45 protein-coding genes, 1 other RNA gene and 2 riboswitches (1 of these 48 cut by a window edge) are annotated in these 57,671 nt (G+C 71.2%); of the genes, 27 read left to right on the top strand and 19 right to left on the bottom strand.

What is annotated here, in order from left to right:
- The 3 genes from gcvP to gcvT form a co-directional block, all read right to left on the bottom strand.
- Positions 1-1,208: the 5' end (the start) of an aminomethyl-transferring glycine dehydrogenase gene (gene gcvP / locus HQN59_RS18525; protein WP_176070611.1), read on the bottom strand. The gene continues 1,729 nt to the left of window position 1, outside the view; the window shows 1,208 of its 2,937 coding nt (coding positions 1-1,208); its start codon is at positions 1,206-1,208; the stop codon falls past the left edge of the window.
- Positions 1,209-1,291: 83 nt separating this feature from the next.
- Positions 1,292-1,666 carry a glycine cleavage system protein GcvH gene (gene gcvH / locus HQN59_RS18520; RefSeq protein WP_176070610.1) on the bottom strand — a complete coding sequence of 125 codons (375 nt, stop codon included), beginning with the start codon at positions 1,664-1,666 and terminating at the stop codon, positions 1,292-1,294.
- Between the two features lie 49 nt (positions 1,667-1,715).
- On the bottom strand, positions 1,716-2,846 hold the full coding sequence (gene gcvT, locus HQN59_RS18515) for a glycine cleavage system aminomethyltransferase GcvT (protein ID WP_176070609.1): 1,131 nt from the start codon (positions 2,844-2,846) through the stop codon (positions 1,716-1,718).
- A gap of 52 nt (positions 2,847-2,898) precedes the next feature.
- Positions 2,899-3,004: riboswitch (glycine riboswitch) on the bottom strand.
- A gap of 8 nt (positions 3,005-3,012) precedes the next feature.
- A riboswitch (glycine riboswitch) is annotated at positions 3,013-3,113 on the bottom strand.
- 93 nt (positions 3,114-3,206) lie between these two features.
- On the opposite strand from gcvT, the gene rlmD reads away from it, so the two are divergent.
- Together rlmD and HQN59_RS18505 are read left to right on the top strand one after the other, a co-directional pair.
- The gene (gene rlmD, locus HQN59_RS18510) at positions 3,207-4,595 is read left to right on the top strand and encodes a 23S rRNA (uracil(1939)-C(5))-methyltransferase RlmD (RefSeq protein WP_176070608.1); all 1,389 of its coding nucleotides are present in this window, start codon (positions 3,207-3,209) and stop codon (positions 4,593-4,595) included.
- A 106-nt stretch (positions 4,596-4,701) separates the two neighbouring features.
- Positions 4,702-6,162, top strand: coding sequence for a 1-acyl-sn-glycerol-3-phosphate acyltransferase (locus HQN59_RS18505; protein WP_176070607.1), 1,461 nt, complete (start codon positions 4,702-4,704; stop codon positions 6,160-6,162).
- Between the two features lie 117 nt (positions 6,163-6,279).
- Here the strand turns inward: HQN59_RS18505 and HQN59_RS18500 are convergent, their stop codons facing one another.
- From HQN59_RS18500 to HQN59_RS18490, 3 genes are all read right to left on the bottom strand, one after another.
- Complete coding sequence (locus tag HQN59_RS18500) at positions 6,280-6,894, bottom strand: PEP-CTERM sorting domain-containing protein (RefSeq protein ID WP_176070606.1); 615 nt, start codon at positions 6,892-6,894, stop codon at positions 6,280-6,282.
- A 218-nt stretch (positions 6,895-7,112) separates the two neighbouring features.
- Positions 7,113-8,522 (bottom strand): MBL fold metallo-hydrolase, encoded by a 1,410-nt coding sequence (locus tag HQN59_RS18495; RefSeq protein ID WP_176070605.1) that lies wholly within the window; start codon positions 8,520-8,522, stop codon positions 7,113-7,115.
- 287 nt (positions 8,523-8,809) lie between these two features.
- On the bottom strand, positions 8,810-9,508 hold the full coding sequence (locus tag HQN59_RS18490) for a Bax inhibitor-1/YccA family protein (protein ID WP_176070604.1): 699 nt from the start codon (positions 9,506-9,508) through the stop codon (positions 8,810-8,812).
- 242 nt (positions 9,509-9,750) lie between these two features.
- Here HQN59_RS18490 and carA point away from each other — a divergent pair, with 242 nt between their 5' ends.
- The 4 genes from carA to greA all read left to right on the top strand — a co-directional run bounded on the left by carA (position 9,751) and on the right by greA (position 15,850).
- Positions 9,751-10,899 carry a glutamine-hydrolyzing carbamoyl-phosphate synthase small subunit gene (gene carA / locus HQN59_RS18485; RefSeq protein ID WP_176070725.1) on the top strand — a complete coding sequence of 383 codons (1,149 nt, stop codon included), beginning with the start codon at positions 9,751-9,753 and terminating at the stop codon, positions 10,897-10,899.
- A 6-nt stretch (positions 10,900-10,905) separates the two neighbouring features.
- Entirely contained in the window at positions 10,906-12,024 is a 1,119-nt protein-coding gene (locus HQN59_RS18480) for a hypothetical protein (RefSeq protein WP_176070603.1), read from the top strand.
- 5 nt (positions 12,025-12,029) lie between these two features.
- Positions 12,030-15,296 (top strand): carbamoyl-phosphate synthase large subunit, encoded by a 3,267-nt coding sequence (carB, locus tag HQN59_RS18475; RefSeq protein ID WP_176070602.1) that lies wholly within the window; start codon positions 12,030-12,032, stop codon positions 15,294-15,296.
- Between the two features lie 77 nt (positions 15,297-15,373).
- The gene (gene greA / locus HQN59_RS18470) at positions 15,374-15,850 is read left to right on the top strand and encodes a transcription elongation factor GreA (protein WP_176070601.1); all 477 of its coding nucleotides are present in this window, start codon (positions 15,374-15,376) and stop codon (positions 15,848-15,850) included.
- Positions 15,851-15,904: 54 nt separating this feature from the next.
- Here greA and HQN59_RS18465 read toward each other — a convergent pair whose 3' ends face one another.
- Entirely contained in the window at positions 15,905-16,381 is a 477-nt protein-coding gene (locus tag HQN59_RS18465; protein WP_176070600.1) for a YhbY family RNA-binding protein, read from the bottom strand.
- A 20-nt stretch (positions 16,382-16,401) separates the two neighbouring features.
- On the opposite strand from HQN59_RS18465, the gene HQN59_RS18460 reads away from it, so the two are divergent.
- From HQN59_RS18460 to phoR, 12 genes are all read left to right on the top strand, one after another.
- The gene (locus HQN59_RS18460; protein WP_176070599.1) at positions 16,402-17,112 is read left to right on the top strand and encodes an RlmE family RNA methyltransferase; all 711 of its coding nucleotides are present in this window, start codon (positions 16,402-16,404) and stop codon (positions 17,110-17,112) included.
- A gap of 145 nt (positions 17,113-17,257) precedes the next feature.
- Positions 17,258-19,162 (top strand): ATP-dependent zinc metalloprotease FtsH, encoded by a 1,905-nt coding sequence (gene ftsH / locus HQN59_RS18455; RefSeq protein ID WP_176070598.1) that lies wholly within the window; start codon positions 17,258-17,260, stop codon positions 19,160-19,162.
- A 93-nt stretch (positions 19,163-19,255) separates the two neighbouring features.
- Positions 19,256-20,098, top strand: a complete 843-nt coding sequence (gene folP / locus HQN59_RS18450) for a dihydropteroate synthase (RefSeq protein WP_176070597.1) — start codon at positions 19,256-19,258, stop codon at positions 20,096-20,098.
- A gap of 67 nt (positions 20,099-20,165) precedes the next feature.
- Positions 20,166-21,497 carry a phosphoglucosamine mutase gene (gene glmM, locus HQN59_RS18445; protein ID WP_176070596.1) on the top strand — a complete coding sequence of 444 codons (1,332 nt, stop codon included), beginning with the start codon at positions 20,166-20,168 and terminating at the stop codon, positions 21,495-21,497.
- A 211-nt stretch (positions 21,498-21,708) separates the two neighbouring features.
- A complete protein-coding gene (locus HQN59_RS18440; protein ID WP_176070595.1) occupies positions 21,709-23,928 on the top strand; it encodes an alkaline phosphatase PhoX in 2,220 nt (739 codons plus the stop codon).
- Positions 23,929-24,052: 124 nt separating this feature from the next.
- The gene (gene pstS / locus HQN59_RS18435; protein ID WP_176070594.1) at positions 24,053-25,093 is read left to right on the top strand and encodes a phosphate ABC transporter substrate-binding protein PstS; all 1,041 of its coding nucleotides are present in this window, start codon (positions 24,053-24,055) and stop codon (positions 25,091-25,093) included.
- Between the two features lie 141 nt (positions 25,094-25,234).
- Positions 25,235-26,215, top strand: a complete 981-nt coding sequence (gene pstC / locus HQN59_RS18430; RefSeq protein ID WP_176070593.1) for a phosphate ABC transporter permease PstC — start codon at positions 25,235-25,237, stop codon at positions 26,213-26,215.
- The gene (gene pstA / locus HQN59_RS18425) at positions 26,212-27,117 is read left to right on the top strand and encodes a phosphate ABC transporter permease PstA (RefSeq protein WP_176070592.1); all 906 of its coding nucleotides are present in this window, start codon (positions 26,212-26,214) and stop codon (positions 27,115-27,117) included. The genes pstC and pstA overlap by 4 nt, the downstream gene beginning before the upstream one ends.
- A 3-nt stretch (positions 27,118-27,120) precedes the next feature.
- Positions 27,121-27,960, top strand: coding sequence for a phosphate ABC transporter ATP-binding protein PstB (gene pstB / locus HQN59_RS18420; protein WP_176070591.1), 840 nt, complete (start codon positions 27,121-27,123; stop codon positions 27,958-27,960).
- Positions 27,961-27,990: 30 nt separating this feature from the next.
- The gene (gene phoU, locus HQN59_RS18415; RefSeq protein ID WP_176070590.1) at positions 27,991-28,698 is read left to right on the top strand and encodes a phosphate signaling complex protein PhoU; all 708 of its coding nucleotides are present in this window, start codon (positions 27,991-27,993) and stop codon (positions 28,696-28,698) included.
- Between the two features lie 19 nt (positions 28,699-28,717).
- On the top strand, positions 28,718-29,434 hold the full coding sequence (phoB, locus tag HQN59_RS18410; RefSeq protein WP_176070589.1) for a phosphate regulon transcriptional regulator PhoB: 717 nt from the start codon (positions 28,718-28,720) through the stop codon (positions 29,432-29,434).
- Between the two features lie 17 nt (positions 29,435-29,451).
- A complete protein-coding gene (gene phoR / locus HQN59_RS18405) occupies positions 29,452-30,795 on the top strand; it encodes a phosphate regulon sensor histidine kinase PhoR (protein ID WP_176070588.1) in 1,344 nt (447 codons plus the stop codon).
- Positions 30,796-30,833: 38 nt separating this feature from the next.
- On the opposite strand, the gene HQN59_RS18400 is transcribed toward phoR, so the two are convergent.
- The 4 genes from HQN59_RS18400 to trxA all read right to left on the bottom strand — a co-directional run bounded on the left by HQN59_RS18400 (position 30,834) and on the right by trxA (position 35,133).
- Positions 30,834-32,522, bottom strand: coding sequence for a hypothetical protein (locus tag HQN59_RS18400; RefSeq protein WP_176070587.1), 1,689 nt, complete (start codon positions 32,520-32,522; stop codon positions 30,834-30,836).
- 279 nt (positions 32,523-32,801) lie between these two features.
- Positions 32,802-33,062 (bottom strand): type B 50S ribosomal protein L31, encoded by a 261-nt coding sequence (locus tag HQN59_RS18395; protein WP_176070586.1) that lies wholly within the window; start codon positions 33,060-33,062, stop codon positions 32,802-32,804.
- A gap of 226 nt (positions 33,063-33,288) precedes the next feature.
- Positions 33,289-34,551 (bottom strand): transcription termination factor Rho, encoded by a 1,263-nt coding sequence (gene rho, locus HQN59_RS18390; protein ID WP_176070585.1) that lies wholly within the window; start codon positions 34,549-34,551, stop codon positions 33,289-33,291.
- 252 nt (positions 34,552-34,803) lie between these two features.
- Complete coding sequence (trxA, locus tag HQN59_RS18385; protein WP_176070584.1) at positions 34,804-35,133, bottom strand: thioredoxin TrxA; 330 nt, start codon at positions 35,131-35,133, stop codon at positions 34,804-34,806.
- A 105-nt stretch (positions 35,134-35,238) separates the two neighbouring features.
- On the opposite strand from trxA, the gene HQN59_RS18380 reads away from it, so the two are divergent.
- The 3 genes from HQN59_RS18380 (at position 35,239) to HQN59_RS18370 (ending at position 43,775) form a co-directional block, all read left to right on the top strand.
- Positions 35,239-37,869 carry a PD-(D/E)XK nuclease family protein gene (locus HQN59_RS18380; protein ID WP_176070583.1) on the top strand — a complete coding sequence of 877 codons (2,631 nt, stop codon included), beginning with the start codon at positions 35,239-35,241 and terminating at the stop codon, positions 37,867-37,869.
- Complete coding sequence (locus HQN59_RS18375; RefSeq protein ID WP_176070582.1) at positions 37,866-41,693, top strand: UvrD-helicase domain-containing protein; 3,828 nt, start codon at positions 37,866-37,868, stop codon at positions 41,691-41,693. The genes HQN59_RS18380 and HQN59_RS18375 overlap by 4 nt, the downstream gene beginning before the upstream one ends.
- A gap of 351 nt (positions 41,694-42,044) precedes the next feature.
- Complete coding sequence (locus HQN59_RS18370) at positions 42,045-43,775, top strand: HDOD domain-containing protein (protein ID WP_176070581.1); 1,731 nt, start codon at positions 42,045-42,047, stop codon at positions 43,773-43,775.
- Between the two features lie 279 nt (positions 43,776-44,054).
- Here HQN59_RS18370 and HQN59_RS18365 read toward each other — a convergent pair whose 3' ends face one another.
- The 3 genes from HQN59_RS18365 to HQN59_RS18355 all read right to left on the bottom strand — a co-directional run bounded on the left by HQN59_RS18365 (position 44,055) and on the right by HQN59_RS18355 (position 45,761).
- The gene (locus HQN59_RS18365; protein WP_176070580.1) at positions 44,055-44,324 is read right to left on the bottom strand and encodes a hypothetical protein; all 270 of its coding nucleotides are present in this window, start codon (positions 44,322-44,324) and stop codon (positions 44,055-44,057) included.
- 164 nt (positions 44,325-44,488) lie between these two features.
- Positions 44,489-44,586, bottom strand: an RNA gene (gene ffs, locus HQN59_RS18360) — signal recognition particle sRNA small type.
- Positions 44,587-44,627: 41 nt separating this feature from the next.
- The gene (locus HQN59_RS18355; RefSeq protein WP_176070579.1) at positions 44,628-45,761 is read right to left on the bottom strand and encodes an AIR synthase-related protein; all 1,134 of its coding nucleotides are present in this window, start codon (positions 45,759-45,761) and stop codon (positions 44,628-44,630) included.
- Between the two features lie 146 nt (positions 45,762-45,907).
- On the opposite strand from HQN59_RS18355, the gene dnaX reads away from it, so the two are divergent.
- Genes dnaX through recR form a run of 3 tightly spaced genes read left to right on the top strand, consistent with a single transcriptional unit; the run spans position 45,908 to position 49,006 of the window.
- Positions 45,908-48,091: a DNA polymerase III subunit gamma/tau gene (gene dnaX / locus HQN59_RS18350; protein WP_176070578.1), complete on the top strand. Its 2,184-nt coding sequence runs from the start codon at positions 45,908-45,910 to the stop codon at positions 48,089-48,091.
- 4 nt (positions 48,092-48,095) lie between these two features.
- A complete protein-coding gene (locus HQN59_RS18345; RefSeq protein ID WP_176070577.1) occupies positions 48,096-48,422 on the top strand; it encodes a YbaB/EbfC family nucleoid-associated protein in 327 nt (108 codons plus the stop codon).
- On the top strand, positions 48,419-49,006 hold the full coding sequence (gene recR, locus HQN59_RS18340) for a recombination mediator RecR (protein ID WP_176070576.1): 588 nt from the start codon (positions 48,419-48,421) through the stop codon (positions 49,004-49,006). Before HQN59_RS18345 ends, recR begins: the two co-directional genes overlap by 4 nt.
- A gap of 166 nt (positions 49,007-49,172) precedes the next feature.
- Here recR and HQN59_RS18335 read toward each other — a convergent pair whose 3' ends face one another.
- Both HQN59_RS18335 and gloB read right to left on the bottom strand, forming a co-directional pair.
- Complete coding sequence (locus HQN59_RS18335) at positions 49,173-51,023, bottom strand: transglycosylase SLT domain-containing protein (RefSeq protein ID WP_246295013.1); 1,851 nt, start codon at positions 51,021-51,023, stop codon at positions 49,173-49,175.
- Positions 51,020-51,793, bottom strand: a complete 774-nt coding sequence (gene gloB, locus HQN59_RS18330) for a hydroxyacylglutathione hydrolase (protein WP_176070575.1) — start codon at positions 51,791-51,793, stop codon at positions 51,020-51,022. Before gloB ends, HQN59_RS18335 begins: the two co-directional genes overlap by 4 nt.
- Here gloB and HQN59_RS18325 point away from each other — a divergent pair.
- Positions 51,792-52,607, top strand: a complete 816-nt coding sequence (locus HQN59_RS18325) for a class I SAM-dependent methyltransferase (protein ID WP_176070723.1) — start codon at positions 51,792-51,794, stop codon at positions 52,605-52,607. The two genes, gloB and HQN59_RS18325, sit on opposite strands and share 2 nt — an antisense overlap.
- Positions 52,597-53,076, top strand: coding sequence for a ribonuclease H family protein (locus HQN59_RS18320; protein ID WP_176070574.1), 480 nt, complete (start codon positions 52,597-52,599; stop codon positions 53,074-53,076). The genes HQN59_RS18325 and HQN59_RS18320 overlap by 11 nt, the downstream gene beginning before the upstream one ends.
- A 42-nt stretch (positions 53,077-53,118) precedes the next feature.
- Here the strand turns inward: HQN59_RS18320 and HQN59_RS18315 are convergent, their stop codons facing one another.
- Positions 53,119-54,438, bottom strand: a complete 1,320-nt coding sequence (locus HQN59_RS18315) for a hypothetical protein (RefSeq protein WP_176070573.1) — start codon at positions 54,436-54,438, stop codon at positions 53,119-53,121.
- Between the two features lie 289 nt (positions 54,439-54,727).
- Here HQN59_RS18315 and HQN59_RS18310 point away from each other — a divergent pair, with 289 nt between their 5' ends.
- Complete coding sequence (locus HQN59_RS18310) at positions 54,728-55,966, top strand: MFS transporter (RefSeq protein ID WP_176070572.1); 1,239 nt, start codon at positions 54,728-54,730, stop codon at positions 55,964-55,966.
- Positions 55,967-55,993: 27 nt separating this feature from the next.
- On the opposite strand, the gene serB is transcribed toward HQN59_RS18310, so the two are convergent.
- Together serB and HQN59_RS18300 are read right to left on the bottom strand one after the other, a co-directional pair.
- Positions 55,994-56,731, bottom strand: a complete 738-nt coding sequence (gene serB, locus HQN59_RS18305) for a phosphoserine phosphatase SerB (protein WP_176070571.1) — start codon at positions 56,729-56,731, stop codon at positions 55,994-55,996.
- Between the two features lie 48 nt (positions 56,732-56,779).
- Positions 56,780-57,661, bottom strand: a complete 882-nt coding sequence (locus tag HQN59_RS18300) for an SMP-30/gluconolactonase/LRE family protein (protein ID WP_176070570.1) — start codon at positions 57,659-57,661, stop codon at positions 56,780-56,782.
- Positions 57,662-57,671: the final 10 nt, after the last annotated feature.

Genomic DNA, 57,671 nt, shown 5'->3' with positions numbered 1-57,671 from the left:
CCGCTGTCGACCGTGAGCGTGTCGAATGCGGCGGGGTTGCGCGCGCGCCAGCCGAGCCGGCCGAGCCCTTCGGCCAGGATCGCGGTGTACGCGGCCACGCGCCGCGCGATCCGCGTCAGCCCTGCAGGCCCGTGGTAGACCGCGTACATGCTGGCGACCACCGCCGGCAGCACCTGCGCGGTGCAGATGTTCGAGGTCGCCTTTTCGCGCCGGATGTGCTGCTCGCGTGTTTGCAGGGCAAGCCGATACGCAATCTTGCCGGCGTTGTCGATGCTCACGCCCACCAGGCGCCCCGGCAGCGAGCGCTTGAAGGCGTCGCGCACCGCCAGGTAACCCGCGTGCGGGCCGCCGTTGCACATCGGCATGCCGAAGCGCTGGGTGGTGCCGCAGGCGATGTCGGCGCCGAACTCGCCGGGCGGCGTGATCAGCGTCAGCGCGAGCAGGTCGGCGGCGACGATCAGCGCCGCGCCGTGCGAGTGGATGGTCGGCGCGTCGGCGCGCAGGTCGTGCAGTGCGCCGTTGGTCGCCGGGTATTGCGCGAGCGCCGCAAAGTAGTCGCCGCCGGCGATGAGGCTCGCCCATGACTCGGCCGAGTCGGCGATCGCGACCGTCAGGCCGAGCGGCGCGGCGCGCGTGCGCAGCACCTCGAGGGTCTGCGGGTGGCAGTCGCCGGCGACCACGATGGTCTGGCTCGCGCTCTTGACGCTGCGCCGCGCGAGCGTCATCGCCTCCGCAGCCGCGGTCGCCTCGTCGAGCATCGACGCGCCGGCGACGTCGAGCCCGGTGAGGTCGCAGATCATGGTCTGAAAGTTGAGCAGCGCTTCCAGCCGACCCTGCGAGATCTCGGCCTGGTACGGCGTGTACGCCGTGTACCAGGCGGGGTTCTCGAGCACGTTGCGCAGGATCACCGGCGGCGTGATGGTGCCGTGATAGCCCTGGCCGATGTGGCTGCGCACGACCCGGTTCTGCGCCGCGATCGTGCGCAGCTCGGCGAGGGCCGCCGCTTCGCCGACGGCAGGCGCCAGCCGCATCGGCGCCGCGCGCGCGATGCTCGACGGCACCACCGCATCGATCAGCGCGCGACGCGACGTCGCGCCGATGACCGACAGCATGTGGCGCTCGGCGGCTTCGTCGATGCCAATGTGGCGGGCGACGAACTCGGACGGGTTCTCGAGTTCGGCGAGCGGCTGGAGGGCTGACATCAGCATGCGAGGGACCGGTTGAAGCGGGCGGGAACGCGGCCGCGGCCGCGAACGAGCGGCCGGGCGCACGGGGCGAAAACGCGAACGCGTCAGGCGCTCTTCACGAGCTCGTCGTAGGCCCCCTGATCGAGCAGGTCGGCGACCTCGGCGTCGTTGCTCGCGCGCACGCGGAAGAACCAGCCTTCGCCCTGCGGGTCGCTGTTGGCGAGCGACGGGTCGCCCTGCAGCTTGGCGTTGACGGCGACGACCTCGCCGCTCACCGGCATGTAGAGGTCGGCGGCGGCCTTGACCGACTCGACGACGCCGGCGACGTCGCCGCGCTTGAACGTCGTGCCGACGCTCGGCAGGTCGACGAACACGACGTCGCCGAGCGCGTCCTGCGCGTGGTTGGTGATGCCGACCGTGGCCTGGGCCGGGTCGGTCATGTCGATCCATTCGTGTTCGGGGGTGTAGAGGACAGTCATGGAGGCTCCTGGGTTGAGCGGTTCGGCCGCCGGAAATGCGGCAGCGGGATCAGTTGCGCACGTAGCGGTGCGGTGCAAAGGGCATGGCAGTCACCTGCATCGGCAGGCGCTTGCCGCGCACGTCGGCGTAGAGGAGGGTGCCGAGGCTCGCGTGCGCGGGGTCGACGTAGGCCATCGCAATCACGCGATCGACGGTCGGCGCAAGGGTGCCGCTGGTGACGCGGCCGGCCGGCGCGCCATCGGCGTCGACCAGGGCTGCGCCTTCGCGCACCGGCACGCGTTCGCTGCCGACGAGGCCGACGCGCTGGCGCGGCGCGCCGTTCGCGAGCTGTGCGTCGATGGTCGCGGCGCCCGGGTAGCCGCCGGCGCGCGTGCCGCCGGCGCGGCGCACCTTCTGGATCGCCCAGGTGAGGCCCGCCTCCACCGGCGTGGTCGACTCGTCGATGTCGTGGCCATGAAGGCAAAGGCCCGCCTCGAGGCGCAGCGTGTCGCGTGCACCGAGGCCGGCGGGCTGGACCTCCGGCTGGGCGAGCAGGGCGCGGGCGAGTGCCTCGGCATGTTCGGCTCGAATCGAGATCTCGAAGCCGTCCTCGCCGGTGTAGCCGGAGCGCGTGACGTAGCCCTCGGCGCTGCCGAGCGTGAGCGGCATGCCGGTCATGAACGTGAGGTCGGCGACGGCGGGCGCCAGGCGTGCGAGCGCATTCACCGCGAGCGGCCCCTGCAGCGCGAGCAGCGCGCGGTCGAACTGCGGCTCGATGGTGCAGCGGTTGCCGATGCGCGCCTCGAGGTGCGCGAGGTCGGCTTCCTTGCGCGACGCGTTGACGACGAGCAGCAGGTCGCCCTCGCGCCGCGTCACCATCAGGTCGTCGAGGATGCCGCCGGCGTCGCTCGTGAAGAATGCATAGCGTTGGCGGCCGACGGCGAGCCCGCACACGTCCATCGGCACCAGCGTCTCGAGCGCCGCGTCGGCGGTCTTGCCGACCAGCCGTATCTGGCCCATGTGCGACACGTCGAACAGCACCGCCGCGGCGCGGCCCTGCCGGTGCTCGGCGAGGATGCCGCGCGGGTACGACACCGGCATCTCGTAGCCGGCGAACGGGACCATGCGGGCGCCGAGCGCGAGGTGCAGCGCGTGCAGCGGCGTCTTGGCAAGCGCGGAATCAGGGGCAGATGCGGTCATCGCAGCTCCGGGGCAACGTGGACGTGCCGGCCGGCTGGAAGCCGATCGACGGTTTGCCCCTGCTGTCCGCTCTACCTGAGAGATTGGCGAGCCGAGAACGGCCCGCTTGCCCCTTCGGTGGACCCGCTCGGGGCGGGTCTCTCTCCAGCGAGGAACGCTTCTCGTGAAGCGCTTGCCAGTCCTTTTGCCTGAGCGTTCGACCGGCGGCGACCCGCCCGATCTGCGCCTTCGGCGGCCCCTGACGAGGCTCTCTCCTGGCGCGCGCAGTGTAGCAGCGCGGCCCGCTCGGGCACCGCCCGAGCGGCTTGCGGCAAGCCCGCTCGGGAGCGACCCGCGAGGGTGGCCGGGATAATCCCGCCGATGATCGACAACAGTGAATGGTTGCACGTCGAGTCGCTCGACCTCGACGCGCAGGGCGTCGCGCACAACGCCGCCGGCAAGGTGGTCTTCATCGACGACGCGCTGCCCGGCGAGGACGTCCAGGTGCGCGTGCACCGGCGCAAGAACAACTGGGAGCAGGGCAGCGCCGTCGAGCGCCGGCGCGACAGCGTGCAGCGCGTGGTGCCACGTTGCCCGCATTTCGGCGTGTGCGGCGGCTGCAAGATGCAGCACCTGCACGTGAACGCGCAGGTCGCGACCAAGCAGCGTGCGCTCGAGGACGCGCTCTGGCACCTGGGCAAGGTGCGCCCCGAGCGCGTGCTCCGCCCCATCGAGGGGCCGGCCTGGCGCTACCGCTATCGCGCCCGCCTCTCGGTGCGTCACGTCGCCAAGAAGGGCACGGTGCTGGTCGGCTTTCACGAGCGCAAGTCGAGCTTCGTCGCCGACATGGACAGCTGCGAGGTCGTGCCGCTCGAGCTGAGCCTGATGCTCGTGCCGCTGCGCGAGCTGATCATGTCGATGGACCAGCGCGACCGCCTGCCGCAGATCGAGGTGGCGGTCGGCGACGCCGTGATCGCGCTCGTGCTGCGCCACCTCGAGCCGCTCGGCGCCGCGGACCGCGAGCGATTGCGGGCGTTCGGCGTGCAGCACGGCGTGCAGTGGTGGCTGCAGCCGAAGGGCCCCGATACCGTGCACCGACTCGACGACGGCGGCCCCGAGCTCGCCTATTCGCTGCCGGAATTCGGCATCACGATGCCGTTCCGGCCCACCGACTTCACGCAGGTCAACCACGCGGTCAACGAGGTGCTGGTCGGGCGCGCGCTGCGCTGGCTCGACGCCCGGCGCGACGAGCGCGTGATCGACTGGTTCTGCGGCCTCGGCAACTTCACGCTGCCGATCGCGACGCAGGCGCGTGAGGTGCTCGGCATCGAGGGCAGCCCGGCGCTCGTCGAGCGCGCGCGCGCCAACGCCGCGCGCAACGGCCTGGCGGCGCGCACGCGCTTCGAGGCGTGCAACCTGTTCGAGGTCGACGCTGCCGCGCTCGCCGCCTGGGGCAGCGCCGACAAGTGGCTGATCGACCCGCCGCGCGAAGGCGCGTTCGCGATCGCCAAGGCGCTCGCCGATCTGCACGCCGCGCCCCAGCCCGGCTTCACGCCACCGCGGCGCATCGTCTACGTGAGCTGCAATCCGGCGACCCTGGCGCGCGACGCGGGCCTGCTGGTGCACCAGGCCGGCTACCGCTGCAGCGCCGCCGGCGCGGTGAACATGTTTCCGCAGACGGCGCACGTCGAGAGTCTGGCGGTGTTCGACCGGGTCGACGTGCCTGCCGGCACTGCTCCGGCGGTGGACGCGGAGGTCGGCACGACCTGACGACACGACGGCGGGCCGCGCGCCTTCAGCGCAGGTTTGTCCGGATCGATGCCTGCGCCGCGCGTCGGGATACTCGACCGCCGGCCGCCGCCGGCAGGAGACCGCTGTGACGCAACTCGTCGCGCTGCCGCTCTGGCTGGTCGCGCTGCTCTCGACGCTCGCGCTCGTCGCCGTGCTCGAGTGGGTGCTGCTGCCGAGCGTGCGCTGGTACTTCCGGCGCAAGGTGCGCGGCGTGCTCGACGAGATCAGCGTGCGACTGCGCATCGAGGTGCCCCCGTTCAAGCTGACGCGCCGCCAGGCGCTGATCGACCGCCTCGTCAGCGACCCGCGCGTGCTCGCCGCGGCCGACGCGGTCGCGCGCGGCGAGGGAGCGCCGCGCGACGTGGTGCTGCAGCGGGTCGACCGCTACGCCCGCGAGATCGTGCCGGCGTTCAACGCCTACGTGTACTTCCGCTTCGGCTACTGGGTCGCGAAGACGATCGCCAAGGCGATCTACCGCGTCCGCCTGGGCTACACCGACGCCGCGGCGCTGGCGGCGATCCATCCGCGCTCGACGGTGGTGTTCGTGATGAACCACCGCAGCAACATGGACTACGTGCTGGTGTCGTTCCTCGCGGCCGAGCGCGTCGCGCTCAGCTACGCGGTCGGCGAGTGGGCGCGCATCTGGCCGCTGCAGGGGCTGATCCGCGCGATGGGCGCCTACTTCGTGCGGCGCAACTCGGGCGATCCGCTCTACCGCATGGTGCTGCAGCGCTACGTGCAGATGGCCACCGAGGGCGGCGTTCCGCAGGCGATGTACCCCGAAGGCGGTCTGACCCATGACGGGCGCTTGCGCGAGCCCAAGCTGGGCCTCTTGGACTACATGCTCAAGGGCTTCGACCCGCGCGGCGAGCGCGACGTCGTGTTCGTTCCGGTCGGCATCAACTACGACCGCGTGATCGAGGACCGCACGCTGCTGCGCAAGCTCGACCCGCACGCCGCGCCGCGCTCGCTCGCGGCGAGCACCGGCATCGCCGTGCGGCACCTCGGGCACGTGCTGCTGCAGGGCGCGCTCGGCCGGCGCTTCCGGCACGGCTACGCGTGCGTCAACTTCGGCGCGCCGCTCTCGATGCGAGCCTGGGTCGCACGTCAGCGCGTCGACTTCCGCGCGCTCGACGACGCCGCGCGGCGGCCCGCGGTCGCGGCGGTCGGACGCGCGCTGATGGACCGCATTGGCGAGGTCGTGCCGGTGCTGCCGGTTCCGCTGGTCGCGAGCGTGCTGCTGCGCGACCCGTCAGGTGGGCTCTCGGAGCTCGAGCTGAAGGCGGCCGTGAACGCGCTGATCGAGGACATCGAAGCGGCTGGAGGCCACGTCTACGTGCCGCGCCAGGATCGCGACTACGCCATCACGGTCGGCATCCGCATGCTCACGCTGCGGCATCTGGTGAGCGAGTCGGAGGGCCTGTTCCGCGCCGTGCCCGGCGAGCTCGCGACGCTCGCGTACTACGCCAACTCGATCGCGCAGTTCACCGGCGCTGCGCGCGCGGAGGCGCTGCCGACGACGCTCGCGGCGGAACTCGCAGCCTGAGCGGTGCGCAGGCGACGACGACCGCGCGGGGCGGTCTTCGGTGGCGAGCCCGAGGTCCTGATCGGCGGCCGCTTCTTCACGCGGCGCGCAGCGCCGCGCGACCCGGCGTCGCGTTTCTCAGCCCGCCTTGCGGCGCACGAGCAGGAGGCCAGCGAGCGCCATTCCCGCGAGCGCAAGGCCAGCAGGTTCCGGCACGAGGCGCACCGAGATGTCGTCGACGTTCAGGAAGAAGCTGTCGTCCTGCAGCGCGATCGAGAGGATCGTGGAGGTCGAGGTGGCGAGCGGGTCGACCACGATCTCGCGATAGCCGAAGCCGAGGATGTCGGTCGCGGAGTAGACGACGTTGCCGTTCCAGCGCACCTCGATCCCGGTGCCGTCGGCGAAGCCCGAGATGTTCGCGAGCCAGAGATGGATGTTGTAGTTCATCCCCGGCGTGGTCGCGAGCGTCTGCGAGATCGAGCCGAACGTGCCGACCGCGCCGCCTGCGAACGAGCGGGTGCCGTTGTGCGCGTGGGCCGAATCGCCGTCGATGAAGTGATCGATGCCTTCGCCGAGAAAGCCGCTCACCGTCCAGCCGGAGCTGGCGATGCCGGGTGTCGCTTCGAAACCGCCGTTGACGACGAGGTTCGGCCCGAACTCGTTCGCCACCGGGCCGGCGTGTGCCGACGCGACGGCGGTCGCGGCTGTGATGGCGACCACGATCGCCGGAGCCATGAAGGTCTTGCGTTGCATGCTGGTTCTCCCTCTGTTGTTCGCGTGGTTCAGAGCGATGCCGCGGCGGGCCGACGGCATGCGAGGGCTCGGGCGCTCACTGCATCCGAGCGCTCGCGGCGCGTTCCCGCGTCAGGTACGGCGCGGCGACGTCGCGGCGGCCGGCCCGGCGCAGCGGACCGACCCTTCGCGGCCGCCCTGCGCCCGCACGGCACACCGCCGCACGGGCCGCCGGCTGCTCAGCCGCACAGCTGCGCGACGCGTCCTGCCTTGGTGGCGTCGAACCAGCGCGCATCGCCCGGCGACCAGACCTGCGGAACCAGGAAGTCGTTCGGGTCCATCAGCAGACGGAACTCGGGCCACTCGCTCTGCGGCCAGCCCATGTTCACCGCCGTCTCCTTCCAGCTGATCATGTGGTAGATGCCGGAGCCCTTCTGCGCCACGTCGGTGTGGTGGCCGGGGATGTACACCTTGGGGCGCAGGCGCTGGGTTGCCAGGATGATGTCGCGCTGCTGGTTGGCGGCGGCGCCGAGGCTCACGATCGAGCCGAGCAGCACGTCGGTGCGCGGCAGGGTGTCCATGAGGTCGTAGAGGCTGTTGCCGATCGCGCGCGCCAGGTCCTTGCGCTCCTGCGGGAAGGTCGGGTCGTTGTACTGCGCGAGGGTGACGAGGTCGATGTCGCTGCCGATGCCTTCCTTGGCCGGCCCGGCCGAGTTCAGATAGAAGAAGTTGAAGTTGTAGCCGTTGCGCAGGATGAACTGGTAGACGACTTCATAGGCGCCGGCCGGCCCGCCGAAGCCGGTGGTGCGGGTGTCGAGCTGCCCCGCCACCGCGCCGGTCGCCGGCGGTGTGTACGGCGTCAGGTTGGGGAACATCGCCGGATACGTGACCGGCGGCGGCGGCGTCGTGATCGTGCGCCCGGGGTAGCGCGGGTCCCCGAGGTCGTTCAGCGTCGTGTGCGGGAACGACGGGTCGACCGGCGATCCGCCGGAGTGGATGAACTTGAACGCGAGCACGCAGACCTGCGCATCGAGCGGAGTCGACAGCTTGCTGACGCTGCTCTTGGAAAGGCCCGCGTTCGGACCCTGGTTGTACTGGCCCGGGCGCGAGCCGCGCGGCACCGCGCCGACGCAGTTCACCGGATTCGGGTTCGGGACCACCTTGGCGCCGCCATTCTGCGGGTTCGGGTCCGCCCACATGCGCGCGACGTCCTGCTGCATCACGTCACAGGTTTCGGGCGTGGCGTAGATCGTGGCGTTGGTCCACTTGGCGATGTACGCGGCGTTGTCGGCGTGGTCGCCGTGGCCGTGGCCGAGGAAGATCGCCTCGGGACGCACGTCGATCAGGTCCTGCGGCAGCAGCGGCGAGTAGCGCCGGTCGATCGGCGTCGTCGGCAGCTCGGGCTTGGTGATGTAGCTGTCGAGCAGGATCACGCGGCCCATCACCGACACCACGTAGGTGGTGTTGGTGGCCCAGGAGGCGATCACCTTGTCCTTCTTGACCGCGCCGGTATTGACGTCGACGTTGTCGATGCCGAAGAACTTCTGGCGTGCCTTGAGCAGCGTCGGGTCGGCGGCGCTCCATGCCGACGTCGCGCCGGCAAGCAGTGCGAAAGGCACGAGTGCCTGAATGACTTCCTTCAACCTCATGTGTCTCCTCCGGTGGGTTGTATTAGGAATGTTGCCGGAGCATCGTAAGCACGCGTTCACGTGCATGCAACTGCGTTCGCTAGTGCATTACCCGCAGGGCATTTGCTGCGCTGCGACAGCCGCATGAGCGTTCGGATCCCTGCGAGAGGCGGCGCTGTCGGGCAGCGATCGGGGCGATGACGCCCGAGCCGAGGTTCACGCTGGCTCCTGGCGTCCGCTCGAGCGGCCGAGCGGGAGAGAAAAAAAAACGGGGCCCGAAGGCCCCGTTCTGCAAGCGCGGATCCGCGTCAGTCGCGACTGCCGCCGGCGATGCCGAGCAGCGACAGCAGCGACGTGAACACGTTGTAGAGGCTCACGTAGACGCCGAGCGTCGCGGTGATGTAGTTCGTCTCCTCGCCGTCCTGCACGCGCTTGAGGTCGTACAGGATGAACGCCGAGAAGATGCCGACCGCGAGCACCGAGATCGTGATCATCAGCGCGCCGGACTGGATGAACAGGTTCGCGAGCGCCGCGACGATGACCATGATCATCCCGATGAACAGGAACTTGCCCATGGTCGAGAGGTCGCGCTTGATGATCGACGAGAGCGTCGCCATGCCGAGGAAGATCGCGCCGGTGCCGCCGAAGGCCAGCATGATCAGCGAGGCGCCGTTGCTGAAGCCGAGCACCACGCCGAGCAGCCGCGAGAGCATGAGGCCCATGAAGAACGTGAAGCCGAGCAGGAGGCCGACGCCGGCGGCCGACTCCTTGTACTTCTCGATGGCCAGCATCAGCGCGAACGCGCCGCCCAGGAAGACGATGGCGCTCAGGCCGGCACCCCAGTTGCGCATGAAGCCGGTGCTCACGCCGATCCAGGCGCCGATCACGGTCGGCACCATCGACAGCGCGAGCAGCCAGTAGGTGTTGCGCAGCACACGGTTGCGCTGCTCGGCCGACGCAACCGGCGTGGCGTAACCCCGGGTGACCGCTTGCAGGTCTTGACTCATGACACCTCCGAGTTGAAGAACGCCTTGCCTGAGATCGGGCCCGGGCATTCTAGTTCCGCACCCTGGCCGATCGACTCGGCACGCCGGACGGCGCTGCCCTTGCGGGTACAATTCAAGGGTTTGCCCGCAACCATCGACGCCTGCTTCGCGGGCGTTCTGCACGGTTCGCCGCGGGCCCATCCGGTTCCTCATTCGCCGCCTCGGGATTGCGGACCGCCACGCATTCGGAGAAGACGGTGTCGCTGCTGCCCCAAGAAGCTCAGGCCATCCTGGCACTCGCCGACGGGTCGATCTTCAGCGGAACGTCCGCGGGAGCGGCCGGCCGCACGGTCGGAGAGGTGGTGTTCAACACCGCGCTCACCGGCTATCAGGAAATCCTCACCGACCCCAGCTACGCGGGTCAGATCGTCACCCTGACGTACCCGCACATCGGCAACTACGGTGTCAACGCCGAAGACGTCGATGCGGCCAAGGTCTACGCCGCCGGCCTGATCATCCGCGACCTGCCGCTGCGCGCGTCGAACTTCCGTCAGTCGATGGAGCTCGACGAGTACCTGCGCCGCGAAGGCACGGTCGCGATCGCCGGCGTCGATACCCGGCGCCTGACCCGTCTGCTGCGAGAAAAGGGCGCCCAGAACGGCTGCATCGTCGCGTTCGAAGCCGGCTATCAGGTCACCGACGCGGACCGTGCCGCGGCCGTCGACGCCGCGCGCAGCGCGCCCAGCATGGCCGGGCTCGACCTCGTGCAGCGCGTCAGCGTGAAAGAGCCGTACGACTGGACCGAAACCGAGTGGGTGCTCGGCAGCGGCTACGGCAAGGCCGGGCGCGACGGCCCTCACGTCGTCGCGTACGACTTCGGCGTCAAGTTCAACATCCTGCGCATGCTGGCGAGCCGCGGCTGCCGCATCAGCGTGGTGCCGGCACAGACCTCGGCGGCCGATGCGCTCGCACTCAAGCCGGACGGCATCTTCCTGAGCAACGGCCCGGGCGACCCCGAGCCGTGCGACTACGCCATCGAGGCGACGCGCGAGTTCATCGACCGGGGCGTCCCGACTTTCGGCATCTGCCTGGGTCACCAGATCATGGCGCTCGCCGCCGGCGCGCAGACCTACAAGATGAAGTTCGGCCACCACGGCGCCAACCACCCGGTGAAGGATCTCGACACCGGGCGCGTCAGCATCACGAGCCAGAACCACGGCTTCGCGGTCGATCCGGCGACGCTGCCGCCGACCTTCCGCACCACCCACGTCTCGCTGTTCGACGGCACGCTGCAGGGCATCGCGCACGTCGACAAGCCGGCGTTCTGCTTCCAGGGCCACCCGGAAGCGTCGCCGGGCCCCCACGACATCGGCTACCTGTTCGACCGCTTCGTCGGCCTGATGGCGCGCTGACGCGCGATGGGCAAGCTGCTCTACAGGGCCAGCGCCGCGGACGGGAGCGAGCGCAGCGGCATCGTCCGTGCACGCTCGAGCGCCGAGGCACGCAGCGAGCTTCAAGGCAAGGGCCTCGGCAACGTCGTCTTCCATAACGAGCTGTTGGCCGACATCGAGGAGGCGCCCGCCAGCGCCAGCGCACGCGAAGCGGAAGCGCTCGCGCGCTTCAAGATCAGGCTGATGGAAAAGCCCGGAACGGCCACGGTGCTGGGCGAGGTCGCGCGCCGGCTCCGCTGGCTGATCGCTGCCTGCATTGCGACGGCGCTGGCCGCGTGGTGGCTGGGCAGCTGGACGCTGCTCGCGCTCAGCATCGGCGCGCTGGTGCTGCCGTTCGCCGCGGTTCACGTCGGCGCGGCGCGGGCGCGGCGCTATCAGGCGATGCTGCGGGCGTTCGCGCTCGGGGACGCCGAAACGGTGCGCCGCCAGGCGGCGCGGATCCGCCGCGGCGCCGACGACAACCTGCAGCTGCAGTTCGAGCTCGACGTCCGCCTCGCCCGTCTCGATGCTCCGGACGGCAAGCTGCAGGAGGCGCTCGCCGCCCTGGAGCCCTGGCGTGATCGGCTCGCCGACTCGCCGGGCCTCTTCGATGCGCTCGTCGGGACCGTTCACCTGGCAGGCGGAGACCGTGCCGGCTTCGTCGACGCAACCTCCCGCGCCAGCGCCGCATCCGGCGCGGAGCCCGGCCGCGTCGTTGACCACGCGCTCGCCAACGCCCGCTTCGGCGACGTCGACGAGGCCGCGCGACTGGCGGCAAGCGTCGACGCCTCGCTGCTGCCGCCGTATGCGCGGGGGTTCGTGGCGTGGACGGACGGGCTGATCAGGGCGCGGCGCGGCGCACCCGGCGCGGTCGACGTGCTCGCGCAGGCGACGAACGCCTTCGCCGTCCTCAGCACGCATCCTGCCGCCTGGACCTCCCTTGCATTCTGCGCATGCGACCATGCGCTCGCGCTGAATCGCGCCGGCCGGCTCGGCGAGGCACGCGGCGTCGTCGCCGGCGTCTGGCCGGTGCTGAGTGCCCACGCCGACGCGCCTCTGCTGCGCGAGCTCGCCCGACAGAACCTCGTCCCGACTCCCGTTCCCTGATCGCCATGCCGAAACGAACCGACCTCGAAGCCATCCTCATCATCGGCGCCGGCCCGATCGTCATCGGTCAGGCGAGCGAGTTCGACTACTCCGGTGCGCAGGCCTGCAAGGCGCTGCGCGAGGAGGGCTACCGCGTGGTGCTCGTCAACAGCAACCCGGCGACGATCATGACCGACCCGGAGATGGCCGACGCGACCTACGTCGAGCCGATCACCTGGCAAGTCGTCGAGAAGATCATCGCCAAGGAACGCCCGCTCGTCCGCGGCGGCTTCGCGGTGCTGCCGACCATGGGCGGCCAGACCGCGCTCAACTGCGCGCTCGACCTGCACCGCAACGGCGTGCTCGAGAAGTACGGCGTCGAGATGATCGGCGCCAACGAACACGCGATCGAGAAGGCCGAGGATCGCCTCAAGTTCAAGGACGCGATGACCGGCATCGGCCTCGGTTCGGCGCGCTCGGGCATCGCCCATTCGATGGAAGACGCGCTCGCGGTGCAGCGTCGCATTTGCGAGGAAACCGGCGGCACCGGTTTTCCGATGGTGATCCGGCCCAGCTTCACGCTCGGCGGCACCGGCGGCGGGATCGCCTACAACCCGGACGAGTTCGAGGAGATCTGCAAGCGCGGCCTCGATCTCTCGCCGACCAACGAGCTCCTGATCGAGGAGAGCCTGATCGGCTGGAAGGAGTTCGAGATGGAGGTGGTCCGCGACCGCGCGGACAACTGCATCATCATCTGCTCGATCGAGAACCTCGATCCGATGGGCATCCACACCGGTGACTCGATCACGGTGGCGCCGGCGCAGACGCTCTCGGACAAGGAATACCAGCTGATGCGCAACGCGTCGATCGCGATCCTGCGCGAGATCGGCGTCGAGACCGGCGGCTCGAACGTGCAGTTCGCGATCAACCCGAAGGACGGCCGCATGGTCGTCATCGAGATGAACCCGCGCGTCTCGCGTTCGTCGGCGCTGGCGTCGAAGGCGACCGGCTTCCCGATCGCCAAGATCGCCGCCAAGCTTGCGGTCGGCTTCACGCTCGACGAGCTGAAGAACGACATCACCGGCGGCGCGACGCCGGCGAGCTTCGAGCCGTCGATCGATTACGTCGTCACCAAGATCCCGCGCTTCGCGTTCGAGAAGTTCCCGGCCGCCGACTCGCGCCTGACCACGCAGATGAAGTCGGTCGGCGAGGTGATGGCGATCGGCCGCACCTTCCAGGAGAGCTTCCAGAAGGCGCTGCGCGGCCTCGAAACCGGCATCGACGGCCTCACCGAGCGCAGCAGCGATCGCGAGGAGATCATCCAGGAGGTCGGCGAGCCCGGCCCCGAGCGCATCCTCTTCGTCGGCGACGCGTTCCGCGTCGGCATGAGCCTGGACGAGGTGTTCGACGAGACCGCGATCGACCCGTGGTTCCTCGCGCAGATCGAGGACATCGTGCGCCTCGAGCGCGAGCTCGGCGGGCGCAGCCTCGAGTCGCTGCAACCGGCCGAGCTGCGCTTCCTCAAGCAGCGCGGCTTTTCGGACAGGCGCCTCGCGACGCTGCTGAAGACGAACCAGCACGCGGTGCGCGCGCGCCGGCACGAGCTCGGCATCCGCCCGGTCTACAAGCGCGTCGACACCTGCGCGGCCGAGTTCTCGACGCCGACCGCCTACATGTACTCGTCCTACGACGACGAGACCGAGGCTGCGCCGACCGACCGCAGGAAGATCATGGTGCTCGGCGGCGGCCCGAACCGCATCGGCCAGGGCATCGAGTTCGACTACTGCTGCGTGCATGCCGCCCTCGCGATGCGCGAGGACGGCTACGAGACCATCATGGTCAACTGCAACCCCGAGACGGTGTCGACCGACTACGACACCTCGGACCGCCTCTACTTCGAGCCGGTGACGCTCGAGGACGTGCTCGAGATCGTCGCGGTCGAGAAGCCCGAGGGCGTGATCGTGCAGTACGGCGGCCAGACGCCGCTCAAGCTCGCGCTCGACCTCGAGCGGGCGGGCGTGCCGATCATCGGCACCACGCCCGATTCGATCGACATCGCCGAGGACCGCGAGCGCTTCCAGAAGCTGCTCAACGAGCTCGGCCTCAGGCAGCCGCCGAACCGCACCGCGCGCACCGAGGACCAGGCGCTCGAGCTCGCCCACGAGATCGGCTACCCGCTGGTGGTGCGACCCAGCTACGTGCTCGGCGGCCGCGCGATGGAGATCGTGCACGGCGACAAGGACCTCGAGCGCTACATGCGCGACGCCGTCCGCGTCAGCGAGAAGTCGCCGGTGCTGCTCGACCGCTTCCTTGACGATGCGATCGAGGTCGACGTCGACTGCGTGAGCGACGGCAGCGAGGTGATGATCGGCGGGATCATGGAGCACGTCGAGCAGGCGGGCATCCACTCGGGCGACTCGGCGTGTTCGCTGCCGCCCTATTCGCTGGGTGCCAAGCTGCAGGACGAACTGCGTCGCCAGACCGTGCTGATGGCCAAGGCGCTCAAGGTCGTGGGCCTCATGAACGTGCAGTTCGCGATCCAGGGCGAAGGCGAGGGCGCCGTGGTCTACGTGCTCGAGGTCAACCCGCGCGCATCGCGCACGGTGCCGTTCGTCTCGAAGGCGACGGCGCAGCCGCTGGCGAAGATCGCGGCGCGCTGCATGGTCGGCCAGAAGCTCGCACAGCAGAGCGTCGGCGGCGAGAAGCCGCGCGAGGTGGTGCCGCCGTACTTCTCGGTCAAGGAAGCGGTGTTCCCGTTCAACAAGTTCCCGGGCGTCGACCCCATCCTCGGCCCCGAGATGCGCTCGACCGGCGAGGTCATGGGCAGTGGCCGCAGCTTCGGCGAGGCGATGCTCAAGAGCCAGCTCGGCGCCGGCTCACGTCTGCCGAGCAAGGGCACGGTCTGCATCACGGTCAAGAACGCCGACAAGCCGCGCGCCGTCGAGGTCGCGCGCGACCTGCACGCGCTCGGCTTCCAGCTCGTCGCGACGCGCGGCACCGCCGCGGCGATCGCCGACGCCGGCATTCCGGTCAAGCCCGTGAACAAGGTCAAGGACGGCCGGCCGCACATCGTCGACATGCTGAAGGCGGGCGAGATCCAGCTCGTCTTCACCACCGTCGACGAGACGCGCACCGCGATTGCCGATTCCCGCCACATCCGGCAGGCTGCGCTCGCCAACCGGATCACGTACTACACGAGCATGGCCGGCTGCGAGGCGGCGGTCGAAGGCATGAAGCACCAGGACGACCTCACGGTCATGTCTTTGCAGGATCTGCACGCCGAGTTGCACTAAACTGCCCGCCTGACAGCCGAGTCGCCGCCGCCGGTTCATCCGCCGGCGGCTTCATTTTTTCTGCAAGGTCCCTTTTCATGGCCACGATTCCCCTCACCGTGCGCGGTGCCGAGAAGCTCAAGGAAGAGCTCGCCCGCCTCAAGAACGTCGAGCGCCATGCCGTAATCCAGGCGATCGCGGAAGCGCGCGCGCAGGGCGATCTGTCCGAGAACGCCGAGTACGAGGCAGCCAAGGACAAGCAGGGGTTCGTCGAGGGCCGCATCCTCGAGATCGAAAGCAAGCTCGCGGCCGCGCAGATCATCGACCCGTCGACCATCGACGCCGAAGGGCGCGTGGTGTTCGGCTCGACCGTCGACCTCGAGGACGAGGACAGCGGCGCCAAGGTCACGTACCAAATCGTCGGTGACGACGAGGCCGACCTCAAGCAGGGCCTCATCTCGATCAGCTCGCCGATCGCGCGCGCGCTGATCGGCAAGGCGGCGGGCGATATCGCCGAGGTGCAGGCACCCGGCGGCATCAAGAGCTACGAGGTGATCGCGGTTCGCTACACCTGAAGCGAGGGCCGGCGAGAGGCTTTCGCGGGCTGCCGGGCCGGCGATCCGAACGCCCTAGGAGTTCTGCGCCGGCTTTTTCGTGCTGCGCAGACGCTTGGAGGCGCGCTTGAGCTCGCCGCCGGCGGCGATCCGCATGTTGCCGAGCACGGTCACCTTCTTGACCTGTGCGCGATGGTTGCCGCTCTTGGAGAACTTGAGGATCTTGACCGTGCGCGGCCCGGGCATGCGGTCCTGGCGCTCGATCTTCTCCTTGGGCGCAATCGGCCGCCACAGCACCAGGAGCTTGCCGATGTGCTGGATCGGCGCGGCGCCGAGGCGATCGGCAAGCGTCGCGAGGATCTCGTCGCGCTCGGCGCGGTCGTCGGACATCACGCGCACCTTGATGAGGCCATGCGCCTTGAGCGCGGCGTCGACCTCGCGCTCGACACCTTCGGAGAGCCCGTCGTTGCCGATGGCGACTACCGGCGAAAGGTGATGCGCTTCGGCGCGCTTGTCCTTGCGCTGGGCAGGAGTCAGGTTGATGGCGGGCATCGGCCTATTATCCGCCCCCGATGAAGACCCGCACCAAGAGCAAGAAGGTCAACAAGGCGTGGTTGCACGACCACATGAACGACCCGTACGTGAAGCTGGCGCAGCGCGAAGGCTACCGGGCGCGCGCTGCCTACAAGCTGAAGGAGATCGACGAGGAACTGCACCTGCTGCGGCCGGGGCAGACCGTGGTCGACCTGGGGGCGACGCCCGGAGCGTGGAGCCAGTACGTGCGGCGCCGCTTCGCGCCGAAGGAAGCGGGGGTCGGCGGGGCGGCGACCGGCGCGCTCGACGGCACCATCGTCGCGCTCGACATCCTCGACTTCGAGCCGGTCGACGGCGTGACCTTCATCCAGGGCGATTTCCGCGAGGACGAGACGCTGGCGCGCCTCGAGGCGGTGCTCGGCGGGCGGCCGGTCGACGTCGTGGTGTCGGACATGGCGCCCAACCTGTCCGGCATCGAGAGCTCGGATGCGGCGCGGATCGCGCATCTCGTGGAGCTCGCGGTCGAGTTCGCGCGCCGCCACCTCATCGCCGATGGCGCGCTGGTCTGCAAGGTGTTCCACGGCAGCGGCTACAGCCAGCTCGTGAAGCTGTTCAAGGACACCTTCCGGGTCGTCAAGCCGATCAAGCCGAAGGCTTCGCGCGACCGCTCGGCCGAGACCTTCCTGGTCGGCATCGGCCTCAAGGGTCCGCCGTCGGGCGCGACACTTGCTGCAGCAGCGGCCGTCTGAAGGTGCGATATACGGTCGGTCGGAGGGGTAATTCGAGCGAAGGCGGTGGGTTGCCTCACCTAAAATCGCCCTTACATGCCGGGAGTGGCGAGTGGGCTCGTCATTTCGGCGAATGCTGCGCGCTCCGTGCGGCGATGGAGACGCTTTGAACAATCAGTGGTTTTCGAAGGTGGCAGTCTGGCTCGTGATCGCGCTGGTGCTGTTCACCGTGTTCAAGCAGTTCGAGCGCACCGGGGCGCAGAGCGGCATGCTGGGCTACTCGGACTTCCTCGAGGAGGTGCGCAACAAGCGCATCAAGCAGGTCGAGCTGAAGGAAGGCGCCGGCGGCAGCACCGAGATCAGGGCCAAGCGCAACGACGACACCGAGGTGCGCACCACCGCGACCTACCTCGATCGCGGCCTCGTGGGCGACCTGATCAACAACAACGTCAAGTTCGACGTCAAGCCGCGCGAGGAGCCTTCGTTCCTGCTCTCGATCCTGGCGTCGTGGGGGCCGATCCTGTTGCTGATCGGCGTCTGGATCTACTTCATGCGGCAGATGCAGGGCGGCGGGAAGGGCGGCGCGTTCAGCTTCGGCAAGTCGAAGGCGCGCATGCTCGACGAGGCCAACAACACCACGACCTTCGCCGACGTCGCCGGCTGCGACGAGGCCAAGGAAGAGGTGAAGGAACTCGTCGACTTTCTCAAGGACCCGCAGAAGTTCCAGAAGCTCGGCGGCCGCATCCCGCGCGGCGTGCTTCTGGTCGGCCCTCCGGGCACCGGCAAGACGCTGCTCGCCAAGGCGATCGCCGGTGAAGCCAAGGTGCCGTTCTTCTCGATCTCGGGTTCCGACTTCGTCGAGATGTTCGTCGGTGTCGGCGCAGCGCGCGTGCGCGACATGTTCGAGCAGGCCAAGAAGAGCGCGCCCTGCATCATCTTCGTCGACGAAATCGACGCGGTGGGGCGTCATCGCGGTGCCGGCCTCGGCGGCGGCAACGACGAGCGCGAGCAGACGCTCAACCAGATGCTGGTCGAGATGGACGGCTTCGAGACCAACACCGGCGTCATCGTGATGGCCGCGACCAACCGTCCCGACATCCTCGACCCGGCGCTGCTGCGCCCGGGCCGCTTCGACCGCCAGGTCTACGTGACGCTGCCCGACGTGCGCGGCCGCGAGCAGATCCTCAACGTGCACATGCGCAAGGTGCCGGTCGGCCAGGACATTCGCGCCGATATCCTGGCGCGCGGCACCCCGGGCTTCTCGGGCGCTGACCTCGCCAACCTGGTCAACGAGGCGGCTCTCTTCGCCGCGCGCCGCAACGGCCGCGTGGTCGAGATGGTCGACTTCGAGCGCGCCAAGGACAAGATCATGATGGGCCCCGAGCGGAAGTCCATGATCATGCCCGAGGAGGAGCGCCGCAATACCGCCTACCACGAGGCCGGTCACGCGCTCGTCGCGCGCCTGATGCCCAAGACCGATCCGGTCCACAAGGTCACCGTGATCCCGCGCGGCCGCGCCCTCGGCGTGACGATGCAGCTGCCCGAGAACGACCGCTACAGCCTCGACAAGGAGCGCATGCTGTCGACGATCTCGGTGCTGTTCGGCGGCCGCATCGCCGAGGAGGTGTTCATGAACCAGATGACCACCGGCGCCAGCAACGACTTCGAGCGCGCGACGCAGATCGCCCGCGACATGGTCACGCGCTACGGCATGACCGACGAGCTCGGCCCGATGGTCTATGCCGAGAACGAGGGCGAGGTCTTCCTCGGCCGTTCGGTCACCAAGCACGTGAACGTCTCCGAGCAGACGATGCAGAAGGTCGACTCGGTGATCCGCCGGATCATCGACGAGCAGTACGGCATCGCGCGTCGCCTGATCGAGGAGAACAAGGACAAGATGCACGCGATGGCCGCGGCGCTGCTCGAGTACGAGACCATCGACTCGGATCAGATCGACGACATCATGGCCGGCAAGTCGCCGCGGCCGCCGAAGGACTGGACGCCGCCGACCAGCAAGCCCACGCCGAGCACGCCTCCGGCGACCTCGGGCAGCGCGCCGGCTGCCGCCTGATCGGCACCGGCGAGAACGGAACGGGGCTGCGGCCCCGTTTTTTTTTTTGGGCGCCATCGTGGCTTTGCGGCCCGCGGTGATGATCCGCTCCCGATGAGTCACTGGCAGACCACTCGCTTTCGCATCAACCTGGCCGAGCCGCGGGTGATGGGCATCGTCAACGTGACGCCCGACTCGTTTTCCGACGGCGGCCTGCACGCGAACGCCGACGCGGCGCGTGCGGCCTGCGATCGCCTCGTCGCCGAAGGCGCCGACGTCCTCGACGTCGGCGGCGAGTCCACGCGGCCCGGCGCCGCACCGCTGCCGGTGGGCGACGAACTCGACCGCGTCCTCCCGGTGCTGCGCCACGCGCTCACCCTCGGCTGCCCCGTATCGATCGACACCCGCAACCCGGCGGTGATGCAGGCGGCCCTCGACCTCGGCGTCGACATCGTCAACGACATCGATGCGCTGCGCGCCCCCGGTGCGCTCGAGGTCGTCGCCGGGCACCCGAGCTGCGGCGTCTGCCTGATGCACATGCAGGGCGACCCGCGCTCGATGCAGCTCGCGCCGAGCTATGTCGACGTCGTTCGCGAGGTGGGCGCGTTCCTGCGCGAGCGCCTCGCGGCGCTCGTCGAGCGCGGCGTCGTCGCCGAGCGTGTCGTGCTCGATCCGGGCATCGGCTTCGGCAAGACCGCCGAGCACAACCTCGAACTGCTGCGCCGCCAGCGCGAACTGCTCGGGCTCGGCCGACCGCTGCTGCTCGGCTGGTCGCGCAAGTCGACGCTGGGCCTGCTCACCGGCCGCCCGGCGCCGGAGCGCGTTGCTGCCAGCGTCGCCGCCGCGCTCGCCGCCGTCGAGCGCGGCGCCCGCATCGTCCGCGTCCACGACGTCGCCGCCACCGTCGATGCGCTGCGCGTGTGGAAAGCGGCCGGGCTGCCGAAAGGCGGCGCCTGACGGTCGGCGTGGCGGCGGGTGGCCGGACCGTGCCGACCGATAATCGCGCCCGCAGACGAGAGGCGCGATGAGCAGAACGTATTTCGGGACCGATGGCATCCGCGGCACGGTCGGCCAGGCGCCGATCACGCCGGACTTCATGTTGCGCCTCGGCCATGCCGTGGGGCGCGTGCTCAAACGGACCGATCCGCGTCCGACGGTGCTGATCGGCAAGGACACGCGGATCTCGGGCTACATGATCGAGTCGGCGCTCGAAGCGGGCTTCGCGTCGGCCGGCGTCGACGTGCTGCTCACCGGACCGTTGCCGACGCCGGGCGTCGCGTATCTCACGCGCGCGCTGCGACTCGACCTCGGCGTCGTGATCAGCGCCTCGCACAACCCGTACGACGACAACGGCATCAAGTTCTTCTCGGCGCGCGGCGAGAAGCTGCCCGACACCTGGGAGCGCGACGTCGAGGCCGCTCTCGGCGCCAACCCGGCGTGGGTGGCGTCCGCCGGGCTCGGCCGGGCGCGCCGGCTCGACGACGCGCAGGGCCGCTACATCGAGTTCTGCAAGGCGACCTTCGACCCCGAGCTCTCGCTCAAGGGGCTGAAGATCGTGGTCGACGCGGCGCACGGCGCGGCGTACCAGGTGGCGCCGAACGTGTTCCACGAGCTCGGCGCCGATGTGGTGTCGATCGGCTGCAGCCCCGACGGCACCAACATCAACGCCGGCTTCGGTGCCACGGCGCCCGGCGCGCTGATCGCCGCGGTCGAGGCCAACCAAGCTGACTACGGCGTCGCGCTCGACGGCGACGCCGACCGCCTGCAGCTCGTCGATCGCAGCGGCCGCCTCTACAACGGCGACGAACTGCTCTACCTGATGGTGATCGACCGTCTGGCACGGGGCGAGGCGGTGCCGGGCGCGGTCGGCACCCTGATGACCAACATGGCCGTCGAGCTCGCGCTGACGACGCGCGGCGTCGCCTTCGTGCGCGCCAAGGTGGGCGACCGCTACGTGCTCGAGGAGCTCGCCGCGCGCGGATGGCTGCTCGGCGGCGAAGGCTCCGGCCACCTGCTCGCGCTCGACAAGCACACCACCGGCGACGGCATCGTCAGCGCGCTCGGCGTCTTCGAGGCGGTGAGCCGCGCCGGTCGCCCGATCGCCGAGCTGCTGCGCGACGTCGAGCTGTTCCCGCAGACGCTGATCAACGTGCGGCTCGCGGCGGCCGGCGCCGACTGGCGCAGCGACCCGCGCGTGGCCGAGGCCGAGGCCGAGGCCGAGCGCGACCTGCGGGGCGAGGGCCGCATCCTGATCCGCCCCTCGGGCACCGAGCCGGTGGTGCGCGTGATGGTCGAGGCCAAGGACCCGCTGCTGTCGCGCCGCTGCGCCGAGCGCATCGCCAACGCGATCGGCTGACGCGCCGCGGCGGCGCTGGAGAGACCTCGGTCGGCGCGCCGCCCCGGCGCGTCGGTGGCTCGACTGGCCCACCCGGGCCGAGCGCTGCCGCAAGCCCGCCCCAAACGGCGTCGGCACCCGCTGGACAAGTGCAAGGTCAGTCGACCTCTGTCACGGCCGCGTCACGAAGCGTTCCTAAGCTTCTTGCGTTCCATACGACGCAAAGGCTCACGTGCAAACGCTTCCCCAGATCGCGTCCGCAGGCGCGGACGAAGACTCGAACACTTCGAACAACCCGACCTTCGACGCCGTGCTGCAGGCGCGGCTTTCGCGCCGCGGCCTGCTGCGCGGCAGCTTCGGCGGCGCGGCGAGCGCGCTGCTGGGCGGCGCCGCTCTCGCCGGCTGCGGCGGATCGGGCGACGACGACACGGCGCCGAGCTCGACCGAGCCGCGCCTCGGCTTTGCCGCGGTGTCCAAGAGCCTCGCCGATGCGGTGATCGTGCCGGCCGGCTACAGCGCGAGCGTCGTCTATGCGCTCGGCGATCCGCTGACGGGGAACGCGCGACCGTACGCCAACGACGGCTCGGACAGCGACATGGAGAGCCGCGGCGGCGATCACCATGACGGCATGGAGTGGTTCGGGCTCTCCGGCGACGGGCAGCGCTCCACCACCGCCAGCGACCGCGGTCTGCTCGCGATCAATCACGAGGCGACGACGAACGAATCCCTGTCGTCGTTCTTCCTGCACCCGAACGGCGGCAGCTCGACGCGACCGCGCCCGGCGGCCGAGGTCGACAAGGAGGTCGCTGTGCACGGCATCGCGGTCGTCGAGGTGCGGCGCGCCGACCGGCGCTGGGCCACCGTGCCCAACTCGTCGCTCAACCGGCGGCTGACGCCGCTCACCGACGTCGACATCGCCGGGCCGGCGCGCGGCAACCGTCTGCTCGTCACCGCGTTCTCGCCGACCGGCACGCGGACCCGCGGCACGCTGAACAACTGCGGCACCGGTCGCACGCCGTGGGGCACCTTCCTCAGCGGCGAGGAGAACTGGGCGGGCTACTTCGCGCGCGGTGCCGCCGACGACGCGGCGCGAGGCAACGACAAGAGCGTGACCGCGCTGCGGCGCTATGGCCGTGCCCAGGGCGCGACCTCGCGGCATGGCTGGGAGAGCGCCGGCAGCGATGATCGCTACCGGCGCTGGAACATCAGCCGCAGCGGCACGTCGGCCGACGGCAGCGACGACTACCGCAACGAGATGAACGGCTTCGGGTACATCGTCGAGCTCGACCCCTACGACAAGGCAAAGTCTGCCAAGAAGCGCACCGCGCTCGGTCGTTTCGCGCACGAGTCGGCGTCGTTCGGCGTGCCGGTCGCCGGTCGGCCGCTCGCCGTCTACATGGGCGACGATTCGCAGGGCGAGTACATCTACAAATTCGTGTCCGCGGCGGCCTGGAACCCGGCGGACGCGAACCGTCCCGCGGCCGGCGACACCTACCTCGATGCCGGCACGCTCTACGTCGCGGCGTTCGGGGCTGACGGCAGCGGGCGCTGGCTCGAGCTGTCGATGAGCAATCCCGCCGTCGCCAACTACGCCGGCTACCCGTTTGCCGATCAGGCCGACGTGCTGGTCAACGCGCGCCTGGCGGCCGACGCGGTCGGCGCGACCAAGATGGACCGCCCCGAGTGGTCGAGCGTGAACCCGGCCAACGGCGAGATCTACCTCACGCTGACCAACAACAGCAACCGGCGGGTCGAGCCGGCGAGCGCGAGCCAGTTCGCCCCCGACGCGGCCAACCCGCGCGTGTACACCGACGTGCGCGGCAGCTCGACCACGCAGACGGGCAACCCGAACGGCCACGTGCTGCGCATGAAGGAGGGCGCCGCGGGCTCGAGCGCGACCACGTTCACCTGGGACGTCTATCTGTTCGGCGCCGAGGCGAGCGCCGCGCCGGGGTCGGTGAACCTCTCGAAGCTCACCGAGGACCAGGACTTCTCGAGCCCCGACGGACTGGTGTTCAGCCGCTCGACGGGGATCTGCTGGCTGCAGACCGACGACGGCGCGTACACCGACACCACGAACTGCATGATGCTCGCGGCGCTGCCGGGGCAGGTGGGCGACGGCACCAAGACCACGCTGAGCTACCCGCGCAGCGCCGGCGGCACGCTCAGCGTCGACACCTACGTCGGCAAGAGCCCCGGTCCGGACGCGCTCAAGCGCTTCCTGGTCGGCCCGGTCGGCTGCGAGATCACCGGCCTTGCCGAGACGCCGGACGGGCGCGCGATCTTCGTGAACATCCAGCACCCGGGCGAGACGACCGCGGCGGCGAACGTGGGCGACCCGTCGCGCTACACGAGCCAGTGGCCGGCCAACGCCGGCTACGGCGCGGGCCGGCGGCCGCGCTCGGCGACGATCGTGATCACCCGCGACGACGGCGGCCCGATCGGCACCTGAGGCCGAACCGCGGCGGCGTGACCGGCAGCGTGCTTGTCACGCTGTTGTCACACAGCGTTCCTACAGTGCGGCCTGAAGGCGACGAGTCGCCGCCACGCACGACCCAAGAGACGAAAGGCAAACGATGAACAAGACCACGCTGCGCGCCCTGGTGGCGCCGGTTCTCGCCGGGCTACTTTCCGCGCCCGCCCTCGCGCAGGACGTCACCGGCGCCGGCGCGAGCTTCCCCGCCCCCGTGTACGCCGCCTGGGCCGACGCCTACAACAAGGCGACCGGCGCGCGGGTGAACTACCAGTCGGTCGGCTCGGGTGCCGGCCTGCAGCAGATCCGCGCCAAGACGGTCGATTTCGGCGCGTCGGACATGCCGCTCGCGGACGACGTGCTCGCCAAGGACGGGCTGATGCAGTTCCCGACGGTGATCGGCGGCGTGGTGCCGGTCGTCAACATCCGCGGCATCGCGCCGGGCCAGTTGCGCCTGACCGGGCAGGTGCTCGGCGACATCTACCTCGGCAAGATCACGAAGTGGAACGACGCGGCGCTCACCGCTCTGAACCCCGGCGTCGCGCTGCCCGATGCGGCGATCGCGCCGGTGCGCCGCGCCGACTCGTCGGGCACCTCGTTCATCTTCACGAACTATCTCTCGAAGGTGAACGCCGAGTGGAAGGCGAAGGTCGGCGAGGGCACCGCGGTCAACTGGCCGGTCGGTGCCGGCGGCAAGGGCAACGAGGGCGTGTCGGCGTTCGTGCAGCGCCTGCCGAACTCGATCGGCTACGTCGAGTACGCCTACGCCAAGCAGAACAAGATGACGCACACGCTGCTGCGCAACCGCGACGGCGCGTTCGTGCCGCCCGACGGCGACAACTTCAAGGCCGCCGCGGCGGGCGCCGACTGGTCGAAGACGTTCTTCCACGTCCTCACCGAGCAGCCCGGCAAGGATGCGTGGCCGATCAGCGGCGCGACCTTCATCCTGATGCACAAGAACCAGGCCGACCCTGCGAAGGGCGCCGCGGCGCTCAAGTTCTTCGACTGGGCCTATGCCAACGGCGACAAGACCGCCGACAGCCTCGAGTACGTGCCGCTGCCCGCCGGCGTCAAGGACCTCGTCCGCAAGGCGTGGGGCGCCAACCTCAAGGACGCCGCCGGCAAGTCGCTTGCGCTGAAGTAACCGCTGCGCGCGCGACGCCCCGCGGCAGCCGCTGCGGGGCGTCGGCGCGTCCGAAGACCGACACCATCGCCCATCGCGAGCCGCGGGAGACTCTCGAACGTGACCGCTACACTGCAGGCCGCTCCGCTGGAGGCATCACGCATGAACCGGATCGAACCGGACTTGCGCCAGCCGCTGCGCCGCTCCCGCGTGAGTCCCTGGCCCGACCGGGTGTTCGCGTTGTCTGCGCACGGCGCGGCCTGGCTCACGCTCGCGCTGCTCGCCGGCATCCTGATTTCGCTGTTCGTCGGCGCCGTTCCCGCATTGCGCGAGTTCGGCCTCGGCTTCCTCTGGACGAGCGAGTGGGATCCGGTGCAGAACCGCTACGGCGGGCTCGTGATGATCTACGGCACGCTGGTCACGTCGCTGATCGCGCTCGTGATCGCCGTGCCGGTGAGTTTCGGCATTGCCCTGTTCCTCACCGAGCTCTCGCCGGCGTGGCTCAAGCGCCCGCTCGGCACCGCGATCGAGCTGCTCGCCGCGATCCCGTCGATCGTCTACGGCATGTGGGGCCTGCTGATCTTCAGCCCGATCCTCGCCCGGTACGTGCAGCAGCCGCTGCAGTCCGCCACGCGCGGCGTGCCCGGGCTCGAGTCGCTGTTCAGCGGCCCGCCGGTCGGCATCGGGCTGCTCGCCGCCGGGATCATCCTGGCGATCATGATCATCCCGTTCATCGCGTCGGTGATGCGCGACGTGTTCGAGGTGACGCCTGCGCTGCTCAAGGAGTCGGCGTACGCGCTCGGCAGCACGACCTGGGAAGTGGTCTGGAAGGTGGTGCTGCCTTACACCAAGACCGGCGTCGTCGGCGGGATCATGCTCGGGCTCGGCCGCGCCATCGGCGAGACGATGGCGGTCACGTTCATCATCGGCAACATGAACCAGCTGAGCTCGGCGTCGCTGTTCGAGCCCGGCAACAGCATCACGTCGGCGCTCGCCAACGAGTTCGCCGAGGCGGCGCCGGGGCTGCATCAGGCGTCGTTGTTCTATCTGGGGCTCGTGCTGTTCGCGATCACGTTCATCGTGCTCGCGGTCTCGAAGCTGCTGCTCGAGCGGCTGCGCCGGCGCGAAGGGACGCGGGCATGAGCGCCGACCTCGCGGCGCCCGGGTCGAGCGGGGTGCCGGCGAAGGCGTCGCTCGGCGCCGAGCGCATGCGCATGCACGCGCGCCGCAAGCGCGTCAACGTGATCGCGTTGACGCTGGCCTTGCTGGCGATGGCATTCGGCCTGTTCTGGCTGATCTGGATCCTCGTCGAGACGGTGCGGCTCGGCTTCGGCGGCTTGTCGCTCGCGCTGTTCACCGAGATGACGCCGCCGCCGCTGGCCGCGAGCGGAGGGCTCGCGAACGCGATCTTCGGCTCGCTGGTGATGGTGTGCCTCGCGACCGCGATCGGCACGCCGATCGGCGTCCTCGCCGGCATCTATCTCGCCGAATACGGTCGCGGGCGTCCGCTCGGCAGCGTGACCCGCTTCATCAACGACATCCTGCTGTCGGCGCCGTCCATCGTGATCGGGCTCTTCGTCTACGCGACGGTGGTGGCGCCGATGCGCGGCTTCTCGGCGCTCGCCGGTGCGTGCGCGCTCGCGCTCATCGTCATTCCGGTGGTGGTCCGTACCACCGAGAACATGCTGGCGTTAATTCCGCACTCGCTGCGCGAGGCCGCGTACGCGCTCGGCACCCCGAAGTGGAAGGTGATCATGCTGGTCACGTTGAAGGCGGCGCGCGCCGGCGTCATCACCGGCGTGCTGCTCGCCTTCGCGCGCATCGCCGGCGAGACCGCGCCGCTGCTGTTCACCGCGCTCTCGAACCAGTTCTGGACCAGCGACCTGGCGCAGCCGACCGCGAGTCTGCCGGTCACCATCTTCAAGTTCGCGATGAGCCCCTACGAGAACTGGCAGCAGCTCGCCTGGGCGGGCGTCTTCCTGATCACGCTCGGCGTGCTCGTCCTCAACATCATCGCGCGCGCGTTCCTGCGCCGGCGCAACTGAGCCATGGATATCGCCTTCGCACCCCGCCCGGCCGCCGACTCGGGCAGCGCGGCCAAGCCCGTCGATGCGGCGAGCGCCGCCGGCACCACGCCCGCCAAGCTCGCCGTGCGCGACCTCAACTTCTACTACGGCGGGTTTCACGCCCTCAAGCGCATCACGCTCGACATCCCCGCGCAGAAGGTGACCGCCTTCATCGGACCGTCGGGCTGCGGCAAGTCGACGCTGCTGCGCACCTTCAACCGCATGTTCGAGCTCTACCCCGAGCAGCGCGCCACCGGCGAGGTGCTGCTCGACGGCGAGAACATCCTCGCGCAGAGCCAGGACGTCGCGCTGCTGCGCGCCAAGGTCGGCATGGTGTTCCAGAAGCCGACACCGTTCCCGATGTCGATCTACGACAACATCGCGTTCGGCGTGCGCCTCTTCGAGAAGCTCGCCCGCGCCGAGATGGACGAGCGTGTCGAGTGGGCGCTGCGCCAGGCCGCACTCTGGGACGAGGTGAAGGACAAGCTCGGGCAGAGCGGTTCGGGCTTGTCGGGCGGCCAGCAGCAGCGCCTGTGCATCGCGCGCGGCATCGCGATCAAGCCCGAGGTGCTGCTGCTCGACGAGCCGAGCTCCGCGCTCGACCCCATCTCGACCGGCAAGATCGAGGAACTCGTCGGCGAGCTCAAGCGCGACTACACGGTCGTCATCGTCACCCACAACATGCAGCAGGCCGCGCGCTGCTCGGACTACACCGCCTACATGTACCTGGGCGACCTGATCGAGTTCGGCCCCACGTCCGACGTCTTCATGCACCCGCGCAGGAAGGAGACGGAGGACTACATCACCGGACGCTTCGGATGACGCGCCGCTAACAGACACGAGGAGATCCCCATGGCCGACAAGCATCTGTCCACTCAGTTCGACACCGAGCTCAGCGGCATCTCGACGCGCGTGCTCGAAATGGGAGGCATGGTCGAGTCGCAGGTCGCGCGCGCCGTCTACGCGCTGACCCATTTCAGCCCCGAGGTCGCAGCCGAGGTGCTGACAGTCGAGGAGCGCGTCAACGCGACCGAGGTCGAGATCGACCGCGACCTCTCGACCATCATCGCGCGGCGCCAGCCGACGGCGCGCGACCTGCGCCTCCTGATCGCGATCTCCAAGACGATCGCCAACCTCGAGCGCGTCGGCGACGAGGCCGCGCGCATCGCACGCACCGTGCAGCGCCTCGTCGACTCGGGCATCTCGAGCCGGCTGCGCCTGCCGGTGAACGACCTCGCCCACGAGTCGGAGCTGGCGGTGGGTCAGCTGCGCAAGGCGCTCGACGCGTTCGCGCGGCTCGACGTCGAGCGCGCGGTCGAGGTGCTGAAGAAGGACGACCTGATCGACCAGGAGTTCGAGGGTCTGGTCAGGAAGCTGGTCACCTTCATGATGGAGGACCCGCGCACGATCTCGTCGAGCATCGACATCATCTTCGTCGCCAAGGCGATCGAGCGGGTCGGCGACCACGCGAAGAACCTGGCCGAGCAGATCATCTACATCGTCAAGGGAACCGACGTGCGGCATCACGCGATCGGCTCGCTCGAGTCGCTGGTGCGCTGATGCGACGCGAGGACACTCCGTGAGCGAGGTGCTGGTCGTCGAGGACGAGCCGGCGATCGCGCAGCTGCTCGCGCTCAACCTGCGCCACGGCGGCCACGACGTGCGCGTGAGTGCCGATGCCGAGTCGGCGCGCGACAGCGTGGCCGGCGCGCTGCCCGACCTCGTGCTGCTCGACTGGATGCTGCCGGGGCAGTCCGGCATCTCGCTGCTGCGCCACTGGCGCGCCGACTCGCGCACGCGCGAGCTGCCGATCATCATGCTGACCGCGCGCGCCGACGAGGCCGACCTGATCGCGGGACTGGACGCGGGGGCGGACGATTACCTCACGAAGCCGTTCTCGTCGAACGAGCTGCTTGCGCGCATCCGCTCGGTGCTGCGGCGGCGTGCGCCGGAAGCACTCGACAGCCGGGTCGAGCTCGGCGGCCTCGTCATCGATCCGGCTTCGCGCAAGGTCTCGCGCGACGGTCAGGAAAGCTCGCTCGGCGCGACCGAGGCCCGCCTGCTGCACTTCCTGATGACGCACCCCGAGCGCGTGCACAGCCGGTCGCAGCTGCTCGACCGCGTGTGGGGCGACCACGTGTTCATCGAGGAGCGCACCGTCGACGTGCACGTCAAGCGCCTGCGCGACGTGCTCGCACCGCTCGACGCGCAGCACCTGATCGAGACCGTCCGGGGCGTCGGCTACCGCTTCAGCGCGAACGCGGTGCCGGTCTCGCGCGAGCGCGCCGGACGCTAGCGGTCGATGGCGCGGCCATGCTGACGCGCATCGTCGTCGCGATCTGCGCGACGGCAGGCGCCGGTGCGCTGGCGGTATGGCTCGGCGCCGGCATCGGCATGTCGCTCGTCGCCGGGGCGCTGGCGGCCGGTGCGCTGGCGGCGGGCGACGCGTGGCGTGGTCGGCGCGTCGCCCGCTGGTTGCACGAGCCGGGTGGACGCCCGGCGCCGCGCGTCGGCGGCCTCTGGAGCGAGATCGCGTATCGCGCCGAGCGCGCGCTGCGCGAGTCGCAGCAGGCCGCGCATGCCGAACGCAATCGGCTCGACCAGTTCCTGGCCGCGATCGACGCCTCGCCGAACGGCGTGCTGCTGCTCGACACGCTCGATCAGATCGCGTGGTGCAACGCCAAGGCGGCCGACCACTTCGGCATCGACCCGGCGCGCGACCGTCTGCAGCCGGTAACCAATCTCATCCGCATACCGGCGTTCGTCGCCCACCTGCATGGCGGGCGCCTCGACGAGCCGGTGCTGCTGCGCAACCCCGCCGGCGCGGCGACGCTCTCGGTGACGGTACGACCATTCGACGTCGGCATGAAGCTCGTCCTCTCGCATGACGTGACCGCGCACGAGCGCGCCGAGTCGATGCGGCGCGACTTCGTCGCCAATGTGTCGCACGAGATCCGCACGCCGCTGACGGTACTTGCCGGGTTCGTCGATTCGATGCGCAAGCTCCCGCTCAGCGACGCCGAGCGCCAGCAGATGCTGACGTTGATGGCGCAGCAGACCGATCGCATGGGCGCGCTGGTGGGCGACCTGCTGACGCTGGCGCGCCTCGACGGCAGCCCGCGCCCGCCCCCCGATGCCTGGTTCGCGCTCGATGCGCTGCTCGGCGCGGTCGAGATCGACGCACTCGCGCTCTCGGCGGGCCGACACACGATCGCGTTCCCGCCGGTCACCGACGTGCGCATCGCGGGTAGCGAAGCCGAGCTGCGCAGCGCGCTCGGCAATCTGGTGAGCAACGCGGTGCGTTACACGCCCGAGGGCGGTCGCATCGACGTCGACTGGACGTTCGATGCCGAGCACGGCGGCGTGCTCGGCGTGCGCGACACCGGCATCGGCGTGGCACGCGAGCACCTCGGGCGCCTGACGGAGCGCTTCTATCGCGTCGACGGCGGCCGCTCGCGCGACTCGGGCGGCACCGGGCTCGGCCTCGCGATCGTCAAGCACGTGGCGCAGCGCCACGGTGGCACGCTCGACATCGCGAGCCAGCTCGGCCGCGGATCGACCTTCCGCATCGTGCTGCCGCCGGCGCGGGTGCGTGTGGGCAACGCAGCGGGATCGAGCGCAGGCCCCCGGCTCGCCGACGCGCTGGTCGGGCGCTGAGCGGCCGCGGTCAGCCGCTCCTCGCGGCGCCGCCGCGGCTAAGAACTGGCGACCGCGCCGGCCGCCGTGTCGGCGCGCCGATAGATCGTCGTGCTGTCGGTGTCGCGCCGGTTGCGTCGCTCGCGGCCGAGCAGCTGCCAGCCGGGTTGCGGCGCCGGCGCATCGCGCAGGCTCTCCTCGATGAGGAGAAAGCGGCAGCGCGACGCCGCCGCCGCCGGCGTCGATGCATCCACCCGATAGCGACCGAGGTATTCGAGGGCGGCGACCTGCGCGCGCGACATCCCGGGCGCGGCGACGCACGACTCGGGCGGCACCCAGCGCGCGATGCGCTGCACCTGCGAGCGGTAGCTGCGCGCGTTGTCGAGCGGGGCGAGCAGCAGAGTCATCACCAGCGTCCAGCAGAGCGCGACGCCGCCGGCAGGCAGCACCATGCTCTTCCAGAGCGGGTGACGCTGGCGCCCCGCACGCCAGGCGACGAGGCCGACCCAGGCCAGCGTCGCCGCCAGCGCGAACAGCAGCGCCGGCGCCGAGAAGTCGGTCGAGAAGCCGGGCGAAAGGCGCGCGATGTTGCGCGCCGGCTTGGCCGGCACGCCGACCTGGATCGACGCGTAGATGACCCAGGCCGTCGCGGCCGCGATCGAGAAGAAGAACACCGAGAACCAGTCGATCGCAGCCGACGCGCTGCGCTGCAGCGTCGGCAGCGCGAAAGCGGCGAGCACCGCGAACGCGGGCAGGGCGAGCATCAGCACGCGGTCGGCGCCGCCCATGAAGAGCCACACCGCGACGAAGAACGCCGCGACCACCGAAGGCACCGCGATGTGAAGGCTGGCCCAGCGGCTGCGCCAGCGCCAGAGCGTCCACAGCACCAGCGGCCAGGCCGGCCAGGTGAACCAGAAGAAGCCCCGCCACGCCGACGCCAGATCGGCCAGGTCGTCGAGAGCGTCGAGCCGCCAGTCCCAGGCCCCGAGCAGGGTCGCGACGCCTGCCGCGAGCAGCGTCGAGGCGGCGAGCCACGGCGCCAGCCGCTTCAGGCTGCCGGCGTGCGAGGCGAGGGCGAGCAGCACGCCGACGACGCCGAGCGCGACGCCGACGCTCGGCGCGCCGCTCGCCGCGAGCATCGGCAGCGCCAGCAGCGCGGCTGCACGCGAGCGTGCCGGCCGCGCCGGCGCGGCGGCGAGCGCGTAGAGGAAGACGCCGACTGCGACCAGCTGGGCGAGCTCGGGCGTCGTCTCGTGGCCCAGCTGCAAGAGGCCCAGCGAGGCGATCAGGGCGAGCAGCGCGCCGTCGGCGATCGCTCGCGCGTAGTCCACCGGTGCCGCCTCGCCGCCGAACGCGAACGGCAGCGGCTGCGCGGCCTCGCTGCGCGCCAGGTGGTACGTGACGTACCACGTGAGCACGAGCGCAAGCGTGAGCAGGATCGCGAACGGCAGGCGTGCCGCGAAGGCAGGATCGACCCAGCCGCCGAACAGCTTGATGAAGACCGCTCCGATCCAGTAGGGCAGCAGCGTGCCGTCGGACGGCAGCCCGCCGATGGTCGGCGCGAGCCACGACGTGCGGCCGTTCGCGATGCCCGCCATGTAGCCGAACGCCGTGATGTCGGCGGCCTTCCACGGATCGCGCCCGAACAGGCCCGGCAGCACGTATGCGGCGGTGAACAGCCAGAGCGCGATGCGCGGCATCGCACGGGCGTCGCGCTCGCTGACGAGCGCGGGGTTGGGTGAGTTCACGGGCAGGGGCAGGCGAAGGCGCGGGGCACGCGGGATGATGCAGCATCGCGCCAGCGGTTCAGCCGGGCGAGCGGGCCGGCTCGGAGTAGGCGAGCATGGCGCGCCGCGGTTGCGCGATGGCAGCGGCGCGCCACGCCGTCTGCGAGCCCAAGCCGATGCGCGAGCACTCGGCACGCGCGCTGCAGAAACGACGAAGGGCAGCCGAAGCTGCCCTTTTCCGGACGGCGGCAGCCGCGCTGCCGTCGAACTCGCCGCATCCGCGCGGCGTCGCGATCCGTCTTACTTCTTCGCGCTGAGGTGGGCGAACTTGTTGCGGAACTTCTCGACGCGGCCGCCGAGCGAGTCGACGCTCTTTTGCGTGCCGGTGTAGAACGGATGCGACTCGCTCGTGGTCTCGAGCTTGTAGAGCGGCAGTTCGCGGCCGTCTTCCATCTTGATGGTGTCGCGGGTCTGCGCGGTCGAGCGCGTCACGAACTTGAAACCATTGGACAAGTCCTGGAAGCAGACGTCGCGATACCCGGGGTGGATGCCTTCTTTCATGGGAAGCCTTTTCGCTGTGAAGTGGGAGCCACGCCCCGTGCCGGGCGCACTTTCCTGGATTGCGGGGAACCGCGGATTGTAGCCTGCGACGGGGTCGGCGCCTTTATAGGGCTACACGGGGCGCTGCGAGCTGTGGAGTCTGAGACGCACCTCCACGGTTCGCCTTGCAAGGCGAACCGGTAGGCGAGGCGAATGCGAGTCCGCAGGGACTCGCATTCGTCCACGCCTACCCACCTCTTCTCATCATGTCGAAGAAGTCGAGGTTGTTCTTGGTGGCCTTCATCTTCTCGAGGATGAACTCCATCGCCTCGATCTCGTCCATGGAGTAGAGGAGCTTGCGCAGGATCCAGCTCTTTTGCAGGATCTCGGGCTTGAGGAGCAGCTCCTCGCGGCGGGTGCCGGACTTGTTGAGCAGGATCGACGGGTAGACGCGCTTTTCGGACATGCGGCGGTCGAGGTGGATCTCGCAGTTGCCGGTGCCCTTGAATTCCTCGTAGATCACCTCGTCCATGCGGCTGCCGGTCTCGACGAGGGCGGTGCCGATGATGGTGAGCGAGCCGCCTTCCTCGATGTTGCGGGCGGCGCCGAAGAAGCGCTTCGGGCGCTGCAGCGCGTTGGCGTCGACGCCGCCGGTCAGCACCTTGCCCGACGACGGCAGCACGTTGTTGTAGGCGCGCGCAAGGCGGGTGATCGAGTCGAGCAGGATCACGACGTCCTTCTTCAGCTCGACGAGGCGCTTGGCGCGCTCGATCACCATTTCGGCGACCTGGACGTGGCGCGCGGCCGGCTCGTCGAAGGTCGAGCTGATGACCTCGCCGCGCACGGTGCGCTGCATCTCGGTCACTTCCTCGGGCCGCTCGTCGACGAGCAGCACGATGAGGTAGATGTCGGGGTGATTGGCAATCAGCGCATGCGCCAGGTTCTGCATCATCACCGTCTTGCCGCTCTTGGGCGGCGAGACGAGCAGGGCGCGCTGGCCTTTGCCGATCGGGGCGATCAGGTCGATGATCCGACTCGTGATGTTCTCGTCGCCCTTGATGTCGCGTTCGAGCCTGAACTGCTCCTTCGGGAACAGTGGGGTCAGGTTCTCGAACATGATCTTGTGCTTGCTCTCCTCGGGAGTCAGGCCGTTGATCTTGTCGACCTTGACGAGCGCGAAGTAACGCTCGCCGTCCTTCGGCACACGCACTTCGCCCTCGACGGCATCGCCGGTGTGCAGGTTGAAGCGACGCACCTGGCTCGGGCTCAGGTAGATGTCGTCGGTCGACGCCATGTAGCTCGCGTCGGGCGAACGCAGGAAGCCGAAGCCGTCGGGCAGCACCTCGAGCACGCCGTCGCCGAAGACCTGCTCGCCTGCCTTGGCGCGCTTCTTCATGATCGCGAACATCAGCTCCTGCTTGCGCATGCGAGCGACGTTGTCGATCTCCAGCGCCTCGCCCATCTTGATGAGTTCGGAGACGTGGTTGAGCTTCAGTTCGGAAAGATGCATGAAGAGAACACCCAGGTGACGGATGTGACCAGAGAGACCGTGCCTCGGGGCGAGGCGGCCGTGGCGGAAACGCCAGGGAAAATCGGCAGCGCGGAAACTTCGCGGGCTGTGACGACGAACGCTGGAGGGGTGCCGGAGCGCGGGTCCGGCGCAGTCGGCGCGCCCTTCAGCAGGTGCAGCCGGCCGCGCGTTGCGCTGGCGGTGTGTCGAGCGGCGCGCCCCGATCGCCGGGACGCAACGCAATGCCGCCGATTATAGGTGACTGTCGAGGAACGCGGTCAACTGGGCCTTGGAAAGGGCGCCGACCTTGGTGGCGGCGATCTGGCCGTCCTTGAAGAGCATCAGGGTCGGGATGCCGCGCACCCCGAACTTGGCCGCGAGCGCCTGGTTGTCGTCGACGTTCAGCTTGGCGATCTGCAGACGCCCTTCATAGTCCTTCGACACGTCGTCGAGGATCGGCGCGATCATCTTGCACGGGCCGCACCACTCGGCCCAGTAGTCGACCAGCACCGGCTGCTCCGCCTTCAGCACGTCGCTTTCGAACGACGCTTCGGTGGTGTGCTTGATCAGGTCGCTGCTCATGGTCTTGGTCCTTGGGCGTGCGGCGCGGGGGCATGCGTCGCAGGGCAAAATGATTCTGACACATGTGCCTCGGGCACGTTCCCTGCGCCGTCCGCGGTTCCCTTCATGACCTTGATAGCCCTGCGGCGCGTCGACGGCGGCGCGCCCGACCCCTGGCCCGCGATCGTCGAGAGCGCAGCCGGCTGGCTCGCCGAGACGGGCGCCGACGCACGCGACGCCATCGTGCTGGTTCCGTTCGCGCAGCACCTGCCGCTCGCGCGCCGCGCCTGGGCCGCGCGTGGCGGCTGGATGCCGCGCATCGAGACGACGCAGTCGCTGGCGCGGGCGCTCGCGCCGCCGCCCGCCGCCGGCGAGCTCGGCATCACCTTCGACGCCGCCATCGACCGGCTCACGGCGCGCCGGCTGCTGCGCGGCGTGCAGCGCACCGCCGCGCTGCGCCGCGACCCGCGCGCGTTCGAGCAGGCGGGGGCGGCGGTGGTCGCGACCGCGCACGCGTTCGCGCGCGCCGTGGCGGCGCTGCCGGCCGCGGAGCGTGCCGCCAACCGCGAGCGCGGGCGCGAACTGCTGGGCGGTGCGGCAGGCCCCGGGCAGACCGAACGGGTGCTCGCCCAGGTCGCGTTCGAGTGGGCCGCCGCAGCCGATGCAGCGGCCACCGACCTGCTGTTCGATCTCGCCCCGAGCGCATGGATCGCGGTCGAGGCCGGCGGGGCGGCGGCGCTCACGGCGAACCTGCTGCGTGCCGCGGCCGGCGCGCGGCCGTGCCTGCGCATCGTCACCGATCCGGATCCGGAGCAGCCGTTCGCGGGCACCGTGCATACCGGTCGCGTCGCGCTTGCCGAGTGCGACGACTTCGAGGACGAAGCCGTGCGCAGCGCCGCCCACGTGATCCAGCATCTGAACGAGGGCCGAACGCCGGTCGCGCTGATCGCGCAGGACCGTCTGTTGACGCGGCGCGTGCGCGCGCTGCTGGCGCGTCAGCGCGTGCCGCTCGCCGATGAGACCGGCTGGCGCCTGTCGACCACGCGCGCCGGCGCCAGCGTGGCGACGCTGCTGCGTGCGGCGCGCTGGAATGCCAGCGTCGACGACTGGCTCGACTGGCTCAAGCCCACCGTCGTGGCCTGGCCCGGGCTCGAGCGATCGGTGCGTGCGCTCGACGAACTCGAGGCGGCGCTGCGCAGGAACGGCTGGGTGGCGCCCGCGGCGGTCGACGCCGCGAAGCTCGACGCCGCGGCAGCCGCGCTGCACGAGGCCGCCGCGGCGATCCTCGCCGCCCTGCGCGCGGCGCCGCGCCTGAGCCTGCGCGGCTGGCTCGCCGCACTCAAGCAGGCGCTGGTCGCGTGCGGCAGCTGGCAGTTGCTGAGCGACGACGATGCCGGCCGGCAATTGCTCGCCGCGGTGCCGATCGACGACCCCGAACGCATCGGCGCCGGCGTGCTCGACGAATCGATGTCGCTCGACGACTTCAGCCGCTGGATCGACGCGACGCTCGAGGACGCCTCGTTCGTGCCCGCGGCCGACGCCGACGCCCAGGTGGTGGTGACGCCGCTCGAGCGCGCGATGCTGCGGCCGTTCGGGGCGATCGTGCTGCCGGGCGCCGACGAGAAGCGGCTCGGCGCCGCGCCGGCGCCGCATCCGCTGCTGAGCGACGCCGTCGCGCTCGAGCTGGGCCTCGCGACCGCCGAGCAGCGCCGTCAGGCGGAGGTGCTGGCGTTCGCACAGATCCTGCGGGTGCCGGCGCTGACCCTGCTGCGCCGCCGCGACGACGGCGGCGAGCCGCTCGCGCCGAGCCCGCTGATCGAGCGCCTCGGGCTTGCCCTCGCCGCCGCCGGCCGTACGCTCGAGGAAGCAGCCGACCCGACGCACGCCGAAACCGTCGAGCCGGCGCCGGTCGCGCGCCCGCAGCCACGCGCGCCCGCGCTGCTGCCGCTGCGCCTCAGTGCGACCGCGACCGACGCGCTGCGCACGTGCCCGTACCGCTTCTTCACGCTGCAGATGCTTCAGCTCGCCGATGCCGACGAGCTCGACGACGAGGTCGAGAAGCGCGACTACGGCAACTGGCTGCACGACGTCCTGCGGCGCTTCCACGCCGAGCGCGGCGCGGGCGCGTCGGTCGCCGACGACACGCGCCGCCTGCACGAGGTCGCGCGGGTGGTCGAGCGCGAGATGGGGCTCGACGCCGCCGCCTTCCTGCCGTTCGCGGCGAGCTTCGCGCGCCTGGTGCCACGCTACGTGCGCTGGCTGCACGAGCGCGACGCGGCCGGCGCCGAGTGGCAGCAGGGCGAGGTCGAGCTGACCGTCAGGCCGCCCGCGTGGGGCGGCGTCGAGATGCGCGGCGTCGTCGACCGCATCGATCGCCTCGCCGACGGCACCACCGAACTGATCGACTACAAGACCACGTCGCCGAAGACGCTGCGCGAGCGCACCGGCGCCGGCCGCCGCTTCGAGGACACCCAGCTCGCGTTCTACGCCGCGCTGGCCGGCGGGCAGCACGACGAGGCGCCACCCCTGCGCGCGATCTATCTGGCGGTCGACAGCGGCGAAGACGTCCAGGAGGCGCTGCACGCAGACGTGGCGACGAGCGCCCGCGCGGTGGTCGAAGGCGTCGGCGCCGAGCTCGAGCGCATCCGCGCCGGCGCGCCGCTGCCGGCGCTCGGCCGCGGAACGGCGTGCGAGTACTGCAGCGCGCGCGGCATCTGCCGGCGCGACGACTGGCCCGCCGAGGCGCTCGTCGCGTGACGGCTGCCGACCTGCATCGGCCGGCGTACCGCCGTGCCGGCCAGACCGTCACGCGCGAGGCGTTCTACGCGATCGCGTGCGACCCGGCGCGCAGCGTCGTGGTCGAGGCGTGCGCGGGTGCCGGCAAGACCTGGATGCTGGTGTCGCGCATGCTGCGCGCACTCCTCGAAGGCGCCGACCCGGGCGCGATCCTCGCGATCACCTTCACCCGCAAGGCCGCCGGCGAGATGCGGGCGCGGCTCGGCGAGTGGCTCGCCGGCATGGCCGCGGGCGCCTGCGACGACGCCAAACGCGTCGAGGAGCTGCAGCTGCGCGGCTTCGACGCCGCCACCGCCGCGGCGCTCGCCCCGCAGCTCGCGACGCTGCACGAGCGCGTGCTGAGTTCGGGCCGATCGGTGCAGATCCGCACCTTCCACGCCTGGTTCTCGACTCTGCTGCGAGCCGCGCCGATCGACCTGCTCGCCGAACTCGGCCTCAGCGCGGACGTCGAGGTGGTCGACGACCTGACCGACCACGCGAGCGGCATCTACCGGAGCTTCCACGCCCGCGTCGCGACGGACGCGGCGCTGCGCGCCGACTTCGATGCGCTGATCGGCGCGCACGGGCGCTTCCAGCTGCGCAAGTGGCTCGACGCGGCGCTGGCGCGTCGCAACGAGATCGGCATGGCCGACGCCGCCGGCACGCTCGACCCGAGCATCCCGTCGGCGCACGTCATGTGGCCGGGTGTCGATCCGCGTGTCGATCCGGCGACGCGGCTGCGCTCGGTGTCGATCCACGCGCTGCTGACGGACGTGGCGCGCGGCCTCTGCCAGGCGAAGAACAAGACTTCGCAGAAGCACGGGGCGCTGCTCGCCGCCGCGCTCGCGGTCGACGACGATCGGGAACGTTTCGCGGCCGCCTATCGCGCACTGTTCACCGATGCGGGCTCGCCACGTCAGCACCTCGCGGCCGAAGGCCTGACCGAGGCGCTCGAGGTGCTCGCCGACGTCGAGCAGGCGATCGCCCAGCAGACGGCGCACCAGGAGCACCTCGCGATGGGCCGCCTCGCGCGCGCCCTGTTCGAGGAAACCGCCGCCTACAAGCGCGCGCGCGGCCTCGCCGACATGGCCGACCTCGAGCGCTTCGGCCTCACGCTGCTGCGCGATGCAACGCTCGCGGGCTGGGTGCACGAGCGGCTCGACGCGCGGATCCGCCACGTCCTGGTCGACGAGTTCCAGGACACGAGTCCGCTGCAATGGCACGCGCTGCACGCCTGGCTCGCGGGCTATGCCGGCGCGGGCGGCGGCAGCAGCGGGCAGCGGCCGCCGGCGGTGTTCATCGTCGGCGACCCCAAGCAGAGCATCTACCGCTTCCGCGGCGCCGAGCCGCGCGTCTTCGAGCAGGCGCGCGACTTCGTCGTCGAGGGCCTCGGCGGCACGCTGCTCGCGTGCGATCACACCCGGCGCAACGCACCGGCGGTGATCCGGGCGGTGAACGCCGTTTTCGAACGCGCTCAGGGCGACGATCAGTTCAGCGGCTTCCGCCCGCACACCACCGAAGCCGACGCCTTCGCCGGCAGCGGCGTGTTCACGCTGCCACGGGTGCCGAAGGCGCCGACTGCACGCAGCGAACCGGCCGAGGAACGCTGGCGCGACAGCCTCACCGAACCTCGCGAGGCGGCCGACGAGCAGCCCGACACCGAGTCGCAGCAGGTCGCGCAGGCGATCGCCGACCTGCTGCGAGCGGGCGAGGCGGAGGCGGGCGACGTGATGGTGCTCTGCCGCAAGCGCGAGTCGCTCCGCCTCGTCGCCGGGCAACTCGCCGCGCGCCACCTGCCGTTCGCCGCGCCCGAGGACTTTTCGCTCGGCGACGCGCCCGAGGCGCGCGACCTGGTGGCCCTGCTCGACGTGCTCGCGTCGCCGCGCCACAAGCTGTCGCTCGCGCACGCGCTGCGCTCGCCGCTGTTCGGTGCCAGTGACGATGACCTGATCGAGCTCGCGCTCGCCGCCGGCCCGCGTGGCGACTGGTGGCGTGCGCTGATGCGGATCGGCGGGGTGCGGGGTGGCGCGCAAGTGGCGGCGGAAATGGCGGCGACGGCTGGCGAGCGCGACACGGCTGCGGGCGAGGAAAGCGAAAGTCCGACCCGTTCCATCGCCGCGCCGCCGTCGACGCTGCGGGCGGCAGGTGGATCGAGCGCCGCGGCAGCTGCCGACGCTCTATTGGCCGTGGATCATCGAGGGCCCGGCAGCGGCGCCGACACGGCTCCGTCCTTGGACGCATCGCCTTCCGCAGCGTCGGATTCGACGGCTGCAGGTTCGCGCGCGGCCATGCGGTCCAGCGGCGCGGAGACCCGCCGCGTCGCCACGCGGGCGGGCCCGCCGGCGGCGCCGTCGACCTGGCAGCAGCGCACGCTCGACTGGGAGGCAGATCCCGAGCCGGCGCAGGCTGGCAAACCCGACGACCACCGAGACGACGACCGGCGCGGGGCCGGCGCCGAAGCGGACGCGGCGGCGCATTCGCGCGCGCCAGCGTCGGTGGCGCGCCCCGGCGCCGATCCGGCCGATGCCGCTCCGCAAGGACCCGTCAGCGCTCCCGAGACGACTGCCGGGCCGGTCGCGTCCGCGAGCCCGGCGCTGCAGCGTGCCGCCACGCTGCTCGCGCGCTGGCACGCCGCCGCCCGCACGCTGCCGCCGCACGACCTGCTCGACCTCGTCGTCGCCTCGGGCGAGCTGCGCGAGCGGGTCGCTGCCGCGGTGCCGGCCGAGCGTCGGGTGGCGGCGCTCGGCGCAATCGACGCGGTTGTCGGCCTCGCGCTGACGCTCGACGGCGCGCGCTACGCGACGCCGTACAACTTCGTGCGCGCGCTCAAGCGGCGTGCGCTCGTGGTCGCCGCCCCGACGCAGTCCGACGCGGTGCAGCTGCTCACCGTGCACGGCGCCAAGGGTCTGGAGGCGCGCATCGTGTTCCTGGTCGACACCGACCCGGAGCCGCGCAACGCCGACACCGCGACCGTGCTGGTCGACTGGCCGGTCGAGGCGCAGCACCCGACCGCGTGCGCCTTCGTCTATTCCGAAGCCAATCCGCCGCATTCGCTGGTGCCGCGCCTCGCGCTCGAGACCGCCGCGCGCGAGCGCGAGGAGATGAACGCGCTCTACGTCGCGATGACGCGCGCCAAGGAGCGCCTTGTCGTGAGCTCGACGGAGCCGCGCAGCCCCGACCCGACGTCGTGGTGGGCGCGCATCGCGCCGCACGCCGTGCCCTTCGCGCCGGCAGCGGAGACTGCCGCCGGCGAGGTCGGCGAGCCGGCGATCGTGCTGCGTGCGCTGCCGCACTGGCGCGGCGCGATGAACTCGACGCCGTCGCGCCCGCGCCCGCTGCCCGGTACCGACGCCACCCGGCTCGGGGAGGCGGTGCATCGCGTGCTCGAGTGGGCGGCGGCGCCACATGCACCCCGACCGCCGGATCTGCGCCTCCTGGCGCGCGCGGCGGCCGACGAGTTCGGCGTGGCCGCGGGCGAAGTGGAGCGCGTCGCCAGCCGCATCTGGCAGAGCCCCGCCTGCGCCCGCTTCTTCGACCCGGAACGTCTGCGCTGGGCCGGCAACGAGGTGGCGATCGCCGACGGCGCCGACGTGCTGCGCATCGACCGTCTGGTCGCGCTCGCCGGGCCGCCCGGTGCGACGACCTGGTGGGTGCTCGACTACAAGCTGCAGCACGCACCCGAGCGCGACGCCGCCAACCGCGAACAGCTGCGGCGCTACGTCGCCGCGGTGCGCCGCATGCAGCCCGGCGACGCGGTTCTCGGCGCGTTCATCGGCGGCGACGGCGAGCTGGTTCCGCTGGACTGACGGCGCGTTCGCCGGCGCGGCCGATCGCGGGTGGTCCGGGCGTCGGCCCTTGCGTTCGGCGGCCGCTCGCGCTGCCAGCCAGGCTCGGTCGCGCCAACTGCTTCTTCAGGAGTCGCACCGGCTGTCGCCTTCCGCGGCCCGCCGACGTCGACGCGCCGCTGATGCCGAAGTGCTCGCCGCCGCGCGCACCCGGACGCCGCTCGGCCACGTGCCGACCGCGAGCGCGAAATAGCGCCGTTTGCAGCTTTGTTCGAGCGTTCGCGGCGGCGCGCCATGGCTTGTAATCGCCGCATGCAGGCACCTTCGGCAATCTCCCCACGAGCGTCCGTCGCGGCCCCGCCGAAGGCGGCCGTGCGCCGGATCGGACGGTTCGAACTGCGGCGCCTGCTCGGCAAGAGCGACCGCACGATGCTGTGGCTCGCCGCCGACCCGAGCGCGGGCCAAGAGGTCATGCTGACGATGCCGCGGGCGGCACCGGTCGGCCTCGCTGCCGCCACCAGCTGGACCATGGGGGTGCGCCGCGCGGCGCGCCTCGACCACCCGAATCTCGCCCCGGTGCTCGAGGTCGGGATGCACGAGAACTGGCCGTTCGTCGCGGTCGCGCGCAGCGTCGGCATTCCCCTCGACGAGTGGCTGCAGGCCCACCCCCCGACGTCCGCCGACGAGGTGGCCGGCTGGATCGCCGACGCCCTCCGGGGCCTCTCGTTCGCGCACGAAGGCGGCGTCGCCCACCTCGACCTGCAACTGCAGAGCCTCGTGGTGAACGAGCACGGCCGGGTTCGGGTGATGGCGCTCGCCGCCGCCGGCGAAACGGTCGCACCGGGCACGACGGCCGAGGCGTCGCGTGGGCTCGACCCCGCACAGTTGCGTGCACAGCGCGACGCCGCCGAGCGCGACGTGATCGCCTGCGGCCTGCTGCTGCATCAGCTGCTCGCCACCGAGCCGCCGCTCGGCGTGGCCGACACCATGCGGGTGATCGGCCGCATGGCGCCGCACGGGCGCGAGTTCGTGCGCCTGCCCTGGACGCTGCGCTGGCCCGTCAACGACGCCCTGCGCGCCATCGTCAACCGCAGCACCGCGGGTCAACCGCGCCTGCGTTACCGCAGCGCGCGCACCTTGCTCGACGCCCTCGACGGCTGGCGCGCCGCCGGCGCCGGCGACGACGGCGGCCCGGTCGCGCTGCTGCTCGACCGCGTGCGCCGGGTCGGTCATCTGCCGGCGGCGCCGGGCCTTAGCTCGCGCGTGCACGGCGTCGGCCGCCTCGAAGGGCAGCGCACCGACGACATCGCCAACCAGATTCTTCCCGACCTCGGGCTCTCGTTCGAACTGCTGCGCACGCTCAACTCGGCGCAGGTCCAGGGCTCCCAGATGGGCGGCAGCGGGCCGGTGCTCACGCTCAGCCGAGCGGTCGCGCTGATCGGCGTCAACGGCGTCGAGCACGCCGCGAGCGCGCTGCGGCCGTGGCCCGGCGCACTCGAGGGCGCCGCCGCCGACGCGCTCGCGGCGCTCATGGAACGTGTCCGCCTCGCCGGCCTCGTCGCGCAGGCGCTGCGTCCTCCGGGCTACGACCCGGAGGCCGCGTACCTCGTCGCCGTGCTGCAGAACCTCGGCCGGCTGATGGTGCGCTACCACTTCGCCGACGCGGCCGAGCAGATCCAGCAGCTGCTGCGCAGTGCCAAGGAACCGGCTGCGGCGCACGACGGCGAGAGCGCCGAGCCGATGCTCGGCGAAGAGGCCGCCTCGTTCACCGTGCTCGGCGTCGACATCGGCCTGCTCGGTGCCGCGATGGCGCGCCACTGGGGCTTCGGCGCCGAACTGCAGCACATGATCCGGCGTCTGCCGCTCGACACCCCGGCACGCAAGCCGGACGGCGACGGCGACGTGCTGCGCATCGTCGGCAGCGCCGCCAACGAGGCGGTCGACGCCTTCAGCGAGCTGCCGGCGGAACGGCTGGCCGGCGCGCTGAACCACATGGCCGTGCGCTACGGCCGCGTGCTCAACGTCGACGCGCGCGGCCTCGCCGATGCGCTCAGGCGTGCGCGCGAGCAGCTGCGGAGCGAGCAGCCGGCGGAAGAAGACTGAGCCGCGCTCGGAACGGCGCCTCGGCTCGCCGCCGATGACGCGCGGCGCGACGTTTCGCTGTGCGGATGCCGCGCGAACGGCGTCGTTCGGTCAGGCCAAACCGGAGACGTGGCTCGGACGGTGCCAAAGCCCGGCCTGTATCGACGTCGACTCGTTGGCCGCCTCCAGCCGCAACGGCGCGCTGGGCGGATACGGACCGGCCCTGCGGCCGTACGACACCGCCACAACGCCGTGAGATCGCCGTCGCTCGGCGACCGGACGACGGCGCCGCCGGTCGACTCAGCGCGGCGTGTTGAGCGCCTTGGCGTTCTGGAACAGCGGCACCGCCCAGACGTCCTTCTCGGGCGCCGGCGCCGCGGCCCGCTCGGCCGGCGTCGTCGAGCCGGTCTTGGCGCGCCTGGCGGGCTTGGCCGGAGCGTCGACCGCAGCCTCGCTGCGGGTGTTCGCCGCATCCGCGGCGCTCGCCACGGTGACGGGCAGGTCGGCCGCGGATGCGGCCGCGCAGAAGACGACGAGGCCGGCGGCGACGAGCGAGAACGTGGTTTTCATGGCGAGGCAGGTATTCGTGAAGCGACCACGAATCGTCGCAAACACCGTCCGTCGAGGTGCGGCTTTCCGCGTGACCGATTCGGCAGCGCCGGCGCAAGGCAGCGGCGTTCGTGCGATGTGCACGCGCGGCGTCGAGGCGCCGCGGCAACGGTCGTGAGAGGCAGGGTGACGAGCCTTACCCCCGGCACTGGTCGCAACGGTTGGGGCTGCTTCGTTCCCGACCTGACCCGGTTGGCCGCGCTCCCATGCGGGGAGGCCCGTCGGGGCGCATTCTAAGTGGCCTGGGCAGGCCCGCCCGCGCGCTCAGCGAAGTTGCAGGTCGTCGGCGCCGAACTCGATGCCGAGCGGCTCGACGATCAGCTGCTTGGGGCCAGCCTCGACGCGGCCGGCGACCCACGCTTCGGTGCCGGCGGCACGGGCCACGTCGACGCAGCGCTCAGCCTGGTCGCCGGCGACGAAAAGGGCGAAGCCGGCACCCATGTTGAAGGTGCCGTAGGCCTCGCGGTCCGACTGGCCGGCGGCCTGCTGGATGTAGCGCAGCACCGGGGGCACCGGGGGCACGTGGGTGATGCGGTAGGTGAGCGCCGAGGGGTGGCGCAGGAGCTTGCGCCAGCCGTGGCCGGTGATGTTGGCGCAGTAGTGCAGGTCGACGGCGGCGCGGTGCAGGGCCTCGGTCACGGGCGAGTAGAGCGGCGTCGGCGCGAGCAGCGCGGCGCCCAGGGTGGTGCCGGCGTCGTCGATCGGCGTCGCGTAGCCGTCGGGCAGCCGCTCGGCGATCTTGCGCGCCAGGCTGAGGCCGTTGGCGTGGATGCCGCTCGCGGCGAGCAGCACGATCGCATCGCCGGGCGCGAGGCGATCGCCGGTCGACAGGCGTGACTTCGGGCTGACGATGCCGGTGCATGACGCCGCGAGGTCGATGCGGCCGTCGGCGACGATGCCGGCGAGTGCCGGTGTCTCGCCGCCGCCCCATGCCACGCCGCAGGCGTCGCAGGCGCGCTTCCAGCCGGCGACGAGGGCGGCCGCGCGATCGGCATCCTTGAACCAGTCGGAGCCGCCGGCCGCCCAGTAGGCCTGCACGACGAGCGGCGTCGCGCCGACCGTGATGAGGTCGTTGACCGCCATCGCGATGGTGTCCTGCGCGATCGCGGCGTAGGCGCTGGTGCCCGTGAGACGCGCCATCTCGTCGGCGACCAGCGCCTTCGAACCCAGGCACTCGACGATGCTCGCCAGGTAGAACGGACCGACGTCGACCACGTAGGCGGATTCGCCGCGCGAGGCCGCCACCTCGGCGAAGCCGTGCGGAGCCAGGTTGACCGCGGTCGCCGCGGCCGCGCGCTGCGCGCTCAGCTTGAGCGGGTCGATCAGGTCGTAGTCGACGCCGGCGGCACGATAGGTGAGGGCGTCGGACGCACCGGGCTGGGCGGAGTCGTGGTTCATCGAAGTGCCGGGTGACGGGTCGGGTGCTGGCGGGCGCCGGGCGGCGGCGCAATTCCGGCAGGGGGCTCCGGGCGGGCCGATTATCGGCCGAGCCGGGAGCCGCCCTGCGGCGCGGGTGGCAGGGCCCGGCTTCTTAGAATCCGCCAATGTCGTACGTCGTCCTGGCCCGCAAGTACCGCCCCCCGAACTTCGGCGCGCTGGTCGGGCAGCCTCACGTGGTGCAGGCGCTCGGCAATGCGCTGCGCCAGCAGCGCCTGCACCACGCCTACCTCTTCACCGGCACGCGCGGGGTGGGCAAGACGACGATCGCCCGCATCCTTGCCAAGTCGCTCAACTGCACCGGCCCCGACGGCCGCGGCGGCATCACGGCCGAGCCCTGCGGCGTGTGCGAGGCGTGCCGCGACATCGACGCCGGCCGCTACGTCGACTATGTCGAGCTCGACGCCGCCTCGAACCGCGGGGTCGACGAGATCAGCCGCCTGCTCGATCAGTCGGTCTACAAGCCGGTGGTGGCGCGCTTCAAGGTGTACCTGATCGACGAAGTGCACATGCTCTCCAACACCGCGTTCAACGCGATGCTGAAGACGCTCGAGGAGCCGCCGCCCTACCTGAAGTTCGTGCTCGCGACGACCGACCCGCAGAAGGTGCCGGCGACCGTGCTGTCGCGCTGCCTGCAGTTCAACCTGCGGCCGATGGCGCCGGAGACCATCCGCGAGCACCTCGCCGACGTGCTCGGCCGCGAGGCGATCGACGCCGAGCCGGCCGCGCTGACGCTGATCGCGCGCGCTGCGCGCGGCTCGATGCGCGACGCGCTCTCGCTCACCGATCAGGCGGTTGCGTTCGGCGCCGGCGCCGTCAGCGAGGAGGGCGTGCGCCAGATGCTGGGCGCGGTCGATCGCGGCCATGCCGCGCGCATCGTCGCCGCACTCGCGGCGCGCGACGGCGCCGGCCTCGTCGCTGCCGTCGACGCGCTGCGCGAGCTCGGCCTCGCGGCCGACGCGCTGCTCGAGGAAATGGCGACCCTGCTGCAGCAGATGGCGCTGCAGCAGGCGGTGCCGGGCGCGCTCGACGCGGACGATCCCGATGCCGCGCCGGTGGCCGAGCTCGCCGCGTTGCTGCCCGCAGACGAGACGCAGCTGCTCTACAGCATCGTGCTGCACGGCCGCACCGAAATCGCGCTCGCGCCCGACGAGTACAGCGGCCTGGTCATGGTGCTGCTGCGCCTGCTCGCGTTCCCGCCGGCCGGCGCGGCGACCGGCGGCGCAAGCGCTGGCTCGACGGGGTCGCCCCGCCAGGGGCGCGACGCCGCGGCGTCGCCCGTGGCGGTGGCGGCCGCAGCGCCGCGTGCGGTCAAAGGGCCGGGCAGCAGCGACGTGCTCGCTGGTGCGCTGCCGCCCGGCGCGTCATCGGCGCGCCCGGCGGGCGGCACATCGGGCCCGCTCGAAGCGCCGGGCGCGCCGGGCCGCGACCGCCGGGAGGCTGCCCGCAGCGGCGTCGAGGCGGACGCGCCGGCCCTGCCGACGAGCGCCGCGCGCAGCGCCACCGCGCCGCTCGGCGCAGCCGAACCGCCCGCGCCGCGCGGCGCCGGCGCCGCGCTCGACGCGCGCCCGCTGCGCGCGGCCGCGACGGTGCTGGTCGAGCCGCGGGCCCGCGCCGCTGCGACGAGCTCCGAGGAGGCGCCGGGCGACCGCATGGCGAGCGCTCGCGACCGTGCGCCGGGCGCCTCGGGCGCATCGGACGAGGGCAGCGGCAGCGACAGCGGATCGGCCGCGGGCCCGGCCGCGCCGACGACGGCGCCCAGCGACCCCGGGCAGCACCTCTCCGGCGACCATGCGGGGGCGGATCCTGGCTCGGCGGAGCCCATGTCCGACGCGGCGGCCGCGCGGGCGCCGGCGCGGGCGCCGGACGGCATCGGCGCGCCCGCGGACCGCTGGGACGCCGTCGTGCGGCGCATGCTCGCGGCCGGCTCGATCGGCGCGCTCGTGCGTGAGCTCGCGCTGCAGGCCGAGTGCATCGCGGTCGACGAGAGCGCATCGCCCCTCCGCTGGCAGCTGCGCGTCGAGCGCGAGATGCTGCGCACACCCGCACAATGCGAGCGGCTCCAGAGCGCGCTTGCCGAAATGCTCGGCCGGCCGGTCCGCATCGACGTCGAGGCCGGCGTCGCCGAGGACACGCCGGCGCGCCGCGCCGCGGCCGAGCGCGCCCGCCGGCAGAGCGAGGCCGAGCGGCTGATCGCCGAGGACCCGCTCGTCAAGGCGCTGATGGCCCAGTACAAGACCGCGCGGATCGTGCCCGGATCTGTCAAACCCCATTCGACCCTCCAGGAGTAGCCAGATGATGAAGAACCAGCTTGCCGGGCTCATGAAACAGGCTCAGGCGATGCAGGACAACCTGAAGAAGGCTCAGGACGAGCTCGCCACGATCGAGGTCGAGGGCCAGTCGGGCGCCGGGCTCGTGAAGGTGACCATGACGTGCAAGCACGACGTCAAGCGGATCGCGATCGACCCCAGCCTGCTCGGCGACGACAAGGACATGCTCGAGGACCTCGTCGCCGCCGCCTTCAACGACGGCGTGCGACGCGCCGAGCAGGTGAGCCAGGAGAAGATGGGCAAGCTCACCGCCGGAATGCCGCTGCCGCCGGGAATGAAGCTGCCGTTTTGAGCGAGCCGGCGCTTCAGCGCCTGGTCGAGTCGCTGCGGCGCCTGCCCGGCGTCGGCGTGAAGTTGGCGCAGCGCATGGCCTTCCACCTGCTGCAGCACGACCGCGACGGTGCACGCCAGATCGCCGACGCGCTGCAGCAGGCGGTGGCGGCGGTGCGCCACTGCGCGCGCTGCCACACCTTCACCGAAGGCGCGCTCTGCTCGATCTGCGCCGATCCGTCGCGCGACGCGCGCCTGCTGTGCGTGGTCGAGACGCCGGCCGACCAGGCCGCGCTCGAGCGCACCGGCACCTATCGGGGCCTGTACTTCGTGCTCATGGGGCGGCTCAGCCCGCTCGATGGCATCGGCCCCGGTTCGATCGGCGCGCAGGAACTGCTCGACCGCGCGAGCGACGGCAGCGTCGACGAGGTGATCGTCGCGACCAACTTCACCGCCGAAGGCGAGGCGACTGCGCACGTGCTCGGCGAGGCGCTGAAGGCGCGCGGCATTCGGGTGACGCGTCTGGCGCGCGGGGTGCCGATCGGCAGCGAACTCGAGTACGTCGACCTCGGCACCATCGCGCACGCGCTGATCGACCGACGCTGAGCGTCACGAGGGCCGCGCGGCCCCTGGATGCCCCATCGGTACAGCACGTGCCGCAGCAAGGCCGATCACCCGCGGTCGCCGTGACGGGGTCATCGCAACGTCGCCACGAGAGCGCCGCGACGGCCCCGGCGTCGAGAAGCGGACGTCGCCCGACGCCCTGCCGGGATCAGCGTGCCGAACGAGCGGTGCGGGCGCGCGGTGCTGCGACCTTCAGGCTGCCTTTGGCGGCGGCGCGCGCCTCGCGGGTGCCGCCGTCGCTCGAGGCGCCACGGCCGGCGCTGCGTACCGGCTTGTCGGCAGCGGCACGCGCGGCCTTGACGCTCGACGGGCGTGCGGCCGGCGCGCCGGTGCTCGCGACGCGGCTGGCGCGTGTCGGAGCCTTCGCGGTGCGTTCGACGGTCGGCGCGTGGCGCGCCGCCGCCGGTGTTGAACGCGGGCCAGGGTTGCTGCGCTCGGCGGTCGAGGTCCTGACCACGTCGCGCGCAGGCACGCTGGTCGACGAACGGCGGTCGTCGTCATCGTCGCTTGCCTGGCGCGCGAGCGCGCTGCCCTGCGGCACGAACAACACGACCGATTCGCCGCGCCTGAAGGTCGCGCCGACGCGCACGTCGTTCCAGTCGGCCACCTTCTGCGGACTGAGCCGGAAGCGGTGCGCGATCGAGCTCACGCTGTCGCGGCGCCCCGCGCGCACGGTGATTCGGCGCAGCGGCGGCACGTCGGGGGCGAGCGACATCGTCGCGTTGTCGGCGATGTGCAGGGCGACGTCGCTCATGCGGGCCTCGCTGCGCGCGACCAGCAGCGTCGAGCCGCTGCGGATCAGCATGCGCGCGGGGATGCGGTTGATCTCGCGCAGCTCCTCCTCGACCATGCCGACTTCCTGTGCCGCCTCGGCGGCGCGCATGGTGCGCGGCACGACCCAGGCGGTCCAGCTCGCCAGCGGGCCGGTGTAGCGCGGCAGTTCGCGCACGAACTGGTTCGCGTTGTCGTAGGGCAGCAGCACCTGCTGCGTCGCCGCGGCCAGGATCACCGGCTTGTTCATCTGCGGGTTGAGCGCCTTGAACTCGTCGAGCGGCAAGCCTGCGATGCGCGCGGCGACGGCGACGTCGATGTCGCGTTCGATCGGCACGGCGACGAAATACGGGTGGTTGTGCAATGCCGGCAGCTGCAGACCGAACGCGGCCGGATTGGCAATGATGTTCTTTACGGCCTGCAGCTTGGGTACGTATTGCGCCGTCTCGGCCGGCATGCGCAGGCTCGAGTAGTCGGTCGGCAGCCCGTCGCGCTTGTTCTTGTTGACCGCGCGCTGCACGCTGCCTTCGCCCCAGTTGTAGGCCGCCAGCGCGAGTTGCCAGTCGCCGAACATGCCGTAGAGGCGCTGCAGGTAGTCGAGCGCGGCGCGCGTCGACGCGAGCACGTCGCGGCGGTCGTCGCGGAACATGTTCTGCTTGAGGGAATAGTCGCGACCGGTCGACGGGATGAACTGCCACATGCCGGACGCCGCGGCGCTCGACATCGCCTGCGGGTTGAACGCGCTCTCGATGAACGGCAGCAGGGCGAGCTCGCTCGGCATGCCGCGGCGCTCGATCTCCTCGACGATGTGGAACAGGTAGCGGCTGCTGCGCGCCGTCATGCGGGCGACGTAGTCAGGTCGGCTCGAATACCAGTTCTCGCTGTCGCGCACCAACGGGTTGTCGAGATCGGGCATGCCGAAGTTGCGGCGCACGCGCTCCCAGAGGTCGACCTGGGTGTTGCGACCGCTCATGTCGACCGGCACTTCGGGGCGCACCGGGTCGATCGGCACCGGCGCCTGTGCGGGCGCCTGGGGCGGCAGAACGAGGCCGGTGCCCGGCGTCGGCGTGGTGATCGCCGGCGTCTTGCTCGGCGCCGTTTCGCGATAACTGTCGGGGGAGGTGGGGTCGGGAGGGGTGATGGCGCATGCCGCGAGAAGGAGCGACATGAAGGACAAGGCCAGCGGTGCGGCGATGCGGCGCAAGCCGGCTTTGAACGTGATCGTCATCGGAAATCGTTCTTCCAGTTTCTGAGCGCGGCCAGCACGGCGACACCGCTCGAGTCGGCGGCACCGTGTTCGGCGGCCGCGGCGACGACCGCGGGCTCCGAGCAGCGCAGGAAGGGATTGACCTCGGCTTCGCGCGCGAGGGTCGACGGCAGCGTGGGGCGACCCGCCGCACGCTCGGCTTCGCACCACACCGTGTACTCGGCAATGGCGCGGTTCGCAGGCTCGACCGCTTGCGCGAAGCGCAGGTTCGAGAGCGTGTACTCGTGACCGCAGCAGACGCGGCTGTCGCCCGGCAGGCGCGCCAGGGTCGAGAGCGACTCGTGCATCTGCGCCGGCGTGCCTTCGAACAGGCGACCGCACCCGGCCGAGAACAGCGTGTCGCCGCAGAACAGCACCCCCGGCTCGCCGTTCGACGCGGCGCGATGGAACGCGATGTGACCGGCGGTGTGGCCCGGAATGTCGTAGACGTCGAAGCGCATGCCGAGCACCTCGACCTGATCGCCGTCACCCAGGCCGATCGCCGGTTGCGGGATGGTCTCGCGGCGCGGGCCATAGACCTCGCCCTGCAGGCGACCGCGCAGCGCGTCGACGCCGCCGCAGTGATCGCCGTGATGGTGCGTCACTAGAATCGCGGCGAGCGCGAGCCCTCGCGCATCGAGGGCGGCATGCACCGGCGCCGCCTCGCCCGGGTCGACGATGATGGCCGAGCGGCCGTCATCCATCATCCAGATGTAGTTGTCGCTGAAGGCGGGAAGGGCGGTGAGATTCATGGCGGAAAGTGGCGCGATTATAGGTTTGCCCGCCTGGCTGGATACCCCCGCCGGCGCGCGCCTGCTCGAGTGGGAACAGCAGCATCTCGACGAGGTGGTCACCGACATCTTCGGCTTTCACGCGCTGCAGCTCGGCTTGCCCCGGATCGATGCGCTGCGTGCCAACCGCATGCCGCATCGCTGGCTCGCCGTCGAGAACCCGGCCGAGGCGGCGGCCTGCGAGGGCCAGGCCGCGCTGCGTGCGGTTTCGCTGCATTGCGACTTCGACGCGTTGCCGTTCGACAGCGCGAGCCTCGACCTGGTCGTGCTGCCGCACACGCTCGAGTTCGCGCGCGACCCGCACCTGGCGCTGCGCGAGGTCGAGCGCGTGCTCATGCCCGAGGGACGCGTCGTCATCGTCGGGTTCAACCCGGCGAGCCTGTGGGGCCTGCGCGAGCGCGCCGAGCGCTGGCGCAGGCGCCTGCGCCGGCGTCATGCCGACGCCCTGCAGACCGGCGGAAGCCCGCTCGGCTATCGGCGGCTGCGCGACTGGCTGCGCCTCCTCAGCTTCGAGGTCGAGGCGGGCCGCTTCGGCGGCTACGTGCCGCCGGTGGCGTCGGCCAAGTGGCTGGCGCGCCTCGGCTGGATGGAGCGCGCCGGCGACCGCTGGTGGCCGATCTTCGGCGCGGTCTACGTCGTCACCGCGGTCAAGCGCGTGCGTGGCATGCGCCTCGTCGGCCTCATCGGCGCGCCGCGCCGCAAGCCCGTTCCGGTCGCCGCGCCGGTTGCGGCTGCCCATCAACACGAATTCGAAAGCGGACCTGATGCCCGTTGAACGTCCCGGCACGAGCCGAGAGCGCTGGATCACCTACACCGACGGGGCGTGCGCCCCTTCCAATCCCGGGCCCGCCGGCTGGGGCGTCGTCCTCATCGCGCCGGACGGCAGCGAGACCGATCATTTCGGCTTCATCGGCCCCGGCACCAACCAGATCGCCGAGCTCACCGCGGCGCTCGAAGGCCTGTCGCGGGTGCCGCCGGTCGCCGAGGTCGAGCTCGTCTCCGACAGCCAGTACGTGCTGAAAGGTCTGACCGAATGGCGCGCCGGCTGGGAGCGCAAGGGCTTCCGCAACGCCAAGGGCGAACCGGTGGCCAACCTCGCGCTCTGGAAGAAGCTGTTCGCCGCGTTCGACGCGCGCCGCGTGACCACGCGCTGGGTGCGCGGCCACAACGGCGACCCGCACAACGAGCGCGCCGACGCGCTGGCCAACCGGGCGCTCGCGTTGCGCGCCTCGAGCCCGAGCTGACGCGGGCGAGCGCGGCCGCCGGGGCTGCCGCGCGCTACGCGCTCAAGGCAGCGCGCGCTCGACGTCCATCAGCGTGAAGCGGGCGAGCGCGAGGTTGCTGCGATGCTTCTCGAGCAGCGCCATCACGAACAGTTCGGGATGGCGCGGCATCGCGCGCACCAGCAGGTGACGCGAGCCGGCGCTGACGATCAGCTCGTCGAACGGCTCCGACAGGCCCATGTTGCGGGTGCGCATCTGCATCGCCTGCATGGCCTGCGCGCAGGTCGCCGCCGAGAGGTCGAGGTCGACGTCGGGATCGCCGACCACCTCGCGCGTGTGGATCGCGCCCGAGGCGACTTCGGCGATCGCGCACGCGACGAGCCCTTCGAGGCGCAGCATGCCGGCGAGCGCGTGACGGTTGCGCGTCGAGTCGACGACGTCGCGGCTGATGCGCAGCGCGTTGCCGCCGAGCGAGCGCTCGGCGAACGTGCCGCCGAGCGACCGTTCGGCGAACGACTCGGGCGCGATGCCCGGCCGCGCGCTGTCGTCGATGTCGCCGACGCGGATCGGGAACGCACCGCCGCCGAGCTCGGCCGGAGCGGCGCTCTCGAGCGTCGCCGGCTGCAGGCGCACGCGGTCCCAGTGCTCGACGATCGCGTTCCAGACCGCCGACGCGCCGGTCATGGGTTCGGTCGACACGTGCACCTGCAGGCGGTCGGACCATTCGGTGGCGGCAACCTTCTGCGCGATCCACGCCGCGCCCGGCGGCAGCTGGAACAGCAGGTGCGGACAGCGCCACGCCGGCAGTGCGCTCGCCTCGAGCAGGCTGTCGAGCAGGGCGTCGATCGCGGGCGGCTCCATCGGGCCGATGATCACCACCGCGAGCTGGCTGCGCTCCATCAGCGCGATCGGGATCTCGTCGCTGTCGAGGCCCGGCGCACGCACGTCGGCGTTGAAGATGCGCAGGGTGTCGTGCTGGCGCCGGACCAGCGTGGTGCGCTCGATCACCGCGAGGCTTTCCTCGGCGCCGGCGCGCCGCAACTGCAGGCGTTCGATCGGGCGCCCGCCGGCATCGCTGAGCGCCTTGATCACCGAGGCGGCCCACACCTTCGCCGGGTCCACCAGCGTGATCATCGAGGTCGCGGTCTCGAGGTCGGCGCGGGTGGCGGCGAAGTGCTCGCGGATCGCCTGCGCCGGCGAGCCCTTGACCTCGATCTCGGTGAGGTGGCGATCGACGATCTGACCGCGCTCGTTCACCTCGGCCGAGGTGGTCTGCATGATGGCCGTGGCGGCGAAGCCGCTCTCGTCCTCGTCGTCATCGCGGCTGCGTGACTTGGCGGGGTCGAGCATGGACCCCAGATCTCCGAACAGCGATGTCAGCACGGCGGCTCCTCCAGCCTCGAGACGGCACCCAGCGGCCACCTGTTTCGGCGCAAGTGTACGCAGGCGGCAGGCGCCGCGCGCGTCGTCGCATGGCCGGACCATCGCCCGCACGAGCGACATCGTCGAACGCCTCCCAAAGGCTTCGAGACCGGCGTCGGAAAGAACCACCGGCGTGAGTCCATCTCACACCGGACCGGTGCGCCGGGTGGCAGAATCGACCTCCGCGTTTTCACCCTGGCGCAAGCGTCGCACCGAGCTGGGGCTCGCTGGCGGCGTCGCCCCCGCCCCGATGTCGACTTCCACCTCGCCGGCCTGGCCGGCCCGCCAGGACGCTGCCGTGATCGGCCTCGTCAGCACGGCCCACTGCATCAGTCACTTCAGCCAGCTGCTGCTCGCCCCGCTGTTCCCCTGGCTCAAGACCGAGTTCGGCGTCAGCTACACCGAGCTGGGCCTGCTGATGACGATCTTCTTCGCCGTGTCGTGCGGCGTGCAGGCGCTGTCCGGCTTCATCGTCGACCGCTTCGGCCCGCGCCCCGTGCTGTTCGGCGGGATGGCGCTGCTGGCGGCTGCCGCGTTCGGTTTCGCGTCGAGCACGTCGTACGCGATGCTCGCGGTCTTCTCGGTGATCGCAGGCGTGGGCAACGGCGTGTTCCACCCGGTCGACTACTCGCTGCTCAACCGCCGCGTGCACTCGACCCGCCTCGGCCATGCCTACAGCGCGCATGGCATCAGCGGCAGCCTGGGCTGGGCCGCCGCACCGGCGCTGCTGGTCCCGATCGCGGTGCTCAGCGGCTGGCGCAGCGCGCTGGTGGTCGCCGGCCTGCTCGCGCTCCTGGTGCTGGGCATGCTGCTGGCGTTCCGCCGCCACCTCACGCTCGAGATGACGAGCGCGGCACGTCCCGCCGCCGCGGCCGTGCCGGTCGGCGGCGGCAGCTTCGGCTTTCTCGCCATTCCGGCGGTCTGGATGTGCTTCTGGTTCTTCCTGCTGTCGGCGATCGTGCTGAGCGGCATGCAGGCGTTCTCGACCCAGGCGGCGAGCCAGCTGCACGCGGTGCCGACGCAGCTCGCCGCGATGTGCCTCACGGTCTACATGCTCGGCAGCGCGAGCGGCATGGTGGTGGGCGGCTTCCTCGCGTCGAACCCCGACCGCTGCGAGCGCGTGGTGGGCTTCGCCTTCAGCATCGCCGCCCTGTTCGCGCTCGCGCTCGGCTTCGCGCCGGTCGCCGCGCTGCTGGTGCCGGTGCTGTTCGCCGGCATGGGCATCGCGATGGGCATCGCGTCGCCGTCGCGCGACCTGCTGGTCAAGCGCTCGTCGCCCGAGAACGCGACCGGGCGCGTGTACGGCGTCGTCTACTCGGGGCTCGACATCGGCCAGGCGCTCGCGCCGCTGGCGTTCGGCCGCCTGATGGACATGCACCGCCCGCAGGACGTCTGGCTCGGCATCGCGATCGTGCAGGCGCTGATGATCGTGAGTGCATTCAACATCCAGCGCGTGCGCCGTACGCCGCTGAGCGCGGCGGCGGCCTGAGAACGCAGCGCGCGCCGCGGACGTCGGTCAGACCGCGCCGGGCAGGTCGTCGAACAGCTGCAGCGCGCGGTCGAGGCCGCCGTCCTCGATCGACACCATCGCGCGCTCGCGCACCTTCGGCTTGGCGTGGAAGGCGATGCTGAGCCCGGCCGCTTCCATCATCGGCAGATCGTTGGCCCCGTCGCCGACCGCGATCGCCTCGCGCGGCGCCACGCCGGCGCGTTCGCAGGTCTCGAGCAGCGCGCGACGCTTCTCGGCGCCGTCGCAGATGTCGCCCCAGGGCTGGTCCACGAGGCGACCGGTCAGCATGCCGTTCTCGACCTCGAGCACGTTCGAGCGCGTCTCGTCGATCTGCAGGCGCTCGCGCACGCGGTCGCTGAAGAAGGTGAAGCCGCCCGACACCAGCAGCGTGACGATGCCGGCGCTGCGGCACGCCGCGAGGAACGCCTCGACGCCGGGGTTGATCAGCAGCCGGTCGGCGTAGACCGATTCGAGCGCCGACGCCGGTGCGCCCTCGAGCAGGGCGACGCGGCGGCGCAGGCTTTCCTTGAAATCGGCGATCTCGCCGCGCATCGCGGCCTCCGTGATCGCCGCGACCTCGGCCTTGCGGCCGACCGCATCGGCGATCTCGTCGATGCACTCGATCGAGATCAGCGTCGAGTCCATGTCGAACGCTGCGACCTTGAAGTCGGCGATTCGCAGCGGCGGCGTGATGCCGCGAATCCAGAGGCCGGGCCGGTACTCTTGGGCGGGTGGAGTGCTCATGGCGCCGGATTGTCGGCGAGCCGCGCCGCCCGCGTGCGGCGGCGCGCGTCAGACGCGGCGCGCGGTGCGGAACCGGTGCTCCGGCCGACCACGCCGACGAACGTCGACCGCGAGCACGCCGCCGGCCCACGGCTCGCGCGCGAGCGCCTCGTCCGAGAGCCCGCCGCGTGCGCTGGTGATGAAGAGCCGGTCGAGGTTCGGACCACCGAACGCAACGCAGGTCGGCCGCGTCACCGGCAGCGCGATGCGGTCGGTCTCGTGGCCGTCGGCGTCGTGGCGCACGATGCAGGCGCCGTCCCAGCGCGCGCTCCAGAGGCCGCCGTCGGCGTCGACCGCGGCGCCGTCGGGGTGGCCTTCGCCGTCGGGCACCTCGACGAAGCGTTCGGGTGTGCCGATCCGGCCGTCCGCGTGGTAGTCGGCGCGCCAGATCGTGCGCGTCGGCGAGTCCGTGAAGTAGAGCGTCATGCCGTCCGGGCTGAACGCCAGGCTGTTGGCGACCGAGACGCGAGGCAGCGCGAGTCGCTCGACGTTCAGGTCGGCGTCGACGCGGTAGAAGTGGCCGATCGGCTCGGGCGCGTGGTTGAACATGCCGAACACGAAGCGGCCCTGCGCGTCGCAGCGGCCGTCGTTGATGCGCGTCGAGGGCTGCTCGGCGTCGACCGCGACGAGGTCGCCGGTCGCCGCCTGGTCGACGTCGAACAGCGCGATGCCCGACGCGAGGCCGAGCAGCAGGTGCGACGACTCTTCGCAGAGCGCGAAGCTGCCCAGGCGCTCGCGCATGGCCCAGCGCGTCGTGGAACCATCGGCCGAGCGCCAGCGGCTGAGCTGCGAGTTCTGGATGTCGGTCCAGAACAGGCTCTGCGTGCGCTCGCACCAGAGCGGGCATTCGCCCAGGCGGGCGCGTGCATCGACGACGAGCTCGACCGTCATCGCAGCGGCC

Origin of the sequence: Rhizobacter koreensis (genome assembly GCF_013366375.1) — a bacterium.
In the GTDB taxonomy this organism is placed as follows: domain Bacteria; phylum Pseudomonadota; class Gammaproteobacteria; order Burkholderiales; family Burkholderiaceae_C; genus Schlegelella_A; species Schlegelella_A koreensis.
The sequence above is the reverse complement of the archived record's forward strand: the minus strand, read 5'-3'. Positions and strand labels throughout refer to the sequence as shown.

Excerpts from the sequence above, each read along its gene's own strand:
- greA (WP_176070601.1), top strand. The coding sequence starts at position 15,374 with ATGGCCACGATTCCCCTCACCGTGCGCGGTGCCGAGAAGCTCAAGGAA.
- serB (WP_176070571.1), bottom strand. The coding sequence starts at position 56,731 with ATGAGCACTCCACCCGCCCAAGAGTACCGGCCCGGCCTCTGGATTCGC.
- HQN59_RS18325 (WP_176070723.1), top strand. The coding sequence starts at position 51,792 with ATGGCGGAAAGTGGCGCGATTATAGGTTTGCCCGCCTGGCTGGATACC.
- gcvH (WP_176070610.1), bottom strand. The coding sequence starts at position 1,666 with ATGACTGTCCTCTACACCCCCGAACACGAATGGATCGACATGACCGAC.
- HQN59_RS18320 (WP_176070574.1), top strand. The coding sequence starts at position 52,597 with ATGCCCGTTGAACGTCCCGGCACGAGCCGAGAGCGCTGGATCACCTAC.
- HQN59_RS18490 (WP_176070604.1), bottom strand. The coding sequence starts at position 9,508 with ATGAGTCAAGACCTGCAAGCGGTCACCCGGGGTTACGCCACGCCGGTT.
- dnaX (WP_176070578.1), top strand. The coding sequence starts at position 45,908 with ATGTCGTACGTCGTCCTGGCCCGCAAGTACCGCCCCCCGAACTTCGGC.
- HQN59_RS18300 (WP_176070570.1), bottom strand. The coding sequence starts at position 57,661 with ATGACGGTCGAGCTCGTCGTCGATGCACGCGCCCGCCTGGGCGAATGC.
- HQN59_RS18310 (WP_176070572.1), top strand. The coding sequence starts at position 54,728 with ATGTCGACTTCCACCTCGCCGGCCTGGCCGGCCCGCCAGGACGCTGCC.
- gcvT (WP_176070609.1), bottom strand. The coding sequence starts at position 2,846 with ATGACCGCATCTGCCCCTGATTCCGCGCTTGCCAAGACGCCGCTGCAC.
- pstC (WP_176070593.1), top strand. The coding sequence starts at position 25,235 with ATGAACCGGATCGAACCGGACTTGCGCCAGCCGCTGCGCCGCTCCCGC.
- gloB (WP_176070575.1), bottom strand. The coding sequence starts at position 51,793 with ATGAATCTCACCGCCCTTCCCGCCTTCAGCGACAACTACATCTGGATG.
- HQN59_RS18500 (WP_176070606.1), bottom strand. The coding sequence starts at position 6,894 with ATGCAACGCAAGACCTTCATGGCTCCGGCGATCGTGGTCGCCATCACA.
- HQN59_RS18395 (WP_176070586.1), bottom strand. The coding sequence starts at position 33,062 with ATGAAAGAAGGCATCCACCCCGGGTATCGCGACGTCTGCTTCCAGGAC.
- HQN59_RS18380 (WP_176070583.1), top strand. The coding sequence starts at position 35,239 with ATGACCTTGATAGCCCTGCGGCGCGTCGACGGCGGCGCGCCCGACCCC.
- HQN59_RS18345 (WP_176070577.1), top strand. The coding sequence starts at position 48,096 with ATGATGAAGAACCAGCTTGCCGGGCTCATGAAACAGGCTCAGGCGATG.
- HQN59_RS18495 (WP_176070605.1), bottom strand. The coding sequence starts at position 8,522 with ATGAGGTTGAAGGAAGTCATTCAGGCACTCGTGCCTTTCGCACTGCTT.
- HQN59_RS18365 (WP_176070580.1), bottom strand. The coding sequence starts at position 44,324 with ATGAAAACCACGTTCTCGCTCGTCGCCGCCGGCCTCGTCGTCTTCTGC.
- folP (WP_176070597.1), top strand. The coding sequence starts at position 19,256 with ATGAGTCACTGGCAGACCACTCGCTTTCGCATCAACCTGGCCGAGCCG.
- rlmD (WP_176070608.1), top strand. The coding sequence starts at position 3,207 with ATGATCGACAACAGTGAATGGTTGCACGTCGAGTCGCTCGACCTCGAC.
- HQN59_RS18480 (WP_176070603.1), top strand. The coding sequence starts at position 10,906 with ATGGGCAAGCTGCTCTACAGGGCCAGCGCCGCGGACGGGAGCGAGCGC.
- trxA (WP_176070584.1), bottom strand. The coding sequence starts at position 35,133 with ATGAGCAGCGACCTGATCAAGCACACCACCGAAGCGTCGTTCGAAAGC.
- pstS (WP_176070594.1), top strand. The coding sequence starts at position 24,053 with ATGAACAAGACCACGCTGCGCGCCCTGGTGGCGCCGGTTCTCGCCGGG.
- glmM (WP_176070596.1), top strand. The coding sequence starts at position 20,166 with ATGAGCAGAACGTATTTCGGGACCGATGGCATCCGCGGCACGGTCGGC.
- pstA (WP_176070592.1), top strand. The coding sequence starts at position 26,212 with ATGAGCGCCGACCTCGCGGCGCCCGGGTCGAGCGGGGTGCCGGCGAAG.
- HQN59_RS18465 (WP_176070600.1), bottom strand. The coding sequence starts at position 16,381 with ATGCCCGCCATCAACCTGACTCCTGCCCAGCGCAAGGACAAGCGCGCC.
- HQN59_RS18460 (WP_176070599.1), top strand. The coding sequence starts at position 16,402 with ATGAAGACCCGCACCAAGAGCAAGAAGGTCAACAAGGCGTGGTTGCAC.
- pstB (WP_176070591.1), top strand. The coding sequence starts at position 27,121 with ATGGATATCGCCTTCGCACCCCGCCCGGCCGCCGACTCGGGCAGCGCG.
- HQN59_RS18335 (WP_246295013.1), bottom strand. The coding sequence starts at position 51,023 with ATGACGATCACGTTCAAAGCCGGCTTGCGCCGCATCGCCGCACCGCTG.
- phoU (WP_176070590.1), top strand. The coding sequence starts at position 27,991 with ATGGCCGACAAGCATCTGTCCACTCAGTTCGACACCGAGCTCAGCGGC.
- phoR (WP_176070588.1), top strand. The coding sequence starts at position 29,452 with ATGCTGACGCGCATCGTCGTCGCGATCTGCGCGACGGCAGGCGCCGGT.
- carB (WP_176070602.1), top strand. The coding sequence starts at position 12,030 with ATGCCGAAACGAACCGACCTCGAAGCCATCCTCATCATCGGCGCCGGC.
- rho (WP_176070585.1), bottom strand. The coding sequence starts at position 34,551 with ATGCATCTTTCCGAACTGAAGCTCAACCACGTCTCCGAACTCATCAAG.
- HQN59_RS18355 (WP_176070579.1), bottom strand. The coding sequence starts at position 45,761 with ATGAACCACGACTCCGCCCAGCCCGGTGCGTCCGACGCCCTCACCTAT.